36 protein-coding genes, 1 tRNA gene and 1 pseudogene (1 of these 38 running past the window's edge) are annotated in these 57,671 nt (G+C 39.8%); 25 read left to right on the top strand and 13 right to left on the bottom strand.

The features are described from left to right. Positions 1-215 precede the first annotated feature (215 nt). The gene (gene ald / locus H6G69_RS26205) at positions 216-1,307 is read right to left on the bottom strand and encodes an alanine dehydrogenase (protein ID WP_190692052.1); all 1,092 of its coding nucleotides are present in this window, start codon (positions 1,305-1,307) and stop codon (positions 216-218) included. Positions 1,308-1,611: 304 nt separating this feature from the next. Here ald and H6G69_RS26210 point away from each other — a divergent pair, with 304 nt between their 5' ends. The 3 genes from H6G69_RS26210 (at position 1,612) to H6G69_RS26220 (ending at position 3,754) form a co-directional block, all read left to right on the top strand. Continuing rightward, positions 1,612-1,782 carry a hypothetical protein gene (locus H6G69_RS26210; RefSeq protein WP_190692053.1) on the top strand — a complete coding sequence of 57 codons (171 nt, stop codon included), beginning with the start codon at positions 1,612-1,614 and terminating at the stop codon, positions 1,780-1,782. 437 nt (positions 1,783-2,219) lie between these two features. After that, complete coding sequence (locus H6G69_RS26215) at positions 2,220-2,516, top strand: hypothetical protein (protein WP_190692090.1); 297 nt, start codon at positions 2,220-2,222, stop codon at positions 2,514-2,516. A gap of 224 nt (positions 2,517-2,740) precedes the next feature. Next, positions 2,741-3,754: a WD40 repeat domain-containing protein gene (locus tag H6G69_RS26220; RefSeq protein ID WP_190692054.1), complete on the top strand. Its 1,014-nt coding sequence runs from the start codon at positions 2,741-2,743 to the stop codon at positions 3,752-3,754. A 221-nt stretch (positions 3,755-3,975) separates the two neighbouring features. Here H6G69_RS26220 and H6G69_RS26225 read toward each other — a convergent pair. After that, positions 3,976-4,048 (bottom strand) — tRNA-His (locus H6G69_RS26225). A 131-nt stretch (positions 4,049-4,179) separates the two neighbouring features. Here H6G69_RS26225 and H6G69_RS26230 point away from each other — a divergent pair. From H6G69_RS26230 to cobA, 3 genes are all read left to right on the top strand, one after another. Next, entirely contained in the window at positions 4,180-4,560 is a 381-nt protein-coding gene (locus H6G69_RS26230; protein WP_190692055.1) for a DUF4359 domain-containing protein, read from the top strand. A 112-nt stretch (positions 4,561-4,672) separates the two neighbouring features. Next, complete coding sequence (locus H6G69_RS26235; protein WP_190692056.1) at positions 4,673-5,383, top strand: sirohydrochlorin chelatase; 711 nt, start codon at positions 4,673-4,675, stop codon at positions 5,381-5,383. Then, positions 5,380-6,159 carry a uroporphyrinogen-III C-methyltransferase gene (cobA, locus tag H6G69_RS26240; RefSeq protein WP_190692057.1) on the top strand — a complete coding sequence of 260 codons (780 nt, stop codon included), beginning with the start codon at positions 5,380-5,382 and terminating at the stop codon, positions 6,157-6,159. The genes H6G69_RS26235 and cobA overlap by 4 nt, the downstream gene beginning before the upstream one ends. A 432-nt stretch (positions 6,160-6,591) precedes the next feature. Here cobA and H6G69_RS26245 read toward each other — a convergent pair whose 3' ends face one another. Continuing rightward, entirely contained in the window at positions 6,592-7,875 is a 1,284-nt protein-coding gene (locus tag H6G69_RS26245) for a lipid-A-disaccharide synthase (protein WP_190692058.1), read from the bottom strand. Positions 7,876-8,320: 445 nt separating this feature from the next. Between H6G69_RS26245 and H6G69_RS26250 the strand changes: the two genes are divergently transcribed. Further along, entirely contained in the window at positions 8,321-9,325 is a 1,005-nt protein-coding gene (locus H6G69_RS26250) for an aldo/keto reductase (RefSeq protein WP_190692059.1), read from the top strand. Between the two features lie 202 nt (positions 9,326-9,527). Here the strand turns inward: H6G69_RS26250 and H6G69_RS26255 are convergent, their stop codons facing one another. Then, the gene (locus H6G69_RS26255) at positions 9,528-9,908 is read right to left on the bottom strand and encodes a PIN domain-containing protein (protein ID WP_190692091.1); all 381 of its coding nucleotides are present in this window, start codon (positions 9,906-9,908) and stop codon (positions 9,528-9,530) included. 169 nt (positions 9,909-10,077) lie between these two features. Next, positions 10,078-10,323, bottom strand: a complete 246-nt coding sequence (locus H6G69_RS26260; RefSeq protein WP_190692060.1) for a DUF2281 domain-containing protein — start codon at positions 10,321-10,323, stop codon at positions 10,078-10,080. A 454-nt stretch (positions 10,324-10,777) separates the two neighbouring features. Between H6G69_RS26260 and H6G69_RS26265 the strand changes: the two genes are divergently transcribed. The 3 genes from H6G69_RS26265 to H6G69_RS26275 all read left to right on the top strand — a co-directional run bounded on the left by H6G69_RS26265 (position 10,778) and on the right by H6G69_RS26275 (position 15,483). Beyond that, entirely contained in the window at positions 10,778-14,764 is a 3,987-nt protein-coding gene (locus H6G69_RS26265; RefSeq protein ID WP_190692061.1) for a magnesium chelatase subunit H, read from the top strand. An 87-nt stretch (positions 14,765-14,851) separates the two neighbouring features. Continuing rightward, entirely contained in the window at positions 14,852-15,130 is a 279-nt protein-coding gene (locus H6G69_RS26270) for a type II toxin-antitoxin system RelE/ParE family toxin (RefSeq protein ID WP_190692062.1), read from the top strand. Between the two features lie 41 nt (positions 15,131-15,171). After that, positions 15,172-15,483 carry a HigA family addiction module antitoxin gene (locus H6G69_RS26275; RefSeq protein WP_190692063.1) on the top strand — a complete coding sequence of 104 codons (312 nt, stop codon included), beginning with the start codon at positions 15,172-15,174 and terminating at the stop codon, positions 15,481-15,483. A gap of 56 nt (positions 15,484-15,539) precedes the next feature. On the opposite strand, the gene H6G69_RS26280 is transcribed toward H6G69_RS26275, so the two are convergent. After that, entirely contained in the window at positions 15,540-16,358 is an 819-nt protein-coding gene (locus H6G69_RS26280) for a hypothetical protein (protein WP_190692064.1), read from the bottom strand. A 129-nt stretch (positions 16,359-16,487) separates the two neighbouring features. Next, positions 16,488-16,613, bottom strand: coding sequence for a hypothetical protein (locus tag H6G69_RS34515; RefSeq protein WP_277883467.1), 126 nt, complete (start codon positions 16,611-16,613; stop codon positions 16,488-16,490). A 52-nt stretch (positions 16,614-16,665) separates the two neighbouring features. On the opposite strand from H6G69_RS34515, the gene H6G69_RS26285 reads away from it, so the two are divergent. Both H6G69_RS26285 and H6G69_RS26290 read left to right on the top strand, forming a co-directional pair. Beyond that, on the top strand, positions 16,666-16,932 hold the full coding sequence (locus H6G69_RS26285; protein ID WP_096582721.1) for a type II toxin-antitoxin system HicA family toxin: 267 nt from the start codon (positions 16,666-16,668) through the stop codon (positions 16,930-16,932). Beyond that, a complete protein-coding gene (locus H6G69_RS26290) occupies positions 16,916-17,128 on the top strand; it encodes a type II toxin-antitoxin system HicB family antitoxin (RefSeq protein WP_190692065.1) in 213 nt (70 codons plus the stop codon). The genes H6G69_RS26285 and H6G69_RS26290 overlap by 17 nt, the downstream gene beginning before the upstream one ends. Positions 17,129-17,363: 235 nt before the next feature. On the opposite strand, the gene H6G69_RS26295 is transcribed toward H6G69_RS26290, so the two are convergent. From H6G69_RS26295 to H6G69_RS26310, 4 genes are all read right to left on the bottom strand, one after another. Continuing rightward, positions 17,364-17,564, bottom strand: a complete 201-nt coding sequence (locus tag H6G69_RS26295; RefSeq protein ID WP_190692066.1) for a hypothetical protein — start codon at positions 17,562-17,564, stop codon at positions 17,364-17,366. After that, a complete protein-coding gene (locus tag H6G69_RS26300) occupies positions 17,561-17,860 on the bottom strand; it encodes a BrnT family toxin (RefSeq protein WP_190692067.1) in 300 nt (99 codons plus the stop codon). Before H6G69_RS26300 ends, H6G69_RS26295 begins: the two co-directional genes overlap by 4 nt. Before the next feature lie 248 nt (positions 17,861-18,108). Continuing rightward, on the bottom strand, positions 18,109-18,552 hold the full coding sequence (locus tag H6G69_RS26305) for a type II toxin-antitoxin system VapC family toxin (protein WP_190692068.1): 444 nt from the start codon (positions 18,550-18,552) through the stop codon (positions 18,109-18,111). Beyond that, complete coding sequence (locus H6G69_RS26310; protein ID WP_190692069.1) at positions 18,540-18,761, bottom strand: hypothetical protein; 222 nt, start codon at positions 18,759-18,761, stop codon at positions 18,540-18,542. The genes H6G69_RS26305 and H6G69_RS26310 overlap by 13 nt, the downstream gene beginning before the upstream one ends. A gap of 216 nt (positions 18,762-18,977) precedes the next feature. On the opposite strand from H6G69_RS26310, the gene H6G69_RS26315 reads away from it, so the two are divergent. The 3 genes from H6G69_RS26315 to H6G69_RS26325 all read left to right on the top strand — a co-directional run bounded on the left by H6G69_RS26315 (position 18,978) and on the right by H6G69_RS26325 (position 20,776). Then, a complete protein-coding gene (locus H6G69_RS26315) occupies positions 18,978-19,394 on the top strand; it encodes a XisH family protein (protein WP_190692070.1) in 417 nt (138 codons plus the stop codon). Beyond that, positions 19,382-19,723: a XisI protein gene (locus H6G69_RS26320; protein ID WP_190692071.1), complete on the top strand. Its 342-nt coding sequence runs from the start codon at positions 19,382-19,384 to the stop codon at positions 19,721-19,723. The genes H6G69_RS26315 and H6G69_RS26320 overlap by 13 nt, the downstream gene beginning before the upstream one ends. 477 nt (positions 19,724-20,200) lie before the next feature. Further along, positions 20,201-20,776: a Uma2 family endonuclease gene (locus H6G69_RS26325; RefSeq protein WP_190692072.1), complete on the top strand. Its 576-nt coding sequence runs from the start codon at positions 20,201-20,203 to the stop codon at positions 20,774-20,776. A 263-nt stretch (positions 20,777-21,039) separates the two neighbouring features. Here H6G69_RS26325 and H6G69_RS26330 read toward each other — a convergent pair whose 3' ends face one another. Together H6G69_RS26330 and H6G69_RS26335 are read right to left on the bottom strand one after the other, a co-directional pair. After that, complete coding sequence (locus H6G69_RS26330) at positions 21,040-22,050, bottom strand: diguanylate cyclase (RefSeq protein WP_190692073.1); 1,011 nt, start codon at positions 22,048-22,050, stop codon at positions 21,040-21,042. A gap of 770 nt (positions 22,051-22,820) precedes the next feature. Beyond that, a complete protein-coding gene (locus H6G69_RS26335) occupies positions 22,821-23,021 on the bottom strand; it encodes a heavy-metal-associated domain-containing protein (RefSeq protein WP_190692074.1) in 201 nt (66 codons plus the stop codon). Between the two features lie 529 nt (positions 23,022-23,550). On the opposite strand from H6G69_RS26335, the gene alaS reads away from it, so the two are divergent. From alaS to H6G69_RS26385, 10 genes and pseudogenes are all read left to right on the top strand, one after another. Then, positions 23,551-26,193, top strand: a complete 2,643-nt coding sequence (alaS, locus tag H6G69_RS26340; RefSeq protein ID WP_190692075.1) for an alanine--tRNA ligase — start codon at positions 23,551-23,553, stop codon at positions 26,191-26,193. 305 nt (positions 26,194-26,498) lie between these two features. Further along, positions 26,499-27,179: pseudogene (locus tag H6G69_RS26345) on the top strand (sensor histidine kinase); the annotation flags it as partial. A 75-nt stretch (positions 27,180-27,254) separates the two neighbouring features. Beyond that, on the top strand, positions 27,255-33,131 hold the full coding sequence (locus H6G69_RS26350) for an ATP-binding sensor histidine kinase (protein WP_190692076.1): 5,877 nt from the start codon (positions 27,255-27,257) through the stop codon (positions 33,129-33,131). A gap of 73 nt (positions 33,132-33,204) precedes the next feature. Then, positions 33,205-38,601: an ATP-binding sensor histidine kinase gene (locus tag H6G69_RS26355; protein WP_190692077.1), complete on the top strand. Its 5,397-nt coding sequence runs from the start codon at positions 33,205-33,207 to the stop codon at positions 38,599-38,601. 301 nt (positions 38,602-38,902) lie between these two features. Continuing rightward, positions 38,903-40,405, top strand: coding sequence for an ABC transporter substrate-binding protein (locus H6G69_RS26360; RefSeq protein ID WP_190692078.1), 1,503 nt, complete (start codon positions 38,903-38,905; stop codon positions 40,403-40,405). 59 nt (positions 40,406-40,464) lie between these two features. Further along, positions 40,465-43,143, top strand: a complete 2,679-nt coding sequence (locus H6G69_RS26365; RefSeq protein WP_190692079.1) for a hybrid sensor histidine kinase/response regulator — start codon at positions 40,465-40,467, stop codon at positions 43,141-43,143. A gap of 26 nt (positions 43,144-43,169) precedes the next feature. Continuing rightward, a complete protein-coding gene (locus H6G69_RS26370) occupies positions 43,170-44,435 on the top strand; it encodes a sensor histidine kinase (RefSeq protein WP_190692080.1) in 1,266 nt (421 codons plus the stop codon). A gap of 74 nt (positions 44,436-44,509) precedes the next feature. Then, positions 44,510-49,918 (top strand): ATP-binding sensor histidine kinase, encoded by a 5,409-nt coding sequence (locus tag H6G69_RS26375; RefSeq protein ID WP_190692081.1) that lies wholly within the window; start codon positions 44,510-44,512, stop codon positions 49,916-49,918. A 76-nt stretch (positions 49,919-49,994) separates the two neighbouring features. Beyond that, complete coding sequence (locus H6G69_RS26380; RefSeq protein WP_190692082.1) at positions 49,995-55,784, top strand: ATP-binding sensor histidine kinase; 5,790 nt, start codon at positions 49,995-49,997, stop codon at positions 55,782-55,784. Positions 55,785-55,857: 73 nt separating this feature from the next. Next, positions 55,858-57,671 carry the 5' end (the start) of an ATP-binding sensor histidine kinase gene (locus H6G69_RS26385; protein ID WP_190692083.1) on the top strand. It continues 3,616 nt past the right edge of the window, so only the first 1,814 of its 5,430 coding nucleotides appear in the window; it begins with the start codon at positions 55,858-55,860; its stop codon lies off the right edge, out of view.

Here is a 57,671-nt window from a genome sequence, read left to right on the forward strand (position 1 = left end):
TTCGAGTTCTGTCAAAGAGATTGTTGTAGTGACCCATGCTACGAAGCGGTCTATGATGACCAAGGTTGGGACGGTCTACTACTTCTCTTAAGATACAAGGTTGGGTGTAGCGATAGCGTAACCCAACAAAGTATGCGTGAATGTTGTGTTCCGTTCCTCCACCCAACCTACACCAGTCTAAGTTGTTGCCTTAACTGAACTGTATTGATGTTTAGCTAACTTACCAAATCAGGAAACACTTCTTGCACAGCCGGATGCACAAGGCGATGATTTTGCACATTCACACCTTTGGCTAAAGATGGGTTAACATCTAGGGCTTTGATGCCTAAATTTGCTAATTGGACAACATAAGGTAATGTGCTGTTGTTAAGGGCTTGAGCCGATGTCCAAGGCACTGCGCCTGGCATATTGGGAACGCCATAATGCACTACGCCTTCTTCAAGGTAGACGGGGTTGGTATGGGAGGTGGCGTGTAAGGTTTCTACACAACCGCCTTGGTCAACTGCAACATCTACAATTACTGACCCAGGCTGCATTTGTTTGACTAATTCGCGGGATACTAAAGTTGGCGCTCTGCGTCCCAAAACTAAAACAGCACCAATTAGTAAGTCAGCTTCTTTAACGGCAGCTTCTATATGGGCAGAGTTACTATAAAGTAATTCCACTCTCGAACCAAACAAAGTTTCTAAATAAGATAAACGTTCTACATTTACATCTAAAATCTGCACAATAGCACCCATCCCCACAGCAATTTTCGCTGCTTCTGTGCCGACTACACCGCCACCTAAAATCACAACTTTACCGGGTTTAACACCAGGTACACCACCTAAAAGGACTCCTCTACCGCCTTGCTGACGTTCTAAAAATCTCGCACCAAATTGCACTGATAGGCGACCTGCTATCACACTCATGGGTGTAAGTAGGGGTAGTCTGTTGGGCCCTGATTGTTCGACAGTTTCGTAGGCGATCGCACAAGTGCCACAATCAATTAGATGTTCGGTTAATTTGCGATCGGCTGCCAAATGCAAATATGTAAACAATATTTGCCCTTTTTGCAAAAATTTATATTCGCTGGATAAAGGTTCTTTGACTTTCACAACTAATTCTCGATTCCAAGCGGCTTCATCTGTTGAAACAATTTCCGCCCCAGCACTGATGTAATCTGCATCTGTAAAACCAGCACCATGACCCGCTTGTGTTTGCACGAAAATGTGATGACCATTTTCGCTCAATACTCTCACGCTAGAAGGACTCAACCCGACTCGAAACTCTTGATCCTTCGTTTCTTTGGGAACGCCGATTTCCATATAACGCCTCTGATGAATTTTTGGTTTAACTTAGCCTGCCAGTCTCAGGCTGACAGTTCCGTATTAGATATAGCTATCTACAACCTTAGTTTTCCCTTTCACGGTAGCAAAGCTAAAAAGTCTTACCCTTGACTATCGCCATAGTTGACTACAATATATAAAGAATAATTACAAATTGTTAAAAGAGCCGTTGCACAGCTACATTTAAGAAGCTGCTGCTACATTTATCTGGCTCCAACCTTACACAAGTCTGGATGCAAGGTTATTACTTTTAAGTTCCGTTTGCCGAAAAGAGGTTTTGAACATGACACAAACACAACCAACAGTTACACCAAAGCTAGAAGACCCCAAATTTGGTTTTAATGAATATGCAGAACGCTTAAACGGTAGAGCAGCAATGATTGGCTTTGGCTTGATGGTAATCATTGAATACGTCACCAACCAAGGTGTACTATCTTGGCTTGGCTTGAAGTAGTCACAATTTACTTACAAAAGTTATTTGTTGAAATTGAGTCCAGGGTGTAAGGAATCAATATTTTGCTGACTTACACCCCAAACCCCTAAATAATTGGGTTAATTGAGCAACATTACTCAGTTGTAAGCTAGTAATTAGAACCAGATTAACCAGTTGGCATACCCAGCTGGTTAAAACTGTATAAACAAAACTATCTGGGAATGTTTGCCGTCTATGATTGTGATACAAACTAATTACGATGAGGCAAAAGTCAAGTCTGTTAGTAGGGTGTCAATGCTATCGTGGGTTGGCAAATATGTCAGAAGGTTAATTTTGCTATTTCCTTACCTAATCTAGAAAATTGTAATATTTAGATGCTTTTTTCATAAAAGGCATCTAGTAGGTGAATTATTCTCGTTAAACTTACACCAAAGGTGATTTGGATAAACCAAGCCGTGATGAATGCTGCATTACCTCGTTTTTTGAAATCAGCCTACAGAAAAGATCCAATTATCAGTATTTTGATAACGATGGGTGTTGTGGATGCTGTGATTGGTGGATTCGATGATAGCTGGTCGTTGTTTGCTGTTGGTTTAGGAACAGCAGGTATCACCCTAGCCTGGAAGTTGTGGCGAATGCAGCAGCGTCGCCCCATCCTAGAAGAGGAACCTGTAGTACAACATTACCTACCACCTCGCTCATCTAGTTCTACGCTGCCGATATTGACTGTTGCCAAGAAAAAACCACCGCATTGAGAAGTGCTGAGTGCTGAGTTGAAAGTTGTAGAGACTCTACTTTATGTCCCTCCAACTGCCCATTGAAAAGTACTGAGTTGAAAGTGTTGAGTCATAAATGTGAAAGTATACTGACTTAACTATTTAAATCTAGAGAGGGAAAATTTGTGAGGAGTGAGGGAAAAATTAGGGGCAGCTGGCGGCTGCGCCCATATATTGCTTTGGTATTTTTGGCAGTATTGACTATGCCTGCAAATATTGGGCAAGAGTTTGATAGTGGCACTGCTTATGCTGCAATTGAAGAAGTACCAGACTCCCAAGCTCAAACAAGTTTTACCAATCCTCAGCTACTTTATAGCTTGATGGCGCATCCTGGGACTGTGAAATCTTTAGCTTTTAGTCCCAATGGCAAAGTTCTCTTTAGTGGTGGTGCGGAAAATGATGGGGTAATTAGGGTATGGAACCCCTATACTGGCAAAAAAGTAGCGAATATTCGCAAAGCCCATCAAGCATCTGTTGAGTCTTTGGTAATTTCGCCCAATGGTTATACTTTAATTAGCTGTAGCACTGACCACACAATTAATCTGTGGAATTTAAAAAATAACAACTTTAGTCGTTCTTTTGTCGGACACACTAGCAACGTATTATCTTTGGCAGTGTCTCCTGATAGTAAAGTGCTTGTGAGCGGTGCTTTAGACGGCATTCGGATTTGGGATTTGCTACAGCAGCGACCACTGGCAACTTTAGCAAAGTTTGATAATTCTATTTACACTTTGGCTATCAGTCCGGATGGTCAGATTGTCGCTAGTGGCGACAACAAAGGTGTAATTAAACTTTGGGATTTGAACGCAGGCAAATTAATCCGAGCTTTTCCAGCCCATTCCCAAACAATTACTGCTGTGGCGTTTACACCTGATGGAAGATTGATTAGTGCTAGCCGCGATCGCACCATTAAACTATGGAATATCCAATCAAATACTTTAGTCCGTATCCTCAAAGGACATAATAACTGGATTAATGCGATCGCTCTTAACCCCAATGGTCAAATTCTTGCCAGTGCTGGTAGAGATGGCATTAAGTTATGGGATTTAACTACAGGTGAACTGTTATCTACACTTTACGGACACCATGATTGGGTCAGCGCGCTAGCTTTTAGTCCCGATGGGCAAATTTTAGCTAGTGGCGGCTATGATGGCAGAGTGAATATTTGGGGCAATCCGGCTCTGCTAGAACGCGCAGGAGTTAGGCGTAAACGCTAGTTTTATCAAGCAAATCTCGGGTGTGGAAAATTCAACACTGCAAATCCTCTAAGAGCCAAGCGACTGAAGTCGCAGCTATACAACCAAACCCCCTGCTCCCTACTCCCTGCCTAGTGATAGTATATCTTTTGAGTTGGCAGTCCCTCAGAGGCTTTGGAACAATAAATAAATATGGTCATTCCGGTTAATAACCATTATTTTTAGTAATTTGTATTATTCAGGGCGAACGATGGGACTCGAACCCACGGATGGTGGTACCACAAACCACTGCCTTAACCACTTGGCTACGCTCGCCATTCACTTATCCATTATTAATCATAGCATCTATTTAGTGATCGAGCAAGCATTTTTTAGGAGGAACGGACTTTGTTCCTTTGTAGTCCTGGGATTCTAATTAAATATCTGACAATTGCGGTGAAACAATTATGAGACTTGTAAGTATTATGGCATTGGCGATCGCCACAGGATTTGCTGTATTTGGCGTAGCAATGTCTAAAACCAATCCTACTCAAAACGAGTATGAAGAGTATGCTGTACAACAACTAACACAATACTTAAAGACCGATGTTTGCAAAAAAACATCTAAGCTCATCGAAAATTTATTAAACTCAAGTTGTAGCAAAATGGTCGATTCTGCCAATCCCAGAATGCGAGAGGTCATTTCCAAAACCACAGATCGGCAAGATTTTATCTTATTTAGCGTGTACCGTACAGACTTAACTCTAGGTTCTTGGCTACCAGGTTATAAATTTGAAACAGTGGGAGCTTTTCATAACTTTTATACTTACAGTGCCGAACAACAATAAGCTAAAAAATTTTCGATTTTCGATTTTGAATTTACCTCAAATAAATCTGGCAGCTTATACTATCAAAGAATTCTTGGTGAAAAATCAATAGTCAAAAGGTTTACATCTACCAATGCCATCTGCGTATCTGCTGGTATCTCACGGAAGCCGTGACCCACGGCCTGAAATTGCTTTGCAGCAATTAATAGATTTGATCAACAAAAGCCATAGCCAGGAAAAGCTGCTAGGTTTGGCTTATTTAGAAACACGTCCTGAACCTCTGCATATCCAAATTAAAGAATTTGCTCAAAGTGCTGTTGTAGCTGGATACGAAAGTTTAAAAATTATTCCGTTATTTTTGCTACCAGGCGTTCATGTCATGCAAGAAATCCCTGAAGAAGTAGCACTAGCAACACAAGCTATGGGTCAAGATATCAGCGTGGAATTATTACCATATTTAGGCAGTCAACCTAGTTTGGCAACTTTGCTGTCTCAGCAAATGGCTGAAATCGAAACCGAAGCCTGGATTTTATTAGCACATGGTAGTCGTCGTCCTGGCTTTCAACAACCAGTCGAAACCATAGCCGCAAATTTAGGTGCATTACCAGCTTATTGGTCAGTGTCTCCTAGTTTAGAAACCCAAGTAGAAGATTTGGTGGCTGCTGGTAAACAGAAAATTGCAATTTTGCCATATTTTTTATTCGCAGGCGGCATAACCGATGCGATCGCTCAGTTGACAGAAGAGCTAAAATTAAAATTCCCTGCTGTGACTTTCCAATTAGCTCAACCTTTGGGAGCAAGTGCAGAATTAGCTGATTTAATCTGGGATTTGATGAACAAATGAACTGCACAGAAAAACAAGGTCAAGAGAATTTGGGCAAAGTTTATTTAGTAGGTGCAGGGCCTGGCGATCCCGGACTGATGACGCTTAAAGGCAAAAGTTTGTTAGAGTGTGCCGACGTCGTTATTTATGATGCTTTAGTGAGTCCGGCGATTTTAGCAATGATTAATCCCCAAGCAGAACAAATCAATGCAGGTAAGCGGATGGGGAGACACTCACTTTTGCAAGATGAAACTACTCAGCTATTAATTGATAAAGCTCAAACTCATACCATTGTAGTGCGCCTCAAAGGCGGCGACCCGTTTATATTTGGTCGCGGTGGCGAAGAAATGTCAGAATTAGTTAATGCGGGGATTCCTGTAGAAGTTGTGCCAGGAATTACATCAGGAATTGCGGCTCCAGCCTATGCTGGCATACCTTTGACTCATAGATTGCATAGCTCATCAGTTACGTTTGTGACTGGGCATGAGTCGGCTGGTAAGTATAGACCGAAAGTAAATTGGCAAGCGATCGCCCACGGTTCAGAAACAATTGTAATTTATATGGGTGTTCACAATCTATCGCACATTATCGAAGAGTTAGCGGCGGCGGGTTTGAGTTTAGAAACACCAATTGCTTTAGTGCGTTGGGGTACAAGACCAGATCAAGAAGAATTGATTGGTCAGCTAGGGACAATTGTAGAGCAAGTTGAGCAAACTGGATTTGATGCCCCAGCGATCGCTGTTATTGGTTCGGTGGTGAAGATGCACGATATTTTATCTGGGTGTCGTCCAGTTTAACCGAATTTGAGATTTTAGATTGCTGATTTTGGATTAGGCTAATACCAATTCACGAAAATACTGATACAAATCTATTGGTTTTTCTTTCTCCCTGCCCCCTGCTCCCTGCTCCCATACGACCCATTTTTATCAAACTTAAAGTGAAACGGTATAAGAGGATGTTTTAAAAGTTTTGGGCGAATATAATTCGCTACTACACAAACAAAGTCCGCCTGCGCGGACTAATGAAAAATCAAGGGTTTTGAACCCACGAAGGTAGGTTTTGTCTGTGTAGCCAAGCCATTGCGTTGGGCGGGTTCCCCGACTTGAAGCAAATGGCGCGCGATTTCTAATCGCCAAGAAAAGTAATAAATTAGACTTTTCAAACAACCTCTAAGGGCGGGTTGATTTGGCTCATCATAACTTTGGAAGATGTTGATAAACCCACCCCTATTATTCTTGCTTTTGAATTTCTTCATCGACAATCTGTGCTATTTTTTGGGCTGCACCGCTTTCGCCGCGAACGCTTCTTAGGTTAGTACGCATTTGTTCTAACTTTTCTGGATGCGCTAACAAATCTAATACCATTTCACCAACTTCTTGCGGTTGGAGTTTACCTACCAATTCAGGGACGATTTCTGCTTGCGCCCAGATATTCGGCCATGCTAACAAGCCTTTACGTCTCAGAAATATCCAGTTAATTAATTTGGCAAACGTTGTCCCAACTCCCGGTAAATTAGCTAATAACCCTGGTAGACCATCCCAAGAACGCATAGCATCAAGCTGTTGGGTGGGTAGCAACACAATCATGGGTACACCTAAAGAACCTAGCTCGGCTGTGTTTGCACCCACTGTAGTTAAACAGATACAACAATGGGATAAGATTCTGTAGGCAGGCGTTTCTCTCCACAATTCAACTGTTAACCCTGTGGTTGTTTTCAGGATATTTAGTTTAGAGGTTGATTTTTCTTGATTCTCATCTGAAGAAATTAATTCAGCACCATTAAAGCTAAAAGTTTTCGTAAAGGGGTTTTTCTGGGGATTAGCAAAACTGGCTAAGGTTTGTGAATCCAAAGTTGGTGCAACAGGAATGACAAACTTGGTTTGTGGTATTTTGGCGTGAACATATTCAGCAATAGCGAGAGTTAAAGGAACTCCCTGAGTTAATTTTGCTGCTTTTGAGCCAGGGAGAATACCGATAGTTAGGGAGTTGGGAGTGGAAAGTTGGGAGTCGGGTGTGAGAAGTGATGTTTGTGCTTCTAGCATTAAGTCGCCAACGACTGTAAATTTATGGGCATATTTTGGCAAAACTTTTTCAGCAACTTTTGGCTTCATTACACCGAATCGGTCAATTAAGTTATGCCACCGGGCTTCCCATTCTGCGTAAACCACTGTGCGATATCTCAGTTTTTTGCCGATAATGATGGGAAAAATTTGATCACCACCGAGAAAAACTACTACACCACGACTACTCCAATCCCAATCATCATGAGTTTTTCCCCAAACTAAAAATTGCCAAAAATACTCTGCTCCCTGAACTCTATCAACTTCTGGGTAAGAAAGGGCGATCGCAGTTTCTTTACCAGTCGCATTTGGACAAGGTGACAACACTACGGAAATTCTTACCTGTTCACGGGCATTACCCAGCTTTTCCCGCAATGCTGTCACCACTGGGCGCACCCAAGTTGTGATTTCCCCTGGGCCATTGGAGAGAATAAGAATATCGACTGGAGTCATGATTCAAAAATTACAAGCTCAAATAGTATTAGGAATGTTGGTTTGGATGGTACAAGATGGTTAGTCAAAATATAGTAATCCTAAATGATTTATCAATTTACATCTTGCACTTAGGAGTACTGATACCAAGTACGCAATTAACAAATTGTTGTGGGCAATCACTTTTTTATAACACCTCGTTCCCTACTACAGCGCAATCATAGTAATAGTTTTTGGCGAAAAAGTTTGAGTTACTGCCTGATGAGGAAAGGGATCTGCCAAATGCAATGCGTAATCTTGGACTATAAACTACGGCTAATCGATTGATTTATAGTAGTATTCGTGCTAACTTTTGCAAAGTCATGCTTATAGCAAAGCAATTCTTCAGATAAATCGTTTTGAAACAGCTATAGCAAGATTGCACACAACGTTATTAAGCATCTCAACAAAAAGTAGAGCAGACAGTATGACCAAATATGTCAATCTGGGCAAAACTGGACTAAAAGTATCGCGGATTACTTTAGGTACGATGACTTATGGCTCTCGACAATTGCGCGAATGGGTATTAGAAGAAGAAGAAAGTCGTCCATTCATCAAACTGGCTTTGGATTTGGGAATCAACTTCTTTGACACCGCAGATGTCTATTCATTGGGGAAGAGTGAAGAAATTGTCGGGCGAGCATTGAAAGACTTTGCTCAACGAGATCAGGTTGTGATTGCGACTAAAGTACATGGTAAAGTCGGTGATGGGCCAAATGACCGAGGATTATCTCGCAAACATATTTTTGATAGCATTGATGCTTCTTTGCGGCGCTTACAGACAGATTATGTAGACTTATACCAGATTCACCGTTGGGATTATGAAACACCAATTGAAGAGACCCTAGAAGCACTACATGATATTGTCAAAGCAGGTAAAGTACGTTATTTAGGAATTTCTAGTGTTTTTGCATGGCAACTGGCAAAAGCCCTGTATACAGCAGATATTCACGGCTGGACTCGTTTTGTCTCCATTCAAAATCACTACAACCTAATTTATCGAGAAGAAGAACGAGAGGTAATACCTTTAGCAATCGATCAAGGAATTGGGATTATTCCTTGGAGTCCTTTAGCGCGAGGATTTTTAGCCGGAAATCGCAGTAAATCAGACTATGGGCAAACACTACGTGCCAAAACTGACGAATTCGCTCATAATCTTTACTATCAAGATTCAGATTTCCAAGTAGTAGAGCGTGTAGTTGAATTAGCAGGAAAACGCGGTGTTAAACCTACACAAATTGCCCTAGCTTGGCTATTGCATCAACCAGGTGTAACATCTCCCATCATTGGCGCTAGTAAAATAGAACATCTGAAAGAGGCTGTTGAAGCTGTTGATTTAGAGCTTTCTGAGGAAGAGCGCAAATTCTTAGAAGAACCTTACACACCTCATCCCGTTTTGGGGCATCAGTATCCTTCTGGTAATCGTCCGTAGAGGGAGCATTTGAGTGAACCAATTGCCGGTTTAAGAAATCAATTGCATGATGTGATTCTAGATACTTTAAATAGTAAAGCTATATTGGCTAAATAAAATTTGCGATTTTATTCACATAAGAGAATAGGTACGTATGTAAAAATTTCATACCGCGTACCTTTTCTCTTTCTTAGTTATTAGTTAAATTTTTTATTCTCTACAATTACCAAATTCTTTGAATTGGGTATAAATCAAATACTGTATCTACACTTAACAAAGGTATATTTTCAAATATTGACTGAGCTATTAAAATTCTGTCGAAAGGATCACGATGATGATTTTGTAGCCCATCAAGTGCATAGATGTGTTCCAACTCTATTGGTAATATTTTGAGATTGTTCACTTGCTTTTGAGTTTCAATTAAATTAGGTAAAGATAAATGTAAATTGAGTTTGCCAAGCTGATATTTAATTTGTAATTCCCAAATACTAGCTATACTAACTAACCAAGAGTTGTTAGTATCCATTAATAGGGTTCTAACATTGTCAGATAGTTTTTTTGGCTCTCCCACTGACCAAATAAGTACATGAGTGTCTAAGAGGATGTTTTAAAAGTATTGTTGTTAACATCAAAATCTGAAAAACCTAACCCCCCTAGCCCCTAACACTCACGAGCAATTAGGAGTTTCAAGGCCTCTCTCATTGTCGGGGAGAGGTTTGGAGAGTGGTTTTTAGTATTTTTCATGACTTTACAAACATCCTCTAACAATAATTTCATACTGCACCTTCACCCAACCAAAATTCATCAGGTAAAGGATCATTAAAGTCATCACTCATCCAAATTTCGCCTTCATTTAATCCCAATACCCTTTGCTGAGGATGTTCTTGGGTTTTTTCAGGTTGAGCATATTTTTGCATTAAAAATTCTACAAAATCTAAGACTTGCTGTTGCTGTTCTGGTGCTAGAGTGTGGAACTTGGCAATTAATTCTGAGGTGGTATCTACAACTTGAGCAGTCATCTCACCTTCTCCCTAGGGTACATCTGATTTTATGTTAGTTGTTTAGTCAGGCGATCGCGCTTGATTTGGTATTACTATAAAAATATGGGGAAACACTACGCCAATCCTCACCCCTTCATTCTCTTCGCCTAGATTTTCCATTAAATACTTGACAAATTTGCATATTTATATATCTAGTTATATCCCTACTCAACATTACTAATTTGCCAGAATATCTCAAAAATATTAAGTTTTTGTTACATTAATTGAGCAATTGCTCTTATTATTTATTAATGTTTGTTAACAAAGTTTGCGATTTTTATATCGATTTATGTCATCTAGCGGACAAAATGCCCATGTGGTAAGGTTTTTCTGATAAAAAACTGTTATTGCCGAAAAAATCGTTAAACTTTGTGGGCAACTTAGCCACAAAAAAATTCCAGTCGAGAACACGCATCAAAGGAGCAGAGGAAGCATGTTCACCCACGTCAAGTCCACCATTAGACACATTGCGCCTGAAAACCTGCGCGGACGTAATTTAATCAAGGTGGTCTATGTCGTGCTTGAGTCCCAGTACCAGAGTGCATTGTCGCAAGCGGTTCGCACGATTAACTCGAACAGTCCCGATCTTGCGATCGAAATCAGCGGGTACTTAATTGAGGAACTCCGAGACCCCGAAAACTACGAAGAGTTCCAAAGGGATATACAAAGTGCCAATATTTTTATTGCCTCACTGATTTTTATCGAAGACTTAGCACAAAAAGTAGTAGCAGCTGTAGAACCACACCGCGATAATTTAGACGTTGCCGTTGTCTTCCCATCAATGCCAGAGGTAATGCGCCTGAATAAAATGGGCACTTTTTCCTTAGCACAGTTGGGTCAATCGAAGAGTGCGATCGCACAATTCATGAAGAAACGCAAAGAAAAATCCGGTGCAGGATTCCAAGATGGAATGCTGAAGCTATTGCGGACACTGCCCCAAGTGCTGAAGTTCTTGCCGATGGATAAGGCACAAGACGCACGCAATTTCATGTTGAGTTTTCAGTATTGGCTGGGTGGTTCTCCAGAAAACCTGGAAAACTTCTTGCTAATGCTAGCTGATAAATATGTATTAAAAGGTGTAGAGAAGCGAAATTCCGCGTCTCTAGAATATCAAGCACCGGTAGTTTACCCAGATATGGGGATTTGGCATCCTTTAGCTACAACCATGTATGAGGATGTTCGAGAATATCTCAACTGGTACAGCGCCCGCCGGGATATTCCCCAAGATTTAAAAGATCCTTTAGCACCCTGTGTAGGGTTAGTATTACAACGCACTCACCTAGTTACAGGTGATGATGCCCATTACGTGGCAATGGTGCAGGAGTTAGAAGCATTAGGCGCAAGGGTAGTACCTGTGTTTGCTGGTGGTTTGGATTTCTCCAAGCCTGTAGATGCTTACTTCTACGAACCAACTACAAATACACCTTTAGTAGATGCTGTAATTTCCTTAACTGGTTTTGCCTTAGTTGGCGGCCCCGCTAGACAAGACCATCCCAAGGCAATTGACGCACTCAAACGCTTAAATCGCCCTTACATGGTGGCGTTACCATTGGTATTCCAAACTACGGAAGAGTGGTTGGATAGCGATTTAGGCTTACATCCGATTCAGGTGGCATTGCAAATTGCGATTCCTGAACTTGATGGTGCGATCGAACCGATTATATTATCGGGTAGAGATGGGGCAACTGGGAAAGCGATCGCCCTCCAAGACCGCATCGAAGCAGTAGCCCAACGTGCTTTGAAATGGGCTAACCTCCGCCGCAAACCCAAACTCAACAAAAAAGTTGCCATCACCGTTTTCAGCTTCCCCCCCGATAAAGGTAACGTCGGTACAGCCGCATACCTCGATGTATTCGGTTCTATCTACGAAGTCATGAAAGCGTTGAGAAACAATGGCTACGAAGTGCAGGACTTACCAGAAAACGCTAAAGAGTTGATGGAACAAGTCATCCATGATGCACAAGCACAGTACGCCAGCCCCGAACTCAACATTGCTTACAAGATGTCAGTGCCAGAATACGAAGAACTGACACCATATTCCCAACGCTTAGAAGAAAACTGGGGGCCACCACCAGGACACCTCAACAGCGACGGACAAAACTTATTAATTTACGGTAAGCAATTCGGTAACGTCTTCATTGGTGTACAACCCACCTTCGGCTATGAAGGCGACCCCATGCGGTTGTTGTTCTCCCGTTCCGCCAGCCCTCACCACGGTTTTGCAGCTTACTACACTTACCTCGAAAGAATTTGGGGCGCGGATGCTGTACTGCACTTTGGTACACATGGTTCCTTGGAATTTATGCCAGGGAAGCAAATGGGGATGTCTGGCGAATGTTACCCAGATAACTTAATTGGGACAATTCCCAACCTGTACTACTACGCCGCCAACAACCCCAGCGAAGCGACAATTGCCAAACGCCGCAGTTACGCCGAAACAATTTCTTACCTCACACCACCGGCGGAAAACGCTGGTTTGTACAAAGGTTTGAAAGAACTCAGTGAGTTAATTGCTTCTTACCAAACCTTAAAAGATAGCGGGCGCGGTATCCCTATCGTCAACACGATCATGGATAAATGCCGGATCGTCAACCTAGATAAAGATATTAACTTGCCCGAAACCGATGCCAAAGATATGACCCCGGAAGAACGGGATAATATTGTCGGCAGCGTCTACCGCAAGCTGATGGAAATCGAATCACGGTTGTTACCTTGTGGTTTGCACGTCATTGGTAAACCCCCAAGTGCCGAAGAAGCGATCGCAACTCTAGTTAATATCGCCAGCTTAGACCGTCAAGAAGAAGAAATCCAAAGCTTACCCCGCATCATCGCCAACAGCGTGGGACGTAACATTGACGAAATCTACCAAAACAGCGACAAAGGTGTATTAGAAGATGTCCAGTTATTGCAAGACATCACCCTAGCAACTCGCGCTGCTGTCCGCGCCTTGGTACAAGAACAAACCGATGCTGAAGGCCGGGTTTCCTTAGTTTCCAAGTTGAATTTCTTCAACATGGGCAAAAAGGAACCTTGGGTAGAAGCATTACACAAAGCGGGCTATCCCAAAGTAGACGCTTCCGCCCTAAAACCCCTGTTCGAGTATTTAGAATTCTGCTTACAACAAGTTTGTGCAGACAACGAACTCGGCGCATTACTCAAAGGCTTAGAAGGCGAATACATTCTTCCTGGCCCTGGTGGCGACCCCATCCGCAACCCCGATGTATTACCCACAGGTAAGAACATTCACGCCCTCGACCCCCAATCAATTCCCACGGCTGCGGCTGTACAATCAGCAAAAATCGTTGTCGATAGACTTTTGGCAAGAAATAAAGCCGAAAACAACGGTAATTGGCCGGAAACCATCGCCTGCGTTCTCTGGGGAACAGATAACATCAAAACCTACGGTGAATCTCTAGCGCAAATCATGTGGATGGTGGGTGTGCGTCCGGTTCCCGATGCTTTGGGACGGGTGAACAAGTTGGAGTTAATTCCCTTAGAAGAATTGGGAAGACCTAGAATTGACGTTGTAATCAACTGTTCTGGTGTATTCCGCGACTTGTTCATCAACCAGATGAACCTCCTAGACCAAGCCGTGAAGATGGCGGCGGAAGCGGATGAACCCACAGAAATGAACTTTGTCCGCAAACACGCCCTGCAACAAGCTGAAGAATTGGGAATTAACCTTAGACAAGCAGCCACCCGCGTTTTCTCTAACGCTTCCGGTTCTTACTCCTCTAACATCAACTTGGCAGTAGAAAACAGCACCTGGGAAAGCGAAGCCGAGTTACAAGAAATGTACCTCACCCGTAAATCCTTCGCCTTCAGTGCCGACAACCCCGGCATGATGGAACAATCTCGGAAGATTTTTGAAAGCACCCTCAAAACTGCTGAAGCAACATTCCAAAACCTGGATTCCTCCGAGATTAGTTTAACGGATGTTTCCCATTACTTCGACTCTGACCCCACCAAAGTCGTCTCAAGTCTGCGTGGTGATGGCAAAACCCCAGCATCATACATTGCAGACACCACCACAGCCAACGCCCAAGTCCGCACATTATCCGAAACCGTGCGTTTAGATGCCCGTACCAAACTATTAAATCCCAAGTGGTATGAAGGTATGCTGTCTCACGGTTACGAAGGTGTGCGCGAACTCTCCAAACGGTTGGTAAACACAATGGGTTGGAGTGCAACCGCCGGCGCAGTTGACAACTGGATATATGAGGATGCAAACGAAACCTTCATCAAAGATGAAGAAATGCAGAAACGCCTCATGAACCTCAACCCCCATTCTTTCCGCAAGATGGTATCAACATTGTTGGAAGTGAATGGTCGCGGTTATTGGGAAACTAGCGAGGAGAATTTAGACCGCCTCCGCGAGTTGTACCAAGAAGTTGAAGACCGCATTGAAGGCATAGAATAGGATTAAAAGGCAGGCATAATGCCTGCCTTTTAAATCGAGGCGATCGCTATAAATGATTGAAGCACCTGAGATAAAATCATAAAATAGATGATTCAAACATTTAAAAGTAAAGCTTTAGAAAATCTATTTAGAGAGAACTTTAATAAAGGAATCCCAGCAAACTTAGAAAAGAAAATTAGAATTAGATTAGAAGTTATAGACTCAGCCTTAATTGTAGAAGATATTAGATTACCAGGTTATGAATTGCACGAGTTAAAAGGAGATAGGCAAGGAACTTGGGCAGTTAAGGTATCGGGAAACTGGCGTATAACTTTTAGCTTTGAAGATGGTGATGCTTATGATGTAAATCTTGAAGATTATCACTAATCTAGAATGTTAGTAGGATATTAAATAGTCGAACATTGATTATGAATAACTGGCAAGATATTACTCAAGATAGATTAGTAAGACCAATACACCCTGGTGAAGTAATTGCAGATATCCTAGATGATTTAGATATAAATAGCACAAAATTTGCAGAAATTTTAGGAGTATCTAATCAAATAGTTAATGAAATTATTAATGGTCAGAGAGCAATTACGGTAGATATAGCAATCCGTCTTGGTAAAGCTTTAGGAAACGGGCCAAGACTTTGGCTCAATCTTCAGCAAAAGGTTGATATTTGGGATGCTTTGCAAAGCCATAAAGAAGAATATGAGCAAGTTATAACACTGGTTTAGAGAGAAAATTAAGAAATAATTTTTAGAAGTAGAATGCTATAGCGGATAGTAATTTGTTATTTTGTTATTTTGGTATATATACACTCAACAATGTCCTTGAGATATACTGACTTTTCAGTTTCTGTCTTTCCAGCTTCCTCATCAGATATCTCTATATCAAACTCTTCTTCAAAAGCCATTAGTAGCTCATGTGCGTCACAATCATCATTACAAGTTCCCCATATCCATTTATAAAACCTCCCGTATTCATAACTTAACACGGGAGTAAAATTATAAGCATCATACAAGGTATGTTCAAATACTTTAGTTTCCAGAATGGTGATAAATAGCTCAATATGGAGAACTTCTTCCTCATTTAATTTATCAGAATAAGGATAATAACTGTAATGTTCACAACATAGTCTATGAACTCTCACAAAAACATCCAATTTAATCTCATCAAAATTCATTTCCTTCGGTAAACTGCAAATAAAGTTAGTAATTTTATGTTTTCTTTCTAATTTAATTTCTTCCTGTTTAGCTTTTTCTTCTTCAGCTTTAATTCTGAGCAATTGCTGACGGGTTTGTTCTTTTTCAGCTTCGATTTTTATCATCTCTTGAAAAGCTATCATTTCTTGATGTGCTTTTTCTTCATCTTCTTTCAGTTTATCTTTCGTATCTTTAATTCGTTGAGTAACTATATCCCTAACTAAATTCATTGAAACTTTATATCCACTTTGAATATAAATCGTACTAACTATATCCCAGACAACTTCATCTTTATTGGATTCAAGTATTTGTAGATCCTTTTCTAATTTTTGGAAATTATTATCCAAATATTTATTGATCGCAATTTGTAAAATATAGAACTCATAAGCTTGTTCTGAATTATCCATAACAATAATTTTGCTTCAAAAAATAACAGTAGTTATATAGTAAAACCATATAGATTACTTAAAAGTGAATTTTGAAAAAAGTTAGTATATTTACGTCGGCTTTCTATGCTTTTGCTTGTAGCCTAGTTATCAGCAGGCGATCGCTAACCGTGTCATCATAGGATCAGCGATCGCTTTTGGTAATGTAGAGTGCGTTAGCGCAGCTTCCCGGAGGTATCGCTCATCCTGACAAACAGGCGATCGCCTATTGTGCAATCATAGAATCAGCGTTAGCGCAGCTTACCGAAGGTATCGCCTATAGTCAATAATGAGTCAAGCAGATAAACTACTGGCTAAGATATTATCAGGAACATCAGACAAAAACATTGCCTTTGAGCAGTTGTGTCAACTACTAATTAAACTAGGGTTTGATGAGCGCATTCGTGGTAGCCATCATATATATACAAAAGATGGTATAGAAGAAATCTTGAATCTTCAGCCCAAACAAGGAAAAGCTAAAGCTTATCAGGTTAAGCAAGTGCGTGAAGTAATTCTCAAATATGAACTAGGAGAACAAGATGAATCTGCGTTATGAAATTAATCTCTATTGGAGTGAAGAAGACCAAGCATTTATAGCAGAAGTACCAGAATTACCTGGATGTGCTGCTGATGGTGAAACTTATCAAGAAGCACTAAAAAATGTAGAAGTTATTATGCAGGAATGGATTGAAACTGCTCAAGAATTAGGTCGTCACATTCCTGAACCAAAACAGCGTTTGATGTCTGCTTAGGTGATTAAAAAAATATAAATCATGTTCATATTTTTCTACAGGCGATCGCTCTAGAAATTTTTACGTTACAATCGCTCATCATGATAAACAGGCGATCGTTAACCGTGTCATCATAGAATCAGCGCTCGCTTTTGGGAATATGGAGTGCGTTAGCGCAGCTTACCGTAGGTATCGCTCATTTTGACAAACAGGCGATCGCATCTGAGAATGTGGAGTGCGATCGCTTTTATTGCTTTTACTGAATACTTTCAATTAATTTAATATTATTTCTCAACCATTCATTGACTAAAATTTGCACATCAATATTTTTCTCTTGAGCAATTTTCTTGAAAAAATCATCAACATCTGGTTCAAGGTAAATCGGATAATGAAACGTTGCATCAGGATGATAAAACTTTCCTTGTTCAGCTTGTGAAAAATCATATTCAGATTTCATAGTTTTCTGTCTTGATAATACTGCTGTTCATTAAAACTTGCTTTCCGTGCTGAAATAATACGAATCACGCAGGAATCTTCATCTGTTTGTTCAAAAGTATGAATAACAACCCTTAAAATACCCGTTTCATCTAAACCTAGAGTAATCCATCTGTCCTCATAATCACTATGTTCCTCATCATATAAACTTAATTGATATTGATCACGAAAAACAGTTGAGGCTAAACGAAAATTGAGTTGATGTTTACTAATATTTTGTTTTTCTTTGGCTGGATTCCAATCAAAATTATAACGCAAATTTATAACCTAAAGAAGATTAAATAACTTGGCATCATAATTATACAATAATGTTATAGTTTGACAGTATTAAAGGTAGCATACTGTCGGTATCCCTCATTGTGATCAACAGGCATTAGCAAAGTTTACCGGAGGTATCGCTAACCGTGTGATCGTAGAATTAGCGATCGCGTTTAGTAATTTGGAGTGAGATCGCGCATGATAGCAAACACGCGATGCTAACCGTGTCATCATAGAACCAGCGATCGCTATACTATCAATTGCTCTAACACTAACACTGATAACCCTGGCAACGAAGGTAAACGCGCGTCATTCGTCACAAAAAATGATGCACCTTCACGAATAGCAGTAGCGATTTGAATAGCATCTGGCGTTCTTAAGTTGTTACTTGCTCTTAATTGTGCAGCAGTTTCAGCTATATCTGGCAAAACTTCGATAGTCATCAACCCTTGGGAGTTGAACAATATATCACGATATTGTTGAGCTAATATTGTGTTTCCTTGTCGTAATGGGTGAACTAACACTTCCGTAATCGTCAGAACTGAAGTTACAACCCTAAATTCACCACGAAACATTGATTCAAAGAAAGCATCTGTAAAATGCAAATAATTAGGATTTTCTTCAATAAAATAAATCAGTGGTGCAGTATCCAAGCCGACAATTTGCCCCTGTAACTGTGCTAACCATTCCATGAATCGCGTTCCTGATTAACATATTCTTGAGCATCAATACCATTCCAGATTTCTTTACCCAACCCACGCAATTCTAAAATGCTACGCTTTGGTTTAGATATCATTGTCACCTGTTGACGAATTAAGCTGGATAAATCTTCAATTAAGCGTATTTGTTCTTCAGGAGTTAAAGTTTGAGCTTGTTGTAATACTTCTTGATAGCTAGACATAAAATTTATAACTATAATTTTTTGACTCTAGGTTTAGTATACAAAGAATTACTTTTTACTTTTATATATTTTACAAACAGAAAGACAGGCGTTAGGGAAGCTTATCGGAGGTATCGCTAACCGGTCATCATAGGATCAGCGATCGCATCTGAGAATGTGGAGTGCGATCGTCTGCACAATTAGTATAATTTATCTAGCCTAGATGACCAGAAAGAAATGCCTGCTAAGGACATATACCATGATGCTGTTAAAAATGCCTTAATTAAAGATGGCTGGACAATTACGGCTGATCCTTACTTTTTGCAGTATCAAGATGCAGAACTTTACGCTGATTTATTTGCAGAGAAAGCGTTACTAGCCGAACAAGAAGGACGAAAAATAGTTGTTGAAGTCAAAAGCTTCATTAGTCCTTCTCTGATGAAAGATTTTCAAAATGCTCTAGGTCAATATATTTTATACCGCGACATCTTGCAATTAGCAAATAAAAAATATGACATATATCTAGCCATTAGAGATACAATCTTTGAAACTTTTTTTCAACGAAAATCTATTCAAGCAGTTGTAAAACTTCATCAGATTAAACTTATTGTTTTTAACAATGAAAGAGAGGAAATTAATTTATGGACAAATTAGGAGAATATCGTAAGTTAATTAAACAAGTGCTTACTGAATATGATAATTTATCTCGCAAATCACCTGAGACTAATTACGAGACTTGTTTAGCATTTGATGACAATCATGATAATTATCTCTGGTTAGCTGTAGACTGGCAAGGCAGCAAAAGAATTAAATATACTTATGTTCATGTTCGCATTAAAAATGAAAAAATTTATATAGAGGAAGATTATACAGAAGAGGGAATAGCAACTGAATTAATGAGATTAGGTGTAACTAACAATGATATTGTGCTTGCTTTTCATCCTCCCGATGTAAGGAAATTTACAGATTTTGCAACAGCTTAATCAATTGTTAGATTTTTATACAGGCGATCGCGTTTAGGAATGTGGAGTGCGATGGGCTACGCCCCGCCGTCGGCGATCGCTAGTTCTCCCTTAAGCTATACAATAATTATTAATATGTAATTTGCTAGAAAAATTTTGACGTATCATACTTTTCTATTCAGAAGATGAAAAGGATGCGCTAAATAACTTCTTTGAATTATTTGAGCAATTCTGTAACGCTGAAAGTTCTACAAGAGAGGAAATTAAGCCAGAAATAGAGATTGAATCAAATTCACAATTAGAGGCTTTAGCTTAGTTTATCTTGAGGAATGTGAAGGAGGCGATCGCTTATCAAGATAAACAAGCGTTAGCGAATCTTAGCGGATGTATCGGGTTTGGAATTATGGAGTGCGCTCATTGCCCAAGGGGTAATGAAATATAGAATAGTATCTAAGGTAGTTAAATTTGCGGCTTTAATATTCAATCTGGAATATCGCTATGAATGCTTTCACCGTCAATCTCAAACCAGTATTGGAACTGACAGATGAGCAATTTTTTAATCTATGTCAAGCAAATCGGGACTTGAAGTTTGAACGCAGCGCAAATGGAGAATTAATAATTATGCCACCTACGGGGGGAGAAACAGGGAATAAAAATGCGAGAATTACTCAACAAGTAATGAATTGGACTGATGCTGATGGTACTGGCATCGCTTTTGATTCTTCAACTTGCTTTAAATTTCCTAATGGTGCGGATCGTTCTCCTGATGCTGCTTGGATAAAGTTAGAAAGATGGAATACTTTAACAGATGAACAAAAGGAAAAGTTCCCTCCTATTTGTCCTGATTTTGTCATTGAGTTACTTTCCCCTAGTGATAGTTTGAAAGTTGCACAGGAAAAAATGAGGGAATATATAAATAATGGGGTACAGTTAGGTTTATTAATCAACCGTAAATCTCGTCAGGTAGAAATTTATAGACAAGGTATAGAAATTGAGGTTTTGGAATCTCCTGCTACAGTATCAGGGAAAGATGTATTAAATGGTTTTGTGTTGAATTTAGAAAGGATTTGGTAATTTAATTTTATGCTCTCAATTTAGCTTACCGTAGGCGATCGCATTTGGGAATGTGGAGTGCGTTAGCGCAGCTTGCCGTAGGTATCGCTCATTATGACAAACAAGCGATGTTTATAGGCTGTAGATATTAGCTAGCATTACCATGAATGCTTGAACAGTAAATCTGCAATCAGTCTGAGAAGATTTAAAAGTTATCATGACATTAAGAGACGCAAAATCTCGCGCCTCTCAAGTATTTTTCCTAATGCACATATCTATTGTCTTTATGAAGAAACAGCCTTGAGATGTGAAAAAGGAGAGTAGTTACAACCAACAGCTTGGTTACGCCCAGATGCTTTAGCATCTAAAAGACATTGATCGGCGCGATTGAGTAAGCTAAAACCTTTATCGTCATCTTCTGATTGTAGACTGGCAACACCTAAACTAATTGTAACAGGAATGGTTAGGCTTTCGTTAATTGCAAATGGTTGTTCACCTACTATGCGATTTAGACGTTCTGCAACTATCATCGCCTCATCACCAGTAGTGTTTGTTAACACTACTACAAATTCTTCACCACCAAACCGAAATGGAGTGTCTTTGGAACGTAGGTTATGTCGCAAACGATGAGATAATAATTGTAAAAGCCGATCGCCTACTAAATGTCCATAGGTATCGTTAACTTTTTTAAAATAATCGACATCTAGAATAATTAAACTTAAGGGGCTGTTTTGATGACGAGATTTTTTAATTTGTCTTGGTAAGTCCCATTCTAAAGCCCGCCGGTTACTAATTTCGGTTAAAGAATCAGCTAATGCGATCGCAGACAATAAATCATTTGTCCGCATTAAATCACGATACTTTTGCGCTTTCCTTAAACCTACGCTTAATTGGGCTAATATTAACTGATGTTGTGCATTAACATCAGTTAAATTTTTTACCAGTGGTTGCCAAATATAAGCATCAGCACCTTGTCTGAGTGCAGTAGCCGTCATTTCCCATTTCCTTCCCAAATCCTGCCTACTTTTGGTAGCAAGCTGGTAAGCACGATCTTCAAAAAGGATACAGTATACCCAAGATAGTTGTGGTTGGCTCTTTAACCAACTACACAACTCGATACTGTCATCTAAGCTGGCTTGTATAAATATTACATCTGGTGGATTAATTTGGATATTTGATACAGCCTGATGAAAATCAGCTATAACTTCTACACTAAAAGTTGTTGTATCAAGGATCTGATCGGGAAGTGTAGTCAAAAATTGTTTACTTCCAAAGACCAGAATAGAAATATTCATTGTTGTGCTTGCTGCCTTATTTTAAAAGAATAGTCCCTGTTATTTTTCCAAAATAATAAGTCTGTCAGTATTTTCTTTATAAGGATATCTCCTTATATTTGATAGTCTTAACTTTAAATAAAGAAGAAGCTGCTAATTTTAATATCATCTTAATACTAACCCTGAATACAACCCGTAAACTCTCTGGTGCTAATCATTACTGTCCGTCTTGATACATTTTTTTTAAAACAGTAGAAATACTGAATTTATCTTTGCCTATAAATATATAACTGTAGTTTCCAGGTATTAGTTAACAGCTAAGATTATTCCACTGAAATAACTATATTAATTCTGGTTATAACTAAACATTTTTTGCTTTCTACAATATTTAAAAAAATATAAAATTTTTACAACATCAGTAAAAACCGATGTATCTACAAAGAATGTCGCAATGTTGTATATAACTAGTTAAATCAGCATTTTCTTTGGCTAGTAAAGACTTTAAGCACAACATGCCCAAGACTTTACCAATCCAGTCGGTCATAAATAATCAGCAAGCACTTTTGCGGAATGAGTTTTTCAGAGGTTATTTAATTGGAAATTAGTTTTTTAAAAAAATGCAAACTTCCTAGTCAATCTACACAAGAATTTCATAAAAGAATTTTGCACTACTGTATATGTCTCAGTTTTTTTATGGCAAATCCGCCTGAGAAACAGGCGGAAAGTCTATCATGAAATCCAGAAATGTAGATATATCTACATCTAAAAAAATTGTTAAAATTTAATTTGGATTAATATCCTGCAATTTCATAACCAGATGCCACAATTACTTGTTTAATTGATTCTTCTGAAGCTGTGGATTCTACGGTGACAGTTTTGTCTTTCACGTTAACTTCAACTTGAGCATCTGGTTCCATCACATGAATAGATTCGGTAATCTTCTCTGCACAACCATCACAAGCAATATTAGGAACTTTGAGTTTTAATGCCATTACTTACCTCAGGAAATCAACTTTAATGCTAGCTTTACAAATAGATGTTATTTATTCGGAGAGCGATCGCACATCTGGCTAAAGTGAGGTAGTAATATTACTTACATAGGCATAGATCAAAAGCGTATAAATATGGTTGTCAGTAAAAATTACTAGTAACAAGACCACACAAAATGCAAAAATTAAGATGAATAGAGGAAGTAGAGAGTAGGGAGTGGAAAGTCGTGCTAACAGAGATCCAGACTTAGTTGCAAGTTTTGAGTAGATTGGTATCTAGCTGGAAGAACGCAGAAGCTGGAAAATAAACACATCATCCTTACTCTTGAATGAATTTCCTGGTGTGAGTAGTTGATGACGGCAGTAGTAGATACAGGTTCCAAAAATAGCTACCCTATGGTATATGTGTCGTCTTGTGCGGCATACTTCATCAAATCAAAGGATGAAAGCTGAAATTAATACTACCCTTTAGGAAGTGACCCCAAGGGTGTCTCAATACTTCACACTTGATAATTCATTATTCATTTCACCCATGTCTTCTAATCCCTACCTCAGCGGTAACGAAATTCGTACCAAATTCCTTAACTTCTACGCCCAACGGGAACACCAAATTCTGCCTAGTGCTTCCCTCGTGCCTGAAGATCCAACCGTGCTGCTGACGATCGCGGGGATGTTACCATTTAAGCCAATATTCCTGGGACAGCGCACACCCGAATTTAAAAGAGCAACCACATCGCAAAAGTGCATCCGCACTAATGATATTGAAAACGTCGGACGCACCAAACGCCATCAGACGTTTTTTGAGATGCTGGGTAACTTCAGCTTTGGTGATTATTTTAAAGAACAAGCGATCGCTTGGGGTTGGGAAATTTCTACACAAGTTTTTGGCTTTTCTCCCCAAAACCTTGTCGTCAGCGTTTTTGAAGAAGATGAGGAAGCATATAATATCTGGCGCGACAAAATAGGTGTAACAGAAGCCAGAATTAAGCGGATGGGTGCAGATGATAATTTTTGGGCTTCTGGCCCCACTGGCCCTTGCGGCCCTTGTTCGGAGATTTATTACGACTTCCACCCCGAACGCGGCGATGACAATATTGATTTAGAAGATGACACCCGGTTTATCGAGTTTTATAACTTGGTATTCATGCAGTACAACCGGGATGCAGCCGGGAATTTAACACCGCTACAAAATAAGAATATTGATACTGGTATGGGTTTGGAGAGAATGGCGCAAATTCTCCAAAAAGTACCGAATAACTATGAAACAGATTTGATTTTCCCGATTATTAAAACCGCCGCCGAAATTGCTGGCATTGATGATTATCATACAAGCGATGAGAAAGTCAAAGTCTCTTTAAAAGTCATTGGCGACCATGTACGTGCTGTAGTTCACATGATTGCTGATGAAATTCGCGCTTCTAACGTGGGACGGGGTTACGTTTTGCGGCGGTTAATTCGGCGGGTGGTGCGTCACGGGCGATTACTTGGCATTTCTGGTAATTTTATCACCCAAGTTGCGGAAACTGCGATCGCCCTGGCTGAATCTGCTTACCCCAATATCCGCCAACGGGAAGCAGCCATCAAAGCAGAACTAGAACGGGAAGAAACCAACTTCCTCAAAACCCTTGATAGAGGCGAGAAGCTTCTCGAAGATATTATTCAACAAGTCAAACAGCAAGGGCAAACCGAAATTAGTGGTGAAAGTGCCTTCACCCTATATGATACTTACGGTTTCCCCTTGGAACTCACCCAAGAAATCGCGGAGGAAAACAACCTCACCGTTGATGAAGCCGGATTTAATACCGAAATGCAAAAGCAAGTGGAACGCGCGAAAGCCGCCCACGAAACCATTGATTTAACTGTACAAGGTTCTCTCGACAAACTCGCAGAACATATCCACGCCACAGAATTTTTAGGTTATACCCAAGCGGCGACGACGGCGAAAGTGGAAGTATTGCTAGTTAATGGTGTCGCTGAAGAAGCAGCTGAAGCCGGGACAGAAGTACAAATCCTCCTCAACCAAACCCCATTTTATGCCGAATCTGGTGGACAAATCGGCGATCGCGGTTATATCTCTGGCGATGGTATTGTGGTGCGCGTGGAAGATGTGAAGAAAGAATCTGATTTCTTCGTTCACTTCGGCCGCATCGAACGGGGAACACTGCGGGTTGGCGATACAGTTACCGCCCAAATTGACGCTGCTTGTCGTCGTCGCGCCCAAGCAAACCACACCGCCACCCACTTATTGCAAGCGGCGTTAAAGAAAATTGTGGATGAGGGAATCTCTCAAGCTGGTTCACTCGTTTCCTTCGATAGATTGCGCTTTGACTTCAACTGTCCCCGCGCTTTAACTGCTGAGGAAGTCCAGCAAGTTGAAGAACAGGTGAACACTTGGATTTCTGAAGCCCACTCCGCCAAAATTGAAGTATTACCCTTAGCCGAAGCCAAAGCTAGAGGTGCTGTGGCGATGTTTGGGGAAAAATACGGAGAAGAAGTCCGCGTCATTGATTTCCCTAGTGTGTCTATGGAATTGTGCGGAGGTACGCACGTAAGTAATACTGCGGAGATTGGCGTATTCAAGATTATCTCTGAAGCGGGTGTAGCGTCTGGGGTACGGCGAATTGAAGCCGTTTCTGGCCCGGCGATTTTAGATTACTTAAATGTTCGGGATAAAGTAGTCAAAGATTTAAGCGATCGCTTTAAAGTTAAACCCGAAGAACTACCAGACAGAATCACAACACTACAAACCGAACTGCGAAACGCTGAAAAGCAATTAGAAACGCTAAAAGGACAACTAGCGATCGCCAAATCAGACAGCTTGTTAGACACAGCCCAAACCGTAGGCGACCATAAAATTATTGTTGCCCAACTCGAAGGCGTTGACCCCGAATCTTTAAAAACTGCGGCGGAACGGTTACTACAAAAAATCGGTAACGGTGCAGTCGTACTCGGTTCCGTTCCCGAAGCTGGTAAAGTCAGCATAGTTGCAGCCTTCAGTCCAGAGGTAAACAAGAAAGGTTTGCAGGCTGGAAAATTTGTCGGTGCGATCGCTAAAATCTGTGGCGGTGGCGGCGGTGGTAGACCAAACCTCGCCCAAGCCGGCGGCCGTGATGAAAGTAAATTACCAGCAGCTTTAGCACAGGCACAAACTGATTTACAGTCTGCTTTAGGTTAGTTCTTCTTGAAAGACTAGCTTTAGGGGTTGTTTCAAAAGTCTAATTTATTACTTTTCTTGGCGATTAGAAATCGCGCGCCATTGAGGGAGTCGGGGAACCCGCCCAACGCAATGGCTTGGCTACACAGACAAAACCCACCTGCGTGGGTTCAAAACCATTGATTTTTCATTAGTCCGCCTGTGCGGACTTTGTTTGTATAGTAGCGAATTATATTCGCCCAAAACTTTTAAAACATCCTCTTAGGGACTTCCAGAAAATAAATTATGCCATTATATATCTAGAAAATAATTTAACAAACGGGGCGTTGAAAATCTATCAAGACACCTTCTCTGATAAGACTGAAGAAATCATAGACCATGAGGTGGAAATTGATTTGGAATATACCATAGAAGACCTGCCGAAAATGATCGATTCTATGGCGATAGCTTGCGATAGATTAAAAAATATTAGTACTTCCCTCCGCACTTTCTCCCGTGCTGATCGAGATTACAAAGTGCCATTTAATCTTCACGAAGGCATTGATAGCACAATTTTAATTCTCAAACATCGTCTCAAAGCCAACGAACAACGTCCGGCAATTGCAGTAATCACTAACTACGGGGATTTACCACAAATTGAATGTTTCCCTGGGCAATTAAATCAGGTATTTATGAATATTTTGGCGAATGCCATTGATGCCTTAGATGAGTCAAATCACGGACGGAGTTTTGCAGAAATTCAAGCTCATCCTAACTCGATTATAATTACCACATCAATAGCAGATAAATATGCAAAAATCTCTATTGCTGATAACGGTAACGGGATGAGTGCAGAGGTAACACACAAAATCTTTAACCATTTATTTACTACTAAAGCTGTCGGTAAAGGTACAGGTTTAGGGTTGGCTATAGCAAAGCAAATTGTCGCAGAAAAACACGGTGGTCAAATCACAGTCAATTCTGTTTTGGGTGAAGGGACAGAATTTATTATCCAACTGCCAGTGTAAATTTTTACCTCATTATAAAGTATAAGTTAATCATCTGGGAATACTAAATCAAGACATTTTCAAGATTTAGTGATTATGATTGACACTATTGCGAAGATTCCTGGATATAGCATCAGCGAACAACTCTATAATGGCTCCCGAACACTGGTTTATCGCGCAGTTAGAGAAAGCGACTCAACACCAGTAGTTATCAAACTGCTGAAAAATCTTTACCCCGATTTCTCTGAACTCTTATTATTTCGGAATCAGTACACAATTGCGAAAAATCTCTACTACCCCGGAATCATTCAAGCCTATAGTCTAGAACCCTATCAAAATGGTTATGCGCTAGTAATGGAAGACTTTGGGGGAATTTCTCTCAAGGAATGGAAAACGGGGACAAACTTACTATCTTTACAAGAATTTTTATTGATAGCGATCGCACTATGTGACATCCTCAATTTACTCTACCATGAAAGAATTATTCATAAAGATATTAAACCCAGCAATATATTAATTAATCCCCAAACTAAACAAGTCAAATTAATCGATTTTAGTATTGCATCATTATTACCCAGAGAAACTCAAACCTTAGTTAACCCTAATGTTTTAGAAGGAACACTAGCTTATATCTCTCCCGAACAAACAGGGAGAATGAATCGCGGGATTGACTATCGCACAGATTTTTATTCCCTTGGTGTAACTTTCTATGAATTACTGGTAAATGAGTTACCCTTTGCATCTCATGATGCAATGGAATTGGTACATGCTCATATTGCGAAAACAGCACCGTTACTACATGAAATTAATCCAAATATCCCTTCAGTTATTTCAGCAATCGTCAGTAAGTTGATGGCGAAAAATGCTGAAGATAGGTATCAAAGTGCATTGGGTTTGAAATTTGATTTAGAAAAATGTCTGACGCAGTTAAGAGAAACTGGTGAAATTCAAAGCTTTGAGATTGCACAGCGTGATGTGTGCGATCGCTTCATCATTCCTGATAAACTTTATGGCAGAGAAACCGAAGTAAAAACCCTCCTAGAAGCATTCGATAGAGTTAGCCTTGGCGCAACTGAAATGATGCTAGTAGCGGGTTTTTCGGGAATTGGGAAAACTGCGGTTGTTAACGAAGTGCATAAACCTATAGTCAAACAACGCGGTTATTTTATTAAGGGTAAATTTGACCAGTTTAATCGTAATATTCCCTTCAGTGCCTTTGTCCAAACATTTCGTGATTTAATGGGCCAATTATTGACCGAAAGTGATGTCCAAATTCAGCAATGGAAACATAAAATATTAGAGGCTGTTGGGGAAAATGGACAAGTAATTATTGATGTCATTCCCGAATTAGAAAACATTATTGGTACTCAACCACCAGCAGTAGAATTATCAGGTGCATCTGCCGAAAATCGCTTTAATTTATTATTTCAAAAATTCACCCAAGTCTTTACAACTCCTGAACATCCCTTAGTGATGTTTTTAGACGATTTACAATGGGCTGATTCCGCATCACTCAAGTTAATGCAGCTATTAATGGCTGATACCGGATATCTTTTCATTATTGGTGCATATCGTGATAACGAAGTCTATGCCGGACATCCCTTATTATTGACTTTGAGTGAAATTCAAAAGACACAAGCAATAATTAACACAATTACTTTAGCACCACTAAGTCAAGTGCAAGTAAATTATTTAGTGGCTGACACATTCAAATGTCCAGAAAATTTGGCATGGAATATTTCTGTACTAATCTATCAAAAAACAGAAGGCAATCCATTTTTTACTACCCAGTTTTTCAAAGCACTGCATCAAGATGGACTCATTCAATTTGATTTTAATTTAGGCTGTTGGCAATGTGATATTTCCCAATTAAAGGCGCAAGCAGTTACAGATGGAGTAGTGGCTTTTATGAGTTTACAATTACGTAAACTGCCGCCCTCAACGCAAGAAGTATTACAGTTAGCAGCTTGTATTGGTAATTCTTTTGATTTAACAACTTTGGCTATTGTTGCAGAACAATCTCCAATTGAAACAGCAGCTTGTTTATGGAAGGCAATGCAAGAATGGTTGATTATCCCAATTGGTGATGTTTATAAGCTTTATGTTGGGCAAGAAAATATTGTAGACATATCGAAAAATCAACAAACTGTTACTTACAAATTTATACACGATCGCGTCCAGCAAGCGGCTTATTCTCTAATTCCTGATGACCAAAAACAAGCAACTCACTATCAAATTGGTCAACTACTTCTGCAAGAAATTTCTCCAGATACCAGAATTGAACGCATTTTTGAAATCGTCAATCAGTTAAATTATGGAACTTGTTTAATTAGTGAACAAACACAACGCATAGAACTAGCCGAACTTAACCTCATCGCCTGTCGCAAAGCCAAAAATTCTACCGCGTATAAAGCAGCCCGTGAATATGCCACAGTGGGATTGTCTTTGTTGGGAGAAAATGCTTGGCAACAGCAGTATGAAATGAGTCTCGCCTTCCATGAATTATCTGCGGAAGTCGCCATGCTAAGTGGTGATTTTGAGGTAATGGAACAGTTGATTGATATCGTCATCCAACAGACCCATTCTTTACTGGAACAGATCAATGTTTACCGTTTTAGAATTCAAGCCAAAATTTCCCACCGTCAACTTATTGAAGTGCTAGCAATTGGGATTGAACTTTTGCAGAAATTGGGCGAAACAATCAACGAATCACCCACACCAGAAGAAATTCAACAATCAATTCAAGAAATTAGTGACCTGATTGGCGGGCGGCAAGTTGCAGATTTTGTCAACCTCCCGGTGATGACAGATGCAAACAAAATTGCCATTGCTCATATTGCTAGCAGTATCATGTCAGCAGCTTACACCTGTGGATCTCCTTTATATCCATTATTAGCTACCTTATTAGTCAAATTATTCCTCCAGTACGGCAATACATCTATTTCTGCAACTAACTATGCTTGCTATAGTTTGGTTCTTTGTAATGTGCAGAAAAATGTAGATTTGGCGGTACAATTTGGGCAATTATCATTGAATTTAACATCAAAATTTGATGATAAAACAACTAAACCTGAAGTATTGTTTATGTTGAGCGGTTATATTTTCCACCGCAAATCTCACCTCAAAGAAACATTACCCCTGTTGAGTGAAAGTTACACACTGGGGCTAGAAGTTGGCAACCTAGAATATGCGGGATATAGTGGTCAGACTTTCTGCCGATATTCTTTTTGGTGCGGTCAACCCCTCGCTACTTTAGAAAAAGAAACCTACACTTACTACACCGCTTTAGTGCAATTGAAGCAATTGGGAACAGCTAATTATTGTTTGATTTATTGGCAAGTAATTTTAAATTTATTGGGTTTTGCAGAGCATCCTACCATTTTATCTGGCTCCGCTTTACAAGAAAAAGAATTTCTGCCCCTGTTACTGTCTGCAAATGATTTCTATGGACTATTCATTTTCCATTCATCTAAATTGACCCTGTGCTTTTTGTTTGGGGAAGTTGAGCAAGCTAACAATTATGCCCTTGAATGTAGAAACTATTTTATGGGAGGCGCAGGTAAAATTGGTGAACCTGCTTTTTATTTTTATGATTCGTTGATTGTTTTAGCACAATTAAGTCAACTTTCCGGTGAAAAATCAAGCCTATTAGAGAGGGTGGAAAAAAATCAAACTCAATTACAGCTATGGGCGCACTATGCACCCATGAATCACCAGCATAAGTTTGATTTGGTAGAGGCAGAAAAATGTCGCGTTTTCGGACACAAAGCCGAAGCTAGCGAACTCTATGACAAGGCAATATCGGGAGCGAAAGCCAATGAATATATCCCAGAAGAAGCATTAGCTAACGAACTCGCCGCTAAATTCTACTTAGATTGGGGCAAACAGCGCATAGCTCAAGAATACATGATTGAAGCTTACTATGCCTATGCCCGTTGGGGTGCAAAAGCCAAAGTCTCCGACTTAGAAAGACGCTACCCCCAATTACTCATTCCTATATTACAGCAAAGCCGTTCGCCTCTTTCCACTAACGAAACTATCATCAGCTTGGGGAGTGTCACATCTACCAGTTCGGGTACATCCAGCAGTAGCAGTGTCTCCAATACTCTCGATTTAAAAGCAATTCTCAAAGCATCTCAAAATATCTCTCGTGAAATCGAACTAGAAAAATTACTTTCATCTTTACTGAGAATCGTGATTGAAACTGCTGGGGCTGATAAATGTGTGTTAATGCTGTTGCAAGACAATCATCTGTTAATTCAAGGCGCAATTACCCAAGGAACACAACCCATTGTGTTGCAAAATCTTGCTATTGCAGACAGTCAAGATATTCCCCACAAGCTCATTTACAAAGTCAAGCATAGTCAACGAACTGTAGTGTTACTGGATGCAACCGCAGATACCACCTTAGCCCATGACCCCTATATTATCCGCCAGCAGCCGTATAGTATTTTGTGCAGCCCAATTTTACATCAAGGTAAGTTGTTGGGGATTTTATATCTGGAAAATAGTTTAGCAAAGGGAGCATTCACGAGCGATGGCTCCGCCAACACCAAGGGCGAACGCGTTGAACTACTCAACCTCATCTGTGCTCAAGCCGCCATTTCTCTAGAAAATGCCCAACTTTATCAACGAGAACAGGAAAAATCTCAGTCATTACAAGCATCACTAGAACAATTACAACACACCGAAGCCTCTCTGGCAAAAGAACGAGAGTTTTTGAAGGCGATTATTGAAAATATTACCGATGGGATTGTTGTTTGTGATGTGAGTGGCAAACTAATTTTATTTAACAAAGCAACTGAAGAATTTCATGGCTTCCCGGTGAAATCATTGCCACCAGAACAATGGGCAGAAAATTTCTCACTCTATCAAGCGGATGGTCAGACACTTCTATCAACAACAGAAATACCATTATTACGAGCATTACAAGGAGAAAAAGTCGAAAATGCTGAAATGGTCATTGCACCGAAGCAGGGTGATCGAAGGAGTTTATTAGCCAGTGGACAAGCAATCTTCGATCCTTATGGTAACAAAGTTGGTGCGGTTGTTGTGATGCGAGATATTAGCGATCGCAAACAAGCTGAACTTACCTTGCAGCAAAAATCCCAAGAGTTAGAACAAGCATTACAAGACTTACAACAAGCCCAATTACAAATGGTGCAAACTGAAAAAATGTCTGCCTTGGGTAACTTAGTCGCTGGTGTCGCCCACGAAATGAATAATCCTTTGGGCTTTATTGCTGCTAGTCTCAAACAAGCTAAACCAACATTCAGCGATATTATCGAACACTTGAAACTCTATCAAGACACTTTAAGCGATAAAACTGAAGAAATCATAGACCATGAATCAGAAATTGATTTGGAATATACCATAGAAGACTTGCCGAAAATGCTCGATTCTATGGCGATAGCTTGCGATAGATTAAAAAATATTAGTACTTCCCTCCGCACTTTCTCCCGTGCTGACCGAGATTACAAAGTCCCATTTAATCTTCACGAAGGCATTGATAGCACAATTTTAATTCTCAAACATCGTCTCAAAGCTAACGAACAACGTCCGGCAATTGCAGTAATCACTAACTACGGGGATTTACCCCAAATTGAATGTTTCCCTGGGCAATTAAATCAGGTATTTATGAATATTTTGGCGAATGCCATTGACGCATTAGATGAATCGAATCATGGCAAGAGTTTTGAATCAATTCAAGCTCATCCTAACTCAATTACAATTACCACATCAATAGCCGCTCAATCCGTGAAAATCTCGATTGCTGATAACGGCAAGGGGATGAGTGCAGAGATACAACACAAAATATTTGACCATTTATTTACTACTAAAGCTGTCGGTAAAGGTACTGGCTTAGGATTAGCTATAGCAAAGCAAATTGTCGCAGAAAAGCACTGTGGTCAAATCACTGTCAATTCTGTTTTGGGTGAAGGGACAGAATTTATCATTCAACTGCCAGTGTAAATTTTTACGTCATTACAGAGGAAAGTTGATCTTTGGGAATACTAAATCAAGACATTTTCAAGATTTGGGTATTATGATTGACACTCTTGTGAAGATTCCTGGTTATAGCATCAGCGAACAACTCTATGATGGCTCCCGAACACTGGTTTATCGCGCAGTTAGAGAAATTGACTCAACACCAGTAGTTATCAAACTGCTGAAAAATGCCTATCCCAGCTTTAGCGAATTGCTATTATTTCGCAACCAGTACACCATCGGGAAAAATCTCACCTCACCCCTGATTATTCAAACCCATAGCCTAGAAGCCTTACATAATGGCTATATGCTAGTCATGGAAGACTTTGGGGGAATTTCTCTTAAGGATTATTTTGCCAAAAATCAAAATGTTACATCTAGAGAGGAGTTTTTAGTAATAGCGATCGCACTCTGCGACATCCTAGACTTACTCTACCACGAAAGAATTATTCATAAAGATATTAAACCCAGCAATATATTAATTAATCCTGAAAATAAACAAGTTAAATTAATCGACTTTAGTATTGCATCTTTATTACCCAGAGAAACCCAAACCCTAGTTAATCCCAATATTTTAGAAGGAACACTAGCTTATATCTCTCCCGAACAAACCGGGAGAATGAATCGAGGGATTGACTATCGTACAGATTTTTATTCCCTTGGTGTAACTTTCTATGAATTACTGGTAAATGAGTTACCCTTTGCATCTCATGATGCAATGGAATTGGTACATGCTCATATTGCGAAAACAGCACCGTTACTACATGAAATTAATCCAAATATCCCTTCAGTTATTTCAGCAATCGTCAGTAAGTTGATGGCGAAAAATTCTGAGGATAGATATCAGAGTGCATTGGGTTTAAAATTTGATTTAGAAAAATGTCTAACTGAGTTAAGAGAAACTGGTGAAATTCAAAGCTTTGAAATTGGACAAAGGGATTTGTGCGATCGCTTCATTATTCCTGATAAATTATATGGGAGAGAAACAGAAGTCACAAGCTTGTTACAAGCATTTGAGCGAGTGACTCACGGCACATCAGAAATAATGTTAGTAGCAGGCTTTTCCGGGATAGGTAAAACTGCTGTAGTCAATGAAGTCCACAAGCCAATTACCCATCAGCATGGTTATTTTATCAAAGGTAAGTTTGATCAATTCAATCGTAATATTCCCTTATCTGCCTTTGTACAAACTTTGCGCGATTTGATGGGGCAATTATTATCAGAATCAGATGCACAATTAGCGCAGTGGCGTAATCAAATTACGCAAGTTGTGGGAGAAAATGGGCAAGTTTTGATTGACGTAATTCCAGAACTGGAGAAGATTATTGGTAAACAACCCGATGCGCCAGAAATTTCAGGTACGGCGGCGCAAAATCGGTTTAATTTGTTGTTCCAAAAGTTTATTGCTATTTTCACCACAAAAGAACATCCATTAGTGATGTTTGTGGATGACTTGCAGTGGGCAGATTTGGCTTCCCTACAGTTAATTAAACTGCTGATGGAGGATAAGAATTATCTGCTATTGTTAGGGGCTTATCGAGATAACGAAGTGTCAGCCGCACACCCGTTGATGTTAACCGTGGAGGAATTGAAGAAAGTAGGTAAGACCGTGAATACGATTACGCTGGAACCGCTTTCTTTAAAAGATACTAATCAGTTAGTGGCTGATACTTTGAATTGTACAACTGAACGAGCGCTTTCCATCACAGAATTAATCAATCGCAAAACCAAAGGCAATCCCTTTTTCACAACTCAATTTTTCAAGGCGTTATACGAAGATGGACAGATTACGTTTAATCGCCAACACGGTTATTGGGAATGTGATTTGGCGCAAGTAAAGGGGCTATCTTTAACTGATGATGTAGTAGAATTTATGGCACATCAGTTACAAAAGTTGCCTCAAGAAACGCAAAATATATTAAAATTAGCTGCTTGTATTGGTAACTCTTTTGATTTAAATACTTTGGCAATTGTTTGCGAACAATCAACATCTCAAGTAGCGGATGGTTTGTGGAAATCTTTGCAGGAAGGATTGATTTTACCTCAAAGTCAAGTTTATAAGTTTTATCTGAGTAATGGGCAAGAAGTTAATACTAGAAATATCGAAAATTTAGCTTATCGGTTTCTACATGATCGCGTCCAACAAGCTGCTTACTCTTTAATTCCCGAAGACCAAAAACAAGTCACCCATCTGGCAATTGGTCAATTATTGCACGCTAATACACCTGTTAATCAACTAGAATCAAATATTTTTGAAATTGTCAATCACTTAAATATAGGCATTGATTTGATCACTCAGCCTGAGACAAAACTGGAGTTAGCACAACTGAATTTCATGGCAGGATGCAGAGCTAAAAGTGCGATCGCTTATAATGCAGCAGTTAACTACTTCACCCAAGGCATTAACTTACTCCCTGCTGATCCTTGGACAACAAACTACAAATTAACTCTAAATCTACACCAAGAGCGTCTCGAAGCTGCTTGTCTGAATACAGACTTTGACAAGTTAGCAGCCTGGGATGACATCATCTTGCAATCTGCGACTTCTTTGCTCGACACCATCAAAGTCTATGAAGTCCGAGTGATGGCTTTCCGCTCTCAAGGTAAATTTGCCGAAGTAGTTGAAACTGGGTTGCAGGTGTTGAAATTACTCGGTGTGGAATTTCCCAAACAACCCACTCAAGCAGATATTGGTGCAGCAGCACAATATACACGGCAACTATGGATAGGAGATAAACCCTTAAGTTTGGCAGATTTGCCTGCAATGAACGATCCCTATCAACTAGCAGCAATGCAAATCATGACTAAACTTGTGTCGTCTGTTTACATTGTAGCACCTGAACTTTTACCATTACTCATCTTCAAGCAAGTTGAGATGTCTATTCAGTTTGGTAATTCCGCTGTTGCTATTTTTTCCTATGCAGACTACGGATTAATTCTCTGTGGTTTTATGGAAGATATTCATGCTGGCTATGAATTTGGACAATTATCATTACAGTTACTAGAAAAATTTCAGATTAACGCCTTTAAAAGCAGAGCTTACTTTGTTGTCAACAGCTTTATTCGCCACTGGAAAGAACCCTTGAGCCAGTCTATCCAATTTTTGTTGGAGGGCTACCAAAGTGGGCTGGAAACCGGAGATTGGGAGTCTGTAGGACTAAACATACTAACATACTCTGAGTACGGCTACTGGAGTGGTCGAGAATTAAGCACTTTGGCTGAGGAAATGGAAACCTATCGACAAATTATCAGCCACGTTAAGCAAGAACCAATTTTAAAATCTTATGACTGTTGGCTACAAACAATTCTAAATTTATTAGGCAGAAATGAAAACCCCTATTTTTTGACAGGTGAAGTCTTCCGTACCGCCCAAGTTTTGCCTCATTTACAGGCTACCAATGATCGAGGGGGATTATTTCGTATTGCTTTGTCTCAAGCCATTCTCTATTATCTGTTTGGAAAATATGAACAAGCTGGGGAACAAGCAGCTATAGCAGAACAATATAGTAATGCTAGTAGTGGCAGTTTTATGATAGTTGTGTTGGTCTTCTATCATGCTTTAATTCATTTGTCCCAATATGAAACGGCTGATCATGAACAACAATCAATAATCATTGAGCGCGTCAATAGTCATCAAGAAAAAATACAAAATTGGGCAAATTTAGCTCCCTTTAATCATCAACATCGCTGGCAACTTGTAGCAGCAGAAAAATTACGAGTTTTAGGTCAAAACTATGAGGCAATGGCACATTATGATTTAGCTATTGCTAGTGCAAAAACCCACTGTTATTTACAAGATGAAGCACTCAGCAACGAATTGGCTGCTAAATTCTACCTCAACTGGGGGAAAGAGAAAGTCGCCGCAGGTTATATGCAGCAAGCATATTATTGTTATGCTCATTGGGGAGCAAAAGCTAAAGTCGCAGACTTAGAAAGACGCTACCCCCAATTACTAGCCCCCATATTACAGCAAAGCCGTTCGCCTCTTTCCACTAACGAAACTATCTTCCCCTTGGAAACTGTGACATCTACCAGTTCGGGTACATCCAGTAGCAGTATTTCAGATACTCTTGATTTAAAAGCAATTCTCAAAGCATCTCAAACTATCTCCGGTGAAATCGAACTAGACAAACTACTTTCATCGTTACTTTCCATCATCATCAAAATTGCTGGGGCTGATAAATGCATATTAATGCTGTTGCGAGACAACTGCCTGCTAATTAAAGGCTCAATTACCCAGGGAACAAACCCCGTGGTATTCCAAAACCTTCGGGTTGAAGACAGTCAAGATATTCCTCACAAGCTGATTTATAAAGTCAAGCACAATCAACAAACTGTTGTGTTATCGGATACATCTGTAGATAGTACCTTAGCCAACGATCGCTATATTATCAGTCAAAAGCCAAAGAGTATTTTGTGCAACCCAATTTTACATCAAGGCAAATTACTAGGGATTTTATATCTAGAAAATAGTTTAGCGAAAGGAGCGTTTAAGGGCGAACGCGTCGAACTACTCAACCTCATCTGCGCTCAAGCCGCTATTTCCCTAGAAAATGCCCAATTATATGAGCGAGCGCAGCAGTATGCCCAAGAATTAGAACAAGCATTAGACAACTTACAAAACGCCCAATTACAAATTGTCCAAAGTGAGAAAATGTCAGCCTTGGGTAACTTAGTCGCTGGAGTTGCTCACGAAATGAATAACCCTTTAGGATTTATTGCCGCCAGTCTCCAGCAAGCTAAACCCACCTTTGCTGATATTATCGAACATTTGAAACTCTATCAAGAAACCTTCAGCAATAATAGGAAAGAAATCCTCGAGCATGAGTCAAAAATTGATTTGGAATATACCATAGAAGACCTGCCTAAAATACTCGATTCTATGATACTTGCTTGCGATAGATTAAAAAATATCAGCACTTCCCTCCGCACTTTCTCCCGTGCTGACAGAGATTACAAAGTACCATTTAATCTTCACGAAGGCATTGATAGTACAATTTTAATTCTCAAACATCGTCTCAAAGCTAACGAACAACGTCCCGCAATTGAAGTAATCACTAACTACGGTGATTTACCCCCAGTTGAATGTTTTCCTGGGCAATTAAATCAGGTATTTATGAATATTTTGGCGAATGCTATTGACGCATTAGATGAATCGAATCACGGACGTACTTTTGCAGAAATCCAAGCTCATCCTAACTCTATTACAATTACCACATCAATAGCAGATAAATATGTAAAAATCTCCATTGCTGATAATGGTAAAGGCATGAGTGAAGAGATTCAACAAAGAATATTTGACCATTTATTTACTACTAAAGCTGTCGGTAAAGGTACGGGTTTAGGATTAGCTATAGCAAAGCAAATTGTCGAACAAACCCACGGTGGAAAGTTGAAATGTCATTCTGTTGTGGGTGAAGGTACTGAGTTTGTGATGAAAATTCCAGTATTTTGAAATTTCTGAGCGTATCTGGGAATACTAAATACTGAGGTTTTGACAATAGTTTTACCTTATACCAATTCGCAATTCGCAATTCGCAATGACGCTCGCAGGCTCGCTAACGCTGCGCTAACGCAATTTGCAATTTGCAATTTGCAATGACGCGACGCTCGTTCCTCGCTAACGCTTCGCTAACGCAATTAAGAAATCTAGCTCCAGTAAGACTTTCCTGATTTCTATCTGTCGCATTCTTTTCTTAAATTGGTATTACTTAATTTAAATAATACTTTTAAAAAATTCTCTCAGATACATTTTCATGAATGACGTAGATTATCAACAACGTTTAGCTGTAGCCAAAGCAGTTAAGCAATTTCGACAAGGACGAATCAACCGTCGTGAGTTCCTGAAATTTTTAGGATTGGCTGGCTTTGGTTTTAGTAGTGCCCGTTTTTTGAGTGGTTGCAGTCAGCCTGTAAAAAAGCGATCGCCTATTGCATTGCAACTAGCCGATCTGCTCACCTCGGATCAAAAACAGTTTCTTCAAGAAATTGGCAAATCTCTCAAGGGGAAAACCCTGCGGATTGTCACAGAAGATATGGCATCCTGTCAGGCAATCTCCAGGATTACAAAACAACAGTTTACTCCGTTGACGGGAATTGAAGTGGAGTGGAGTTTGCTACCACTCGATCGCGTCCTCGCCCGCATCACCCAAGACACCGCGCGACAAGCCGGAGTGCATGATATTTTCTACGTTGATCAATCATGGATTGGACGATTGATTAATGACAGTGTGAACCCCAAAAGCCTGTTAGATAAGCAAGATTTTGCCTATCCCGGCTACAATTTTGACGACATCCTCAAACCCCTGTTAGATAACGTTGCTTCCTACAAAGGGCAATTGGGCGGGATTCCCATTGATGTTCCCATCTTTATCATGATGTATCGCCGGGATGTGTTGCAGGATTTGGGGCTAAAAGTACCCACCACCATGTCGGAATATTTAGCAGTGGTGAAAGCCATTCATCAAGCAAAATCGCCCCAAATGTCTGGCACAACTGGGCAATGGCTACCGGGTTCCTATGCCCTGAACTGCGATATGACCTCTTGGTTATGGGCATTTGGCGGCTCGGTGTTTGGTGCGGATGAACAACCTGCAATTAATGACGAAAAAGCGATCGCGGGTTTGGAATACATGATGGAACTAGGACAATATATGGCTCCCCCATCGCGTGTATCTGATTGGTATGGACAGGCCAATGCTTTCATCCAGGGACGAGCCGGGATTTACATTTCTTGGGGTGAATTTTTTCCCGGGTTTGATGATCCTAAAATCTCCAAGATTGTCGGTTTAGCAGAAGCCGCACCCTGTCCTAAAGAAGTCGCATTGCGATCGCCATCAGAATGCAGTTTTGGCGAAGTCCCTGGCATTAGTCACCAAGGTGGTAGCTGTTTAATGCTCTCTCGCTACAGCAAAAATATAGACGCAGCTTGGGTGTTTCTGCAATGGATTACGAGTCCAGAAATTAGTCTGTTAGCCAGTCTGGAAGCAGGCTCAAGTGGCATCCGCAGAAGTACTTATGAGTACCCAAAAACGCAACTACAGGGACAAATCACCGCAACTACAACGCGAAGACACATGGGGGTAGTGCTTGATGCCATTCTCAATCGGATGGGTACAGAACCCCATTTACCCAACTGGGCGCAATTAGCAAATGGCGACTTTCCCATAGAACTGGGCAAGATGGTCACTCAACAACAAACGGTAAAAACAACAGTCGAGCAGATGGCTAAACTAGCCGCCGCCGCTAAATCAGCTTGATGTCATTCAAAAAAACCGTTGATTCTCTATCTCTCCATCAGCCCAACTGAGAAAGTTTTATGAACAATCCCCAAACCCAATCCCTCACTCAAAAAAGTTTACGCCACCAGTTGCTCTCAGCATTTCTATTGATTGCTTTAGTACCAATGGCAGCATTATCACTATGGAATCAACAAACAACCCGTAAAGCACTCCTAGAGACAGCAAACCAATCCTTAGAATCTGCGGCTTCTCAAACTGCGTCCCAGATTGATGCCTTCATGCAGGCAAATCTGAAGGTAATCGCCACGGAAAAACAACTACCTGACTTAGTGAATTATTTAGAGCGATCGCCCCAAAACCCCCCAACAGATGTACAACGTCAAGCTACCTTAAAAATTCTCAACACCTTAAAAAACAAAGACCGCATTTTTATTAATTCCTACGCCATTTTGAATTTGCAAGGGCAGAATATCTTAGATACAAATCCCCAATTGCAAGGAAGGTCTGAGGCAAACTATCAATATTTTCAAACAGCATTGGAAACCGGAGAACCCTTTGTCTCGGCGGTTGAGTTTTCCTCTGTAGATAACAAACCATATTTTTACTTCAGTCAATCAATTCGCAATCCTGACACTGGCAAAGTGATCGGCGTCTTGCGTAGTCAGTATAGCGCGGCTATTTTGCAACAATTGATACTGCAAAACAACCAACTAGCTGGAGATTTTTCTTTTCCTATTTTGCTCGATGAAAACCATCTTCGCTTGGCACAAGCTGACCACGTAGATCCAGAAGCACCGACAACACACCTGTTTCATCCGCTTGTTCCCTTAACTTCTAATCGCCTGGCTCAATTACAGTCTCAGAATCGTTTACCCCGCCAACCTATAGATCACGTCACAAACTTGCCAGACTTTGAGAAGGGAGTTTCTCGAATAGATACTGCCACCCCCTACTTTACTACCTATCTGACAACTCGCAATAAAACCCTTTATGCTGGGGTTGTCGAGCGAATGAAAACTCAGCCTTGGATGGTTGCGTTCGTGCGTCCGCAAGAGTTGTTTCTCAAACCTGTCAATCAACATACCTTTAATCTGTTGCTCTTGGGATTCATCACCGCCGGGGGTGTGATTATTTGGGCAATACGAGTGTCAAGTAATATCTCCACCCCCATGACACGATTAACTACTGCTGCCGAAAAACTGGCGCAAGGGCAATGGAGTAATCCAGAATTATTGTTATCTACTCAGCAACATTCTGGAGCTAGTGAAATTACCACATTGGCTAACAGGTTTTTAGAAATGGCGAACCAGCTTCAAGGGGTGTTTGCTAATTTAGAGCAACGAGTAGCCGATCGCACAGCAGAACTCCAAGAAGCCAAGCTGTTAGCCGACAGCGCCAACCAAGCCAAAAGTGAATTTCTCGCCAATATGAGCCATGAGTTACGTACCCCGCTCAATGGCATTCTAGGTTATGCCCAAATCTTGCAGCGCAGTGAATCCCTGACACCCAAAGCCCGTAATGGTATTGACATTATTTACCAATGCGGTAGTCATCTTTTGAGTTTGATTAATGATGTCCTCGACCTCGCCAAAATCGAAGCCCGGAAACTCGAACTGCATCCCGTCCCCTTCCATTTTCCTTCCTTTTTAGAAAGTGTGGTGGAAATTAATCGCATTCGGGCAGAACAAAAAGGCATTGCGTTCAACTTCCATACAGATGCTCAATTGCCGGTGGGCGTTGCTGCTGATGAAAAACGTCTACGGCAAGTTTTGATAAATTTACTGGGAAATGCAATTAAATTTACCGATCGCGGTAGTGTCACCTTGAAAGTTACCTGGAATCACCAGAAAATTCGCTTTCATATAGAAGATACTGGCGCTGGTATGACCCCAGAAGAAATTGCCAAAATTTTCCTCCCCTTTGAGCAAGTGGGCGATACGAAAAAGCAAACCGAGGGAACAGGTTTAGGGTTAGCGATTACTCAACAAATTATCTCGCTGATGCAGAGTGAAATTCATGTGCAAAGTATTCCTGGTGTGGGTAGCAGCTTTTGGTTTGAAGTGGAACTAGAAGCAATTAAAGATTGGGCTGAGGCTTCTAGAGTAGTTTCCCAAGGTGCGATCAAGGGTTATGCTGGCAGAAAACGCAAAATTCTAGTAATTGATGACCGTTGGGAAAATCGTTCGGTCTTGCTGAATCTCCTCGAACCCGTCGGCTTTGAAATCATCGAAGCCAGCAACGGATTAGAAGCAATTGAGTTAACCTTGCAACAATCACCAGATTTAATTATTACTGACTTAGCCATGCCTGTCATGGATGGGTTTGAGTTTTTACAAAAATTGCGTTCCCATCCTCAGTTGCAAAACCTCATAGTTTTGGTTTCCTCTGCTAGTATCTTTGATATTGATCGCCACAAAAGCCTGAATTCTGGGGGTAATGATTTTTTACCCAAACCAGTACAAGCAGAAACTTTATTCTCACTTCTGGAAAAATATCTGCAACTAAATTGGATATATGAAAATCACACCGAACCGTCACAACCAGAAGTTATCATCGGTGAAATCCAGCCACCGGAAACCGCTATCTTGCATCAACTCTGGGAATTAGCCCAAGACGGAGAACTTGATGGCATCATCGAAGTCGTCCAGCAACTCCAGGGTGCAAATACTACTGCATTTAGCCAAGAAATTATGCATATGGTTGAGGGTTGCCAAATCAAACAATTACGAGCATTTATTCAAAAATACCTTTCTTAACACTCTCACATTGGAAACCAAAACCTATGCTATCTACAAACCAACCGTTTATTTTAATTGTGGATGACAACCCTACTAACTTGTCTGTGTTGTCTCAATCTTTAAAAAGTGCTGGCTATAAAGTCCGTATGGCCATTGATGGGGAAGATGCTCTCGCCCAAGTAGAACGCAACCATCCAGAATTAATTTTACTTGATGTAGAGATGCCCAACATGGATGGTTTTGAAACTTGTCGCCGTCTCCAGGCAAACCCAGCAACAGAAAGCATTCCCGTCATTTTTATGACAGCTTTAACCGATACGGAAAATAAAGTCAAAGGTTTATCCCTCGGCGCAGTTGACTATATCACCAAACCCTTTGCGGAAACAGAAGTTTTAGCACGAGTTAAAATTCATTGGCGACTCAAACAGTTGACAGATAATTTAGCACACCAAGTTGCCGAACGTACCCAAGCTTTACGACAGGCTCAAGTACAACTAGTACAAAAAGAGAAACTCTCCGCATTAGGTCAATTAGTAGCTGGAGTTGCCCATGAAATTAATAACCCCATCGGCGCTATCGTCGGCAATGTCAGTGCTATCCAAGATTACATCCAGGATTTATTACACATCATCGACCTCTATCAAGAGAAATTGCCTCAACCCGGTGCGAAAATTGAAAATGAATTAGCCAAAATTGACCTTGACTATGTTCGAGCAGATTTACCACAACTCATTCGCGCCATGAGAGATGGAGGCGATCGCATTACATCTATCAGTAAAAGCCTGCGGACTTTCTCCCGTGCTGATAGTGACCAGAAACTATATTTTAACATCCACGAAGGTCTTGATAGCACTCTTTTAATTCTCAAACACCGTCTCAACGCCAATGAACAACGCCCAGCGATTGAAGTTATTACTAAATACAGCGATTTACCAGAAGTAGAATGTTTTCCCGGTCAGCTAAATCAAGTATTTATGAATATTTTGGCGAATGCTATCGACGCATTAGATGAATCCACGTCCTGTCTTAGTTATCAGGAAATAAAATCTCAACACCCAGAAATTACTGTGAGAACATTTGCTGAAGATAATTATATCAAAATATCAATTCATGATAATGGTAAAGGCATGAGTGAAGAGATTAAACAAAGAATATTTGACCATTTATTTACTACCAAAGCAGTGGGGAAAGGTACAGGTTTAGGATTAGCTATAGCCAAACAAATTGTCGAACAAACTCACGGGGGAAATTTGTCTTGTCAATCTATTATTGGTGAAGGTACGGAATTTATTATAGAAATACCCAGTTAAATTTCATTTCTAACTTACAGGTAAATTCGTCTATCTGGGAATACTAGATGGAGAAATTCTCAGATGAGCGCAAGATGATGAGCAGCCTTTTTAGTATTCCCGGATATAATCTTACTGAAGAACTCTATAATGGTTCGAGAACACTGGTTTATCGTGCAGTCAGAGAAAGTGACTCACTGTCAGTAGTGATCAAACTACTGAAAAATCCTTATCCTAGTTTTAGCGAACTCTTATTATTTCGCAATCAATACACCATTAGCAAAAATCTCAACTCACCTCTGATTATTCAAACCTATAGCCTCGAATCATGCCAAAATGGCTATATGTTAGTTATGGAAGACTTTGGGGGAATTTCTCTCAAGGATTATGTTATCAAAAATCAGAGTTATACATTTTTAGCAGAATTTTTATTAATAGCGATCGCTCTATGCGACATCCTCAATTTACTCTACCAAGAAAGAATTATTCATAAAGATATCAAACCCAGCAATATCTTAATTAATCCCCAAACTAAGCAAGTTAAATTAATCGACTTTAGTATTGCTTCCCTCCTCCCCAGAGAAACCCAAACCTTAGTTAACCCCAATGTTTTAGAAGGAACACTCGCTTATATATCTCCAGAACAAACAGGGAGAATGAATCGCGGGATTGACTATCGCACAGATTTTTATTCCTTGGGTGTGACATTCTATGAATTACTCATAGGAGAATTACCATTTGCATCTAATGATGCGATGGAATTGCTACATTCTCATATTGTGAAAATTCCGCCACTCATAGATGAAATCAATCGACAAATCCCCTCTGTTATCTCAAAAATCGTCAGTAAATTGATGGCGAAAAATGCTGAAGACAGGTATCAGAGTGCGTTGGGATTGAAATATGATTTAGAAAAATGTTTAACTCAGCTAAAAGAAACTGGTGAAATTAAAGACTTTGAAATTGCTAGTAGGGATGTGTGCGATCGCTTCATCATTCCTGATAAACTTTATGGCAGAGAAACCGAAGTCAAAACTCTACTCCAAGCATTTGAGAGAGTCAGCCTTGGCGCAACCGAAATGATGCTTGTAGCGGGTTTTTCGGGAATTGGTAAAACAGCCGTTGTCAACGAAGTGCATAAACCAATTGTCCGCCAACGCGGCTATTTTATCAAAGGCAAATATGACCAATTTCAACGGAATATTCCCTTCAGTGCCGTTGTGCAAGCATTCCGTGACTTAATCGGTAATTTACTCTCAGAATCTGATGCAAAATTGCAAACTTGGAAGAGAAAAATACTGGAAGTTATAGGTGAAAATGGACAAGTTTTAATTGACGTAATTCCAGAGTTGGAAAATATTATTGGCAAGCAACCACCAGCGACAGAACTATCGGGAACTGCTGCCGAAAATAGATTTAATTTGCTCTTGCAAAAGTTTGTGCAAGTTTTCACCCATCAAGAACATCCCTTAGTCATATTTTTAGATGATTTGCAATGGGCAGATGCCGCATCTTTGAAATTGTTACAACTGTTAATGCAAGATACAAAATATTTATTTCTCTTGGGTGCATATCGGGATAATGAAGTATCCGCAACTCACCCATTTATCTTAACTGTAGATGAGCTAGAAACATCTGGTGCAGTAGTTAATAAAATCATCCTCCAACCATTAAGCGAAATCAATCTCAACCAATTAGTCGCAGATACACTAAACTGTGCATCATCCTTGGCTCAACCTTTGACAAAATTAATCTATCAAAAAACCAAAGGTAATCCTTTTTTTGCTACCCAGTTTCTCAAAGCCTTAAATAATGAGCGACTAATCACTTTTGATTTAGTATTTCGCCATTGGCAGTGTGATATTGCTCAAATCAAAGCTTTAGCAATTACCGATAATGTAGTGGAGTTTATGTCCCTCCAATTACAGAAATTACCCCAGCAAACTCAAAATATTCTCAAGTTAGCCGCTTGTATTGGGGCGCAGTTTGATTTACATACATTGGCAATTATTTCCGAACAAACACCAGAAATAACAGCAACAGATTTGTGGAAAGCATTGCAAGAAGGGCTGATTATTCCGAATACGGAAATTTATAAATTATTTGTTCAACCTGATAATATATCGGGTTATTATGCAGCAGCTAATCCAGTTTATCGCTTTTTACATGACAGAGTCCAACAAGCAGCTTATTCCCTGATTCCTGATGACAAAAAGCAAGTAACACATCTGAAAATTGGCCAGTTACTTCTACAAAAATCTTCAGAAATAGAACGAGAAGAAAAACTGTTTGATATTGTGGGACATTTGAACCAAGGACAAGCATTAATTAATCAATTACAACAACGAGAAGGTTTAGCAAAACTCAACTTGAAAGCTGGGAATAAAGCCCGACATTCCACTGCTTACACCGCCGCTAGAGAGTATTTTCAGATTGGCATTGAGTTATTAGAGGTTAATTGTTGGCAAAGTCAGTATGAATTAGCTTTGAATTTGTATATAGCTGCAACAGAAGCCAGTTATTTAAATGGTGATTTTGACGGTATGGAAAAACTGGCTGTCTTAGTATTGCAGCAGGCACAGAGCATTGTTGACAGAGTTAAAATCTACGAAATTCAAATTGCTGCACTCACAGCTAGTAGCCAAATATTAGCAGCGATCGCAGTCGGTAGAGAAGCTCTAGCCCAACTGGGAGTCGAATTACCCAGCCAAGTAAACGAAACTCAGATGAGTAAAGCCTTAGCAGCCGTCAAAGAGCAACTCCAAAGCCGAGAAATTGCCACACTGATTGATTTACCTCTAATGAGTGAACCATTAGCTCAAGCTGCAATGCAGATATTGAGTATGTTGTTTCCACCAGTGTTACTGGGAATGCCTGGTTTAATGCCCATTCTCGGCGCAACGATGGTACGCTTATCGCTGGAGTTTGGCAATACTCCCGCTTCCATCCCTGGCTATGCAATTCATGGGATGGTGATGTGTGCCTTTTTTGGCGAAGTCGAAATCGGTTATGAATTTGGTAAATTATCCCTCTGTTTACTAGAGAAGTTGAATGCTCAAGGTATGAAGTGCATCACTCTCAACCTATTTGGGGCTTTCATCCAACATCGCCGACAAGCCTTATCAATAACGCAAGTCACTCAAAAAGAAAGCTACATGGCGGGGATGGAAAGTGGTGATTTTCTCTACGCGGGCTACAGCATAGAAGGTTATGCCTTGACGGGGCTGTTTGCTGGTGCTGAATTGAATGCTTTAGCGGCGGAATTACCTACTTACAATGCTGCTCTCGTTCAGGTGAAACAAGATTCCGCACTGACGTACTTGCAGATGGTACAGCAAACAGTCGAGCAGTTTCAAGCAACTGTGAGCCAACCCGATCTCTTACTTGGCATTTTCTACGATGAAACAGTGATGTTTCCAAAGCACAAGCAGGATCAGGATCTGACTGCACTTGCCTTTGTTTATAGCTATAAATTATTCCTTGCCTACTTTTTTGGCAATTATCAAGCTGCCCTTGAGTATATCACCCAAGTCCAGTCCTGTTTAATGGCAGCGTCAGGATTGATTTTTGTTCCCGTTTTCCATTGCTATGCTGCTCTCACCCACTTAGCACTTGTTTCCACAGCACCAGAAGAAATACTCACTAAAGTTGAAAGCCATCAACAAATTCTCTACCAGTGGGCGCAAGATGCTCCCATAAATTATTTACACAAATGGCATTTAGTAGAAGCAGAAAAATTGCGAGTTAGGGGTGATAAATTAGCGGCAATGGAGCATTACGAACAAGCTATTACCCTGGCTAAAACTAATCAATTTCTTAACGAAGAAGCCTTAGCTAACGAATTAGCTGCCAAATTTTATCTTGATTGGAGCAAAACAAAAATTGCTCAAACTTACATGATTGAGGCTTATTACTGTTATTCCCGTTGGGGGGCAAAAGCTAAAGTCATCGATTTAGAACGCCGCTATCCCCAATTACTGCTACCAATTCTGCACAAACAACAACCAACTTTCAAACCAACAGAAACAATCATTTCTACCTCGTCTCACACAATTCAAAGTTCTCAACTCAGTCATTCCAACATCTTACAAGCTCTCGATTTAGCAACTATTATCAAAGCACTTCAATCACTTTCCAGCGAAATTGAGTTAGAGAAATTACTCTCAAATTTACTTCAAGTCATCCAGGAAAATGCTGGAGCCGATAAATGTGCATTACTGATGCCAAAAGGTGATTCTTGGGTGATTGAAGCATTATCCCAACTGCAACAACCAGCCATAATTTTACAATCTCTGCCCTGTGAGGAAATCGTATCTGTTAGCTTAATTAATCGAGTTAAAAACACTCTAATTGCGGCTGTTATGGAAAATGCTGTAATCGAGTCAACTTTGCTTGCCGATCCTTATATTCTGCACCATGCACCCAAGAGTATTTTCTGTGCGCCAATCCTCAACCAAGGCAAATTGATTGGCATTTTATACTTAGAAAATAATGTGACAGTGGGAGCATTTTCAAGCGAACGTATTGAAATAATCAACTTACTCTGCACTCAAGCGGCAATTTCTCTAGAAAATGCCAAACTATATTATCAATTAGCGGATTATTCCCACACTCTTGAACAAAAAGTAGCAGAACGCACCCAGCAATTAACAGTAAAAGCTACTCAGCTAGAATCAACACTCAATCAACTTTACTCAACTCAAGCCCAACTCATTCAAGCTGAGAAAATGTCCAGTTTGGGACAATTAGTTGCGGGAATTGCCCATGAAATTAATAATCCGATTAATTTTATCTATGGCAACTTAGTAGCTACAGATCAATATATCAAATCCTTAATTGAGTTAAATCATTTATATCAGTTATTGTATCCCCAAGTATTGCCAGAAATTGAGCAAAAAATCGCCGATATTGACTTAGAATTTATCTTAAATGATTTACCCAATCTGCTATCTTCCATGAAATGCGGAGCAGAACGTATCCGTCAAATAGTGATATCCCTACGAAATTTTTCCCGGTTAGATGAATCAGAAATCAAAGAAGTAGACATTCACTCTGGTCTAGAAAGTACATTGTTAATTTTGCAGCATCGACTTCAGAGTAATAGTAAACGTCCAGAAATTGTAGTCATCAAACAATATGGGTTATTACCTTTAGTTAATTGTTATGCTGCGGCTCTCAATCAAGTGTTTATGAATATCATCAATAATGCTATTGATGCCTTAGAAATATCAGATAAAATTTGCCAACCAACTATTAAAATTCAGACAGAATTAACACAAGTCAAAACTCTCCTTATTCGCATTGCAGATAACGGTGTAGGGATGAGTCAGTCGATACAAAATCATATATTTAATCCATTCTTTACTACCAAACCTGTAGGTAGCGGTACTGGCTTGGGACTGTCAACTAGTTATTCGATTGTCGTAGAAAAACATCGGGGTAAGTTAAGTTGTATTTCCACACCAGGAAAAGGTACTGAATTTATTATTGAAATTCCTGTGTAAATTTTAGCTTTACCTTTAAAGATCAATTTATGTCTCTGGGAATACTAGATTGAGAAATCATGAAAATGAGCGCAATATGGTGAGCAACCTTGTCAGTATTCCCGGATATCGCATTAGTGAAGAACTCTACAATGGTTCGAGAACACTGGTTTATCGCGCAGTTAGAGAAAGTGACTCACTACCAGTAGTGATTAAACTGCTGAAAAATCCCTATCCTAGTTTTAGCGAACTCTTATTATTTCGCAATCAATACACCATTGGCAAAAATCTCAACTCACCTCTGATTATTCAAACCTATAGCCTTGAACCCTTGCAAAATGGCTATATGTTAGTTATGCAAGACTTTGGGGGAATTTCTCTCAAGGATTATGTTATCAAAAATCAGAGTTATACATTTTTAGCAGAATTTTTATTGATAGCGATCGCACTCTGTGACATCCTAGACTTACTCTACCACGAGCGAATTATTCATAAAGATATCAAACCCAGCAATATATTAATTAACCCCCAAACTAAACAAGTTAAATTAATCGACTTTAGTATTGCATCATTATTACCCAGAGAAACCCAAATCTTAGTTAATCCCAATGTTTTAGAAGGAACACTCGCTTATATCTCTCCCGAACAGACAGGGAGAATGAATCGCGGGATTGACTATCGTACTGATTTTTATTCTTTGGGTGTGACTTTCTATGAATTACTGACACATGAGTTACCTTTTGCATCTCAGGATGCGATGGAATTGGTACATTCTCATATTGCGAAAACAGCACCTTTAGTAAATGAAATTAACCCAGATATCCCTTCAGTTATCTCAAAAATCGTCAGTAAATTGATGGCGAAAAATGCTGAGGATAGATATCAGAGTGCGTTGGGATTGAAATTTGATTTAGAAAACTGTCTAAATCAACTAAAAGAAATTGGCGAAATCCAAAGCTTTGAGATTGGACAAAGAGATTTGTGCGATCGCTTCATCATTCCTGATAAACTCTATGGCAGAGAAACAGAAGTTCAAACCCTCCTAGAAGCATTTGAGAGAGTCAGCCTTGGCGCAACCGAAATGATGCTGGTAGCTGGGTTTTCGGGAATTGGTAAAACTGCGGTTGTTAACGAAGTACATAAACCCATTGTCAGACAACGCGGTTACTTTATTAAAGGGAAATATGACCAGTTTCAAAGGAATATTCCCTTTAGTGCGTTTGTCCAAGCATTCCGCGATTTAATGGGTCAATTATTAACCGAAAGCGATGTCCAAATTCAGAAATGGAAACATAAAATATTAGAAGCTGTTGGTGACAATGGACAGGTAATTATTGAAGTCATCCCCGAATTAGAAATAATTATTGGCAAACAACCAGTAGCAGTAGAATTATCAGGAACAGCCGCAGAAAATAGATTTAATTTATTATTTCAAAAATTCACCCAAGTCTTTACAACTAAAGAACATCCTTTAGTCATATTTTTAGATGATTTGCAATGGTCTGATTCGGCATCATTCAAGTTGATGCAGCTATTAATGGCTGATACCAAATATCTTTTCATCATTGGTGCGTACCGTGATAACGAAGTCAGTCCTGGACATACCTTAATGTTGACTTTGAGTGATATCCAGAAAACACAAGCAACAATTAACACAGTTACTTTAGCAGCACTCAGTCAATCACAAGTCAATCAGCTAGTTGCTGATACCCTCAAATGTCCAGAAGAAATGGTATGGGAACTTTCAGTATTGATACATCAAAAAGCTCAGGGAAATCCATTTTTTACCGCACAATTTCTCCAAGCATTACATCAAGAAGAACTGATTAAATTTGATGTTGAGTTAGCCTGCTGGCAATGTGACATTATACAGGTGAGGACTCAAGCAGTTACAGATGACGTTGTGGTTTTTATGGCATTTCAATTGAAAAAACTGCCACAAGCAACTCAAAATGTATTGCAGTTGGCTGCTTATATTGGTAATCAATTCGATCTATCCACTTTGGCTATTGTTTCAGAACAATCCCAAATTGAGACTGCTGCTGCTTTATGGAAAGCATTACAAGAACGGTTGATTTTACCAATTGGTAATATTTATAAGTTTTATGTTGGGCAAGAAACTCTAGTCAGTACACCAGAAAATCAAGAGATTGTTACATACAAATTTTTCCACGATCGCATTCAACAAGCAGCTTATTCCTTGATTCCCGATGACCAAAAACTTGCAACTCACCTGAAAATTGGACAATTACTACTGCACAGTTCCTCGGAAGTAGAACTGGAAGAAAAACTGTTTGATATTGTCAGGCATTTAAACCAAGGAATTGAGCTAATTACCCAACCGCAAGAACGGGAAGCACTAGCCCAACTTAACTTAAAAGCTGGACAGAAAGCTAGAAATTCTACAGCTTATGTTGCAGCTAGAGTCTATTTACAAACAGGGATTGATTTACTGACAGTCAACTGCTGGCAAGATCAGTATGAATTGACGATGAATCTTCATATTGCTGCTACCGAAGTTGCCTATTTGAATGCAGATTTTGATGACATGGAGAAAATAGCAGCACTGGCGTTAAAAGAAGCTGAGACAATTTTAGACAAAATCAAAATATACCAAATTCAAATCGTCGCTCAGACATCTCAGGGCAAGATATTAGAAGCCATTGCAGTAGGAAGAGATGCCCTATCTCAATTGGGGCTTGAACTCCCCACAGCACCTGACGAAGCCAAAATTAGCAAAGCCCTAGAAACCCTAGCTAACCTTCAACGCGGTAGAGAGATTGAAGAATTAGTCAATCTACCTGTAATGACTGATCGCCATACTCAGGCATCTATGCAACTCTTAGGAACATTATTTTCGCCGATTCTACAGGCAATGCCAGGATTACTGCCCATACTGAGTGCAACGATGGTAAGTTTATCACTTCAGTTTGGGAATACACCAGGATCGACTGTGGGGTATATGATTCACGGTATGGTGTTGTGTGCCTTTTTGGGAGAAGTGAAAACAGGCTATAGCTTTGGGCGATTAGCAATAAATTTGCTCGATCAATTTAATGTCGGGGAATTCAAATCTAAAGTTCTACTGCTGTTTTCAGCCTGGGTTCAACATCATCGGGAATCTCTCAGGGTAACAACGCTGACGATGAAAGATGGCTATGTAATTGGTATAGAGACTGGTGATTTTCTCAACGCTGGCTACAACTCGCTCAATTACTTTATTGCCAAACTTTTTGCTGGGATAGAACTGGATATTTGGGAACCCGAAATAGCAGATTACAGGGCTGTCTTAGTGCAGATAAAACAAAATTCTGCCCTGACTTATTTGGATATGATGCAGCAGACTGTACATAACTTGAAGGAAACCCGGATTCTGTCAGATTGTTTAGTTGGCAGTGCCTATGATGAAACGGTGATGATTCCTAAGCATTATCAAGACAAGGATCTCACCGCGATCGCTATTGCTTACACTTACAAACTGATGCTGGCATACTTTTTTGGTAACTACACCTCTGCCCTAGAATATAACACCCAAGCCAAACAGTATTTAATGGCAGTATCAGGGATGATTTTTATTCCCATGTTTCATTTCTATACAGCCCTGACGCATTTGGCACTGTTGTCTAGACAGCCAGAGTCAGAACTAGATGAATTTCTTGCCTTGGTTGAAACCCATCAAACCACGTTGCAACAGTGGGCGCATTTTGCACCCATGAATCATCTCCATAAATGGTATTTAGTTGAAGCAGAACGACAACGGATTTTTGGCAATAAAGCGGAAGCAATTGAATATTACGATCGCGCCATTTCTCAAGCTAAAGCCGAGGAATATATCCAAGAAGAAGCATTAGCCAACGAACTAGCCGCAAAATTCTATCTAGATTGGGGCAAACAGCGTATAGCCCAAGAATACATGATTGAAGCCTATTATTGTTATGCCCGTTGGGGTGGAAAAGCCAAAGTCGCCGACTTAGAAAAACGCTATCCCCAATTGCTTGCACCCATATTACAGCAAAGCCGTTCACCTCTTTCAACTAACGAAACTATCTTCGCCTTGGGGACTGTGACATCTACTAGTTCGGGTACATCCAGCAGCAGCGTCTCCGATACTCTCGATTTCAAAGCAATTCTCAAAGCATCTCAGACAATCTCTGGTGAAATCGAACTGGACAAACTACTTGCATCATTACTTTCCATCATCATTGAAACTGCTGGGGCTGATAAATGCGTGTTAATGCTTTTAGACGAAAATCATTTACTAATTCAAGGCGCAACTACCCAAGGAACACAACCAGTTGTGTTGCAAAATCTTGCCATTGAAGACAGTCAAGATATTCCCCTCAAACTAATTTACAAAGTCAAAAATAACCAACAGACTGTAGTGTTGTTGGATGCAACCGCAGATACCACTTTAAATAACGACCCATATATTATCCGTCAGCAGCCTCAAAGTATCTTGTGCAACCCGATTTTGCATCAAGGTAAATTACTGGGCATTTTATATCTGGAAAATAATTTAGCAAAGGGAGCGTTTACCAGCGAACGCATCGAACTACTCAACCTCATCTGCGCCCAAACCGCCATTTCCCTAGAAAATGCCCAACTTTATGAACGTTCTCAGGAATATAGCCAAAAATTAGAGCGATCGCTTGACGAATTGAGCGCCAGCAAGTCTAGCTTTCATAACTTGGTAGATAATCTTCCTGGGGCTGTTTATCAAGTCCATTTGTCTACTAATGGTGAACAATCTTTACCTTATATCAGTGCAGGCTGTTATAAATTATGGGAAATACCACCTCAGCAAATAAATACTAATGTCCAAACTCTCATTGATATAGTTCATCCAGAAGATATTGTGACTTTCCAACAAGCACTAGGAAGCGCAATTACAACTCTGACTTCTGGCCAATGGTCAGGTAGAATTTTAACACCTTCTGGAACTGTCAAGTGGGTTCAGGCAGAAGGCTACATCCGCAAACTTGCTGATGGAAGTTTTGTTTGGGATTGCATAATGTTAGATATCAGTGAACGCAAACAAGCTGAATTAGCTTTGCAACAAGCGAATTTACAAATAATTCAAAGCGAGAAAATGTCTGCCTTGGGTAATTTAGTCGCTGGTGTTGCCCACGAAATGAATAACCCTTTGGGCTTTATTGCAGCCACTCTCAAACAAGCTAAACCCACCTGCGCTGATATTATCGAACATTTGAAAATCTATCAAGAAACCTTTAGCGATAAGAGTTCAGAAATCCTCGACCATGAATCAGAAATTGATTTATATTATACCATAGAAGACCTGCCCAAAATGCTTGATTCTATGACAATGGCTTGTGATAGATTAAAAAATATCAGCACTTCTCTACGCACTTTCTCCCGTGCTGATAAAGATTACAAAGTGCCATTTAATCTTCACGAAGGCATTGATAGCACAATTTTAATTCTCAAACATCGTCTCAAAGCTAACGAACAACGTCCGGCAATTGCAGTAATCACTAACTACGGGGATTTACCCCAAATTGAATGTTTCCCTGGGCAATTAAATCAGGTATTTATGAATATTTTGGCGAATGCCATTGACGCATTAGATGAATCGAATCATGGCAAGAGTTTTGAATCAATTCAAGCTCATCCTAACCAAATTACAATTACCACATCAATAGCCGCTCAATCCGTGAAAATCTCCATTGCTGATAATGGTAAGGGGATGAGTGCAGAGATACAACAAAAGATATTTGACCATTTATTTACTACTAAAGCTGTCGGTAAAGGTACAGGCTTAGGGTTGGCTATAGCAAAGCAAATTGTCGCAGAAAAGCACGGTGGTCAAATCACAGTCAATTCTGCTCTAGGTGAAGGGACAGAATTTATCATCCAACTGCCCGTGTAAAATTTCATGCAATTATAGAGTAAAGTTGATCATCTGCGAATAATGAATCAAAATATTTAAAGAGTTAAGAATTATGATTTACACTCTTTTAAAGATTCCTGGATATCGCATCAGCGAACAACTCTATAATGGCTCCCGAACACTCGTTTATCGCGCAGTTAGAGAAAAGGACTCAACACCAGTAGTTATCAAACTGCTGAAAAATCCTTATCCCAGCTTCAGCGAACTGTTGTTATTTCGCAATCAATACACCATTGGCAAAAATCTCAACTCACCTCTGATTATTCACACTTATAGCCTCGAATCATTCCAAAATGGCTATATGTTAGTTATGGAAGACTTTGGCGGAATTTCTCTCAAGGAGTGGATAATTGGTAAAATTTTACCATCTCTAGAAGAGTTTTTAGAAATAGCGATCGCTCTGTGTGACATTCTCAACTTACTCTATCATGAGAGAATTATCCACAAAGATATTAAACCCAGCAATATCTTAATTAACCCTGAAACTAAAGAAATTAAACTAATCGACTTTAGTATTGCATCTCTTCTACCTAGAGAAATCCAAACCTTAGTTAATCCCTGTATTTTAGAAGGAACATTAGCTTATATTTCTCCAGAACAGACAGGGAGAATGAATCGTGGGATTGACTATCGCACAGATTTTTATTCTCTTGGTATAACTTTTTATGAATTACTCACAAGCAAGTTACCATTTTCATCAACTGATGTGATGGAATTGGTACATTCTCATATTGCCAAAATTCCCCTATCCATACATGAAATTAATCCAGCTATCCCCTTGGTTATCTCAAAAATCGTCAGCAAGTTGATGGCGAAAAATGCTGAAAATAGATATAAAAGTGCATTAGGATTGAAATATGATTTAGAAAAATGTCTAAATCAACTAAGAGAAACTGGTCAGATTGAAGAATTTGAAATTGCTACTAGGGATGTGTGCGATCGCTTTATCATTCCTGATAAACTTTATGGACGAGATAAGGAAGTTCAAACCCTCCTAGAAGCCTTTGAGAGAGTCAGCCAGGGTACAACAGAAATGATGCTTGTCGCTGGTTTCTCTGGAATTGGGAAGACCGCCGTTGTCAACGAAGTGCATAAACCCATTGTTAGACAACGTGGTTATTTTATCAAAGGTAAATATGACCAATTTCAAAGGAATATTCCCTTTAGTGCATTTGTCCAAGCCTTTCGTGATTTAATGGGGCAATTATTGACCGAAAGCGATGTACAGATTCAAGAATGGAAAAATAAAATCTTAGAAGCTGTGGGTGACAATGGTCAAGTAATCATTGAAGTCATCCCCGAATTGGAAAACATTATTGGCAAACAACCAGTAGCCGTAGAACTATCAGGAACAGCCGCCCAAAATCGCTTTAATTTATTATTTCAAAGATTCACCCAAATCTTTACAACCCCTGAACATCCCTTAGTCATATTTTTAGATGATTTGCAATGGGCAGATTCCGCATCACTCAAATTAATGCAGCTATTAATGGCTGATACTGGTTATCTTTTTATTATTGGAGCCTATCGTGATAATGAAGTCTATCCTGGACATCCCTTATTATTAACCTTAAATGACATTCAAAAAACACAAGCAACAATAAACACAATTACTTTAGCACCACTCACTCAAGTACAAGTCAATAAATTAGTTGCTGATACACTCAAATGTCCAGAAGATTTAGCCTGGAATCTTTCTGTATTAATCTATCAAAAAACTCAAGGTAATCCATTTTTTGCAAGCCAATTTCTCAAAGCACTGCATCAAGATGAACTGATTCAATTTGATTTTGATTTAAGCTGTTGGCAATGTGATATTTCCCAAGTAAAAATGCAAGCTGTTACAGATGATATTGTGGCTTTTAT

This window comes from Nostoc sp. FACHB-110 (assembly GCF_014697425.1).
In the GTDB taxonomy this organism is placed as follows: Bacteria; Cyanobacteriota; Cyanobacteriia; order Cyanobacteriales; family Nostocaceae; genus Nostoc_B.

Bases quoted from the DNA above. Each gene is read 5' to 3' on its own strand.
- ald (WP_190692052.1), bottom strand. From the start codon at position 1,307: ATGGAAATCGGCGTTCCCAAAGAAACGAAGGATCAAGAGTTTCGAGTC.
- H6G69_RS26210 (WP_190692053.1), top strand. From the start codon at position 1,612: ATGACACAAACACAACCAACAGTTACACCAAAGCTAGAAGACCCCAAA.
- H6G69_RS26215 (WP_190692090.1), top strand. From the start codon at position 2,220: ATGAATGCTGCATTACCTCGTTTTTTGAAATCAGCCTACAGAAAAGAT.
- H6G69_RS26220 (WP_190692054.1), top strand. From the start codon at position 2,741: ATGCCTGCAAATATTGGGCAAGAGTTTGATAGTGGCACTGCTTATGCT.
- H6G69_RS26230 (WP_190692055.1), top strand. From the start codon at position 4,180: ATGAGACTTGTAAGTATTATGGCATTGGCGATCGCCACAGGATTTGCT.
- H6G69_RS26235 (WP_190692056.1), top strand. From the start codon at position 4,673: ATGCCATCTGCGTATCTGCTGGTATCTCACGGAAGCCGTGACCCACGG.
- cobA (WP_190692057.1), top strand. From the start codon at position 5,380: ATGAACTGCACAGAAAAACAAGGTCAAGAGAATTTGGGCAAAGTTTAT.
- H6G69_RS26245 (WP_190692058.1), bottom strand. From the start codon at position 7,875: ATGACTCCAGTCGATATTCTTATTCTCTCCAATGGCCCAGGGGAAATC.
- H6G69_RS26250 (WP_190692059.1), top strand. From the start codon at position 8,321: ATGACCAAATATGTCAATCTGGGCAAAACTGGACTAAAAGTATCGCGG.
- H6G69_RS26260 (WP_190692060.1), bottom strand. From the start codon at position 10,323: ATGACTGCTCAAGTTGTAGATACCACCTCAGAATTAATTGCCAAGTTC.
- H6G69_RS26265 (WP_190692061.1), top strand. From the start codon at position 10,778: ATGTTCACCCACGTCAAGTCCACCATTAGACACATTGCGCCTGAAAAC.
- H6G69_RS26270 (WP_190692062.1), top strand. From the start codon at position 14,852: ATGATTCAAACATTTAAAAGTAAAGCTTTAGAAAATCTATTTAGAGAG.
- H6G69_RS26275 (WP_190692063.1), top strand. From the start codon at position 15,172: ATGAATAACTGGCAAGATATTACTCAAGATAGATTAGTAAGACCAATA.
- H6G69_RS26280 (WP_190692064.1), bottom strand. From the start codon at position 16,358: ATGGATAATTCAGAACAAGCTTATGAGTTCTATATTTTACAAATTGCG.
- H6G69_RS26285 (WP_096582721.1), top strand. From the start codon at position 16,666: ATGAGTCAAGCAGATAAACTACTGGCTAAGATATTATCAGGAACATCA.
- H6G69_RS26290 (WP_190692065.1), top strand. From the start codon at position 16,916: ATGAATCTGCGTTATGAAATTAATCTCTATTGGAGTGAAGAAGACCAA.
- H6G69_RS26295 (WP_190692066.1), bottom strand. From the start codon at position 17,564: ATGAAATCTGAATATGATTTTTCACAAGCTGAACAAGGAAAGTTTTAT.
- H6G69_RS26305 (WP_190692068.1), bottom strand. From the start codon at position 18,552: ATGGAATGGTTAGCACAGTTACAGGGGCAAATTGTCGGCTTGGATACT.
- H6G69_RS26310 (WP_190692069.1), bottom strand. From the start codon at position 18,761: ATGTCTAGCTATCAAGAAGTATTACAACAAGCTCAAACTTTAACTCCT.
- H6G69_RS26315 (WP_190692070.1), top strand. From the start codon at position 18,978: ATGCCTGCTAAGGACATATACCATGATGCTGTTAAAAATGCCTTAATT.
- H6G69_RS26320 (WP_190692071.1), top strand. From the start codon at position 19,382: ATGGACAAATTAGGAGAATATCGTAAGTTAATTAAACAAGTGCTTACT.
- H6G69_RS26325 (WP_190692072.1), top strand. From the start codon at position 20,201: ATGAATGCTTTCACCGTCAATCTCAAACCAGTATTGGAACTGACAGAT.
- H6G69_RS26330 (WP_190692073.1), bottom strand. From the start codon at position 22,050: ATGAATATTTCTATTCTGGTCTTTGGAAGTAAACAATTTTTGACTACA.
- H6G69_RS26335 (WP_190692074.1), bottom strand. From the start codon at position 23,021: ATGGCATTAAAACTCAAAGTTCCTAATATTGCTTGTGATGGTTGTGCA.
- alaS (WP_190692075.1), top strand. From the start codon at position 23,551: ATGTCTTCTAATCCCTACCTCAGCGGTAACGAAATTCGTACCAAATTC.
- H6G69_RS26350 (WP_190692076.1), top strand. From the start codon at position 27,255: ATGATTGACACTATTGCGAAGATTCCTGGATATAGCATCAGCGAACAA.
- H6G69_RS26355 (WP_190692077.1), top strand. From the start codon at position 33,205: ATGATTGACACTCTTGTGAAGATTCCTGGTTATAGCATCAGCGAACAA.
- H6G69_RS26360 (WP_190692078.1), top strand. From the start codon at position 38,903: ATGAATGACGTAGATTATCAACAACGTTTAGCTGTAGCCAAAGCAGTT.
- H6G69_RS26365 (WP_190692079.1), top strand. From the start codon at position 40,465: ATGAACAATCCCCAAACCCAATCCCTCACTCAAAAAAGTTTACGCCAC.
- H6G69_RS26370 (WP_190692080.1), top strand. From the start codon at position 43,170: ATGCTATCTACAAACCAACCGTTTATTTTAATTGTGGATGACAACCCT.
- H6G69_RS26375 (WP_190692081.1), top strand. From the start codon at position 44,510: ATGATGAGCAGCCTTTTTAGTATTCCCGGATATAATCTTACTGAAGAA.
- H6G69_RS26380 (WP_190692082.1), top strand. From the start codon at position 49,995: ATGGTGAGCAACCTTGTCAGTATTCCCGGATATCGCATTAGTGAAGAA.